The 57,671-nt window shown below is 46.9% G+C and carries 46 protein-coding genes and 1 tRNA gene (1 of these 47 running past the window's edge); 17 read left to right on the plus strand and 30 right to left on the minus strand.

The window, feature by feature from the left end; all coding sequences use genetic code 11:
• Window positions 1-563: 563 nt before the first annotated feature.
• The 3 genes from JAO78_RS05620 to waaA form a co-directional block, all read right to left on the minus strand.
• A complete protein-coding gene (locus tag JAO78_RS05620) occupies window positions 564-2,174 on the minus strand; it encodes an SNIPE associated domain-containing protein (RefSeq protein ID WP_226750386.1) in 1,611 nt (536 codons plus the stop codon).
• 851 nt (window positions 2,175-3,025) lie between these two features.
• Entirely contained in the window at window positions 3,026-4,207 is a 1,182-nt protein-coding gene (locus JAO78_RS05625) for a BaiN/RdsA family NAD(P)/FAD-dependent oxidoreductase (RefSeq protein WP_226750387.1), read from the minus strand.
• Window position 4,208: 1 nt separating this feature from the next.
• Window positions 4,209-6,212 carry a lipid IV(A) 3-deoxy-D-manno-octulosonic acid transferase gene (gene waaA / locus JAO78_RS05630; protein ID WP_226750388.1) on the minus strand — a complete coding sequence of 668 codons (2,004 nt, stop codon included), beginning with the start codon at window positions 6,210-6,212 and terminating at the stop codon, window positions 4,209-4,211.
• 192 nt (window positions 6,213-6,404) lie between these two features.
• On the opposite strand from waaA, the gene JAO78_RS05635 reads away from it, so the two are divergent.
• Window positions 6,405-7,430, plus strand: a complete 1,026-nt coding sequence (locus JAO78_RS05635) for a glycosyltransferase family 4 protein (protein ID WP_226750389.1) — start codon at window positions 6,405-6,407, stop codon at window positions 7,428-7,430.
• 60 nt (window positions 7,431-7,490) lie between these two features.
• Here JAO78_RS05635 and JAO78_RS05640 read toward each other — a convergent pair whose 3' ends face one another.
• The 7 genes from JAO78_RS05640 to prlC all read right to left on the minus strand — a co-directional run bounded on the left by JAO78_RS05640 (window position 7,491) and on the right by prlC (window position 13,850).
• Window positions 7,491-8,282, minus strand: a complete 792-nt coding sequence (locus JAO78_RS05640; protein WP_226750390.1) for a glycosyltransferase family 25 protein — start codon at window positions 8,280-8,282, stop codon at window positions 7,491-7,493.
• Between the two features lie 9 nt (window positions 8,283-8,291).
• A complete protein-coding gene (locus tag JAO78_RS05645) occupies window positions 8,292-9,032 on the minus strand; it encodes a glycosyltransferase (RefSeq protein ID WP_226750391.1) in 741 nt (246 codons plus the stop codon).
• A 269-nt stretch (window positions 9,033-9,301) separates the two neighbouring features.
• The gene (locus JAO78_RS05650) at window positions 9,302-9,775 is read right to left on the minus strand and encodes a peroxiredoxin (RefSeq protein WP_226750392.1); all 474 of its coding nucleotides are present in this window, start codon (window positions 9,773-9,775) and stop codon (window positions 9,302-9,304) included.
• A gap of 10 nt (window positions 9,776-9,785) precedes the next feature.
• Window positions 9,786-10,535, minus strand: coding sequence for a class I SAM-dependent methyltransferase (locus tag JAO78_RS05655; protein ID WP_226750393.1), 750 nt, complete (start codon window positions 10,533-10,535; stop codon window positions 9,786-9,788).
• A complete protein-coding gene (locus JAO78_RS05660) occupies window positions 10,532-11,233 on the minus strand; it encodes a DNA-3-methyladenine glycosylase I (RefSeq protein WP_226750394.1) in 702 nt (233 codons plus the stop codon). The genes JAO78_RS05655 and JAO78_RS05660 overlap by 4 nt, the downstream gene beginning before the upstream one ends.
• 42 nt (window positions 11,234-11,275) lie before the next feature.
• Window positions 11,276-11,755 carry a hypothetical protein gene (locus tag JAO78_RS05665; protein ID WP_226750395.1) on the minus strand — a complete coding sequence of 160 codons (480 nt, stop codon included), beginning with the start codon at window positions 11,753-11,755 and terminating at the stop codon, window positions 11,276-11,278.
• A gap of 28 nt (window positions 11,756-11,783) precedes the next feature.
• On the minus strand, window positions 11,784-13,850 hold the full coding sequence (prlC, locus tag JAO78_RS05670; RefSeq protein ID WP_226750396.1) for an oligopeptidase A: 2,067 nt from the start codon (window positions 13,848-13,850) through the stop codon (window positions 11,784-11,786).
• Between the two features lie 154 nt (window positions 13,851-14,004).
• On the opposite strand from prlC, the gene gorA reads away from it, so the two are divergent.
• Window positions 14,005-15,360 carry a glutathione-disulfide reductase gene (gene gorA / locus JAO78_RS05675; protein WP_226750397.1) on the plus strand — a complete coding sequence of 452 codons (1,356 nt, stop codon included), beginning with the start codon at window positions 14,005-14,007 and terminating at the stop codon, window positions 15,358-15,360.
• A gap of 8 nt (window positions 15,361-15,368) precedes the next feature.
• Window positions 15,369-17,330, plus strand: a complete 1,962-nt coding sequence (locus JAO78_RS05680; RefSeq protein ID WP_226750398.1) for an alkaline phosphatase D family protein — start codon at window positions 15,369-15,371, stop codon at window positions 17,328-17,330.
• A gap of 84 nt (window positions 17,331-17,414) precedes the next feature.
• Here the strand turns inward: JAO78_RS05680 and JAO78_RS05685 are convergent, their stop codons facing one another.
• The 4 genes from JAO78_RS05685 to bfr (JAO78_RS05700) all read right to left on the minus strand — a co-directional run bounded on the left by JAO78_RS05685 (window position 17,415) and on the right by bfr (JAO78_RS05700) (window position 24,197).
• Window positions 17,415-20,285 (minus strand): insulinase family protein, encoded by a 2,871-nt coding sequence (locus tag JAO78_RS05685; RefSeq protein WP_226750399.1) that lies wholly within the window; start codon window positions 20,283-20,285, stop codon window positions 17,415-17,417.
• Window positions 20,286-20,527: 242 nt separating this feature from the next.
• Window positions 20,528-22,936: a TonB-dependent receptor gene (locus JAO78_RS05690; RefSeq protein ID WP_226750400.1), complete on the minus strand. Its 2,409-nt coding sequence runs from the start codon at window positions 22,934-22,936 to the stop codon at window positions 20,528-20,530.
• 320 nt (window positions 22,937-23,256) lie between these two features.
• Complete coding sequence (gene bfr / locus JAO78_RS05695; RefSeq protein ID WP_226750401.1) at window positions 23,257-23,724, minus strand: bacterioferritin; 468 nt, start codon at window positions 23,722-23,724, stop codon at window positions 23,257-23,259.
• Window positions 23,724-24,197, minus strand: coding sequence for a bacterioferritin (gene bfr / locus JAO78_RS05700; RefSeq protein ID WP_226750402.1), 474 nt, complete (start codon window positions 24,195-24,197; stop codon window positions 23,724-23,726). Before bfr (JAO78_RS05700) ends, bfr (JAO78_RS05695) begins: the two co-directional genes overlap by 1 nt.
• Before the next feature lie 243 nt (window positions 24,198-24,440).
• On the opposite strand from bfr (JAO78_RS05700), the gene JAO78_RS05705 reads away from it, so the two are divergent.
• On the plus strand, window positions 24,441-25,955 hold the full coding sequence (locus tag JAO78_RS05705) for a S10 family peptidase (RefSeq protein ID WP_226750403.1): 1,515 nt from the start codon (window positions 24,441-24,443) through the stop codon (window positions 25,953-25,955).
• Between the two features lie 93 nt (window positions 25,956-26,048).
• Here the strand turns inward: JAO78_RS05705 and JAO78_RS05710 are convergent, their stop codons facing one another.
• On the minus strand, window positions 26,049-27,419 hold the full coding sequence (locus JAO78_RS05710) for a peptidoglycan DD-metalloendopeptidase family protein (RefSeq protein ID WP_226750404.1): 1,371 nt from the start codon (window positions 27,417-27,419) through the stop codon (window positions 26,049-26,051).
• Between the two features lie 253 nt (window positions 27,420-27,672).
• On the opposite strand from JAO78_RS05710, the gene JAO78_RS05715 reads away from it, so the two are divergent.
• A complete protein-coding gene (locus JAO78_RS05715; protein WP_226750405.1) occupies window positions 27,673-29,325 on the plus strand; it encodes an amidohydrolase in 1,653 nt (550 codons plus the stop codon).
• Between the two features lie 78 nt (window positions 29,326-29,403).
• On the opposite strand, the gene JAO78_RS05720 is transcribed toward JAO78_RS05715, so the two are convergent.
• A complete protein-coding gene (locus JAO78_RS05720; protein ID WP_226750406.1) occupies window positions 29,404-29,775 on the minus strand; it encodes an HPF/RaiA family ribosome-associated protein in 372 nt (123 codons plus the stop codon).
• 190 nt (window positions 29,776-29,965) lie between these two features.
• On the opposite strand from JAO78_RS05720, the gene JAO78_RS05725 reads away from it, so the two are divergent.
• From JAO78_RS05725 to JAO78_RS05740, 4 genes are all read left to right on the plus strand, one after another.
• On the plus strand, window positions 29,966-30,733 hold the full coding sequence (locus JAO78_RS05725; RefSeq protein ID WP_226750407.1) for a TrmH family RNA methyltransferase: 768 nt from the start codon (window positions 29,966-29,968) through the stop codon (window positions 30,731-30,733).
• Window positions 30,730-31,614, plus strand: coding sequence for a cysteine synthase CysM (cysM, locus tag JAO78_RS05730; protein ID WP_226750408.1), 885 nt, complete (start codon window positions 30,730-30,732; stop codon window positions 31,612-31,614). The genes JAO78_RS05725 and cysM overlap by 4 nt, the downstream gene beginning before the upstream one ends.
• A gap of 12 nt (window positions 31,615-31,626) precedes the next feature.
• Window positions 31,627-32,517, plus strand: a complete 891-nt coding sequence (locus tag JAO78_RS05735; protein WP_226750409.1) for a DMT family transporter — start codon at window positions 31,627-31,629, stop codon at window positions 32,515-32,517.
• Between the two features lie 119 nt (window positions 32,518-32,636).
• A complete protein-coding gene (locus JAO78_RS05740) occupies window positions 32,637-33,092 on the plus strand; it encodes a GNAT family N-acetyltransferase (RefSeq protein WP_226750410.1) in 456 nt (151 codons plus the stop codon).
• A gap of 140 nt (window positions 33,093-33,232) precedes the next feature.
• On the opposite strand, the gene JAO78_RS05745 is transcribed toward JAO78_RS05740, so the two are convergent.
• Together JAO78_RS05745 and JAO78_RS05750 are read right to left on the minus strand one after the other, a co-directional pair.
• Window positions 33,233-35,311, minus strand: a complete 2,079-nt coding sequence (locus JAO78_RS05745) for a TonB-dependent receptor family protein (RefSeq protein ID WP_226750411.1) — start codon at window positions 35,309-35,311, stop codon at window positions 33,233-33,235.
• Between the two features lie 111 nt (window positions 35,312-35,422).
• Window positions 35,423-36,127 carry a 2OG-Fe(II) oxygenase gene (locus JAO78_RS05750; protein WP_226750412.1) on the minus strand — a complete coding sequence of 235 codons (705 nt, stop codon included), beginning with the start codon at window positions 36,125-36,127 and terminating at the stop codon, window positions 35,423-35,425.
• A 16-nt stretch (window positions 36,128-36,143) separates the two neighbouring features.
• Between JAO78_RS05750 and JAO78_RS05755 the strand changes: the two genes are divergently transcribed.
• Both JAO78_RS05755 and ggt read left to right on the plus strand, forming a co-directional pair.
• Complete coding sequence (locus tag JAO78_RS05755) at window positions 36,144-36,542, plus strand: acyl-CoA thioesterase (RefSeq protein ID WP_226750413.1); 399 nt, start codon at window positions 36,144-36,146, stop codon at window positions 36,540-36,542.
• Between the two features lie 91 nt (window positions 36,543-36,633).
• The gene (gene ggt / locus JAO78_RS05760) at window positions 36,634-38,352 is read left to right on the plus strand and encodes a gamma-glutamyltransferase (protein ID WP_439647500.1); all 1,719 of its coding nucleotides are present in this window, start codon (window positions 36,634-36,636) and stop codon (window positions 38,350-38,352) included.
• A 4-nt stretch (window positions 38,353-38,356) separates the two neighbouring features.
• Here ggt and JAO78_RS05765 read toward each other — a convergent pair whose 3' ends face one another.
• The 7 genes from JAO78_RS05765 to JAO78_RS05795 form a co-directional block, all read right to left on the minus strand.
• Complete coding sequence (locus JAO78_RS05765) at window positions 38,357-38,929, minus strand: acyl-CoA thioesterase (RefSeq protein ID WP_226750414.1); 573 nt, start codon at window positions 38,927-38,929, stop codon at window positions 38,357-38,359.
• A gap of 31 nt (window positions 38,930-38,960) precedes the next feature.
• The gene (locus JAO78_RS05770; RefSeq protein WP_226750415.1) at window positions 38,961-39,317 is read right to left on the minus strand and encodes a DUF2288 domain-containing protein; all 357 of its coding nucleotides are present in this window, start codon (window positions 39,315-39,317) and stop codon (window positions 38,961-38,963) included.
• Window positions 39,318-39,342: 25 nt separating this feature from the next.
• Entirely contained in the window at window positions 39,343-40,692 is a 1,350-nt protein-coding gene (locus JAO78_RS05775; RefSeq protein ID WP_226750416.1) for a sigma 54-interacting transcriptional regulator, read from the minus strand.
• Window positions 40,685-41,293: a hypothetical protein gene (locus tag JAO78_RS05780; RefSeq protein WP_226750417.1), complete on the minus strand. Its 609-nt coding sequence runs from the start codon at window positions 41,291-41,293 to the stop codon at window positions 40,685-40,687. Before JAO78_RS05780 ends, JAO78_RS05775 begins: the two co-directional genes overlap by 8 nt.
• Window positions 41,290-42,711 carry a sensor histidine kinase gene (locus tag JAO78_RS05785; protein ID WP_226750418.1) on the minus strand — a complete coding sequence of 474 codons (1,422 nt, stop codon included), beginning with the start codon at window positions 42,709-42,711 and terminating at the stop codon, window positions 41,290-41,292. The genes JAO78_RS05780 and JAO78_RS05785 overlap by 4 nt, the downstream gene beginning before the upstream one ends.
• Before the next feature lie 133 nt (window positions 42,712-42,844).
• Window positions 42,845-43,033 (minus strand): hypothetical protein, encoded by a 189-nt coding sequence (locus JAO78_RS05790; RefSeq protein ID WP_226750419.1) that lies wholly within the window; start codon window positions 43,031-43,033, stop codon window positions 42,845-42,847.
• Between the two features lie 313 nt (window positions 43,034-43,346).
• On the minus strand, window positions 43,347-44,573 hold the full coding sequence (locus tag JAO78_RS05795) for an adenosine deaminase family protein (RefSeq protein WP_226750420.1): 1,227 nt from the start codon (window positions 44,571-44,573) through the stop codon (window positions 43,347-43,349).
• A 313-nt stretch (window positions 44,574-44,886) separates the two neighbouring features.
• On the opposite strand from JAO78_RS05795, the gene JAO78_RS05800 reads away from it, so the two are divergent.
• Window positions 44,887-46,656 carry a methyl-accepting chemotaxis protein gene (locus JAO78_RS05800; RefSeq protein ID WP_226750421.1) on the plus strand — a complete coding sequence of 590 codons (1,770 nt, stop codon included), beginning with the start codon at window positions 44,887-44,889 and terminating at the stop codon, window positions 46,654-46,656.
• 34 nt (window positions 46,657-46,690) lie between these two features.
• Here the strand turns inward: JAO78_RS05800 and JAO78_RS05805 are convergent, their stop codons facing one another.
• Together JAO78_RS05805 and JAO78_RS05810 are read right to left on the minus strand one after the other, a co-directional pair.
• A complete protein-coding gene (locus JAO78_RS05805) occupies window positions 46,691-48,310 on the minus strand; it encodes a methyl-accepting chemotaxis protein (protein ID WP_226750422.1) in 1,620 nt (539 codons plus the stop codon).
• A 445-nt stretch (window positions 48,311-48,755) separates the two neighbouring features.
• Window positions 48,756-48,842 (minus strand) — tRNA-Leu (locus JAO78_RS05810).
• Window positions 48,843-49,115: 273 nt separating this feature from the next.
• Here JAO78_RS05810 and JAO78_RS05815 point away from each other — a divergent pair.
• Genes JAO78_RS05815 through JAO78_RS05825 form a run of 3 tightly spaced genes read left to right on the plus strand, consistent with a single transcriptional unit; the run spans window position 49,116 to window position 52,069 of the window.
• Window positions 49,116-49,667 (plus strand): GbsR/MarR family transcriptional regulator, encoded by a 552-nt coding sequence (locus JAO78_RS05815; protein ID WP_226750423.1) that lies wholly within the window; start codon window positions 49,116-49,118, stop codon window positions 49,665-49,667.
• Between the two features lie 21 nt (window positions 49,668-49,688).
• Window positions 49,689-51,065, plus strand: coding sequence for a cytochrome ubiquinol oxidase subunit I (locus JAO78_RS05820; RefSeq protein WP_226750424.1), 1,377 nt, complete (start codon window positions 49,689-49,691; stop codon window positions 51,063-51,065).
• Window positions 51,065-52,069 carry a cytochrome d ubiquinol oxidase subunit II gene (locus JAO78_RS05825; protein WP_226750712.1) on the plus strand — a complete coding sequence of 335 codons (1,005 nt, stop codon included), beginning with the start codon at window positions 51,065-51,067 and terminating at the stop codon, window positions 52,067-52,069. The genes JAO78_RS05820 and JAO78_RS05825 overlap by 1 nt, the downstream gene beginning before the upstream one ends.
• 105 nt (window positions 52,070-52,174) lie before the next feature.
• Here the strand turns inward: JAO78_RS05825 and JAO78_RS05830 are convergent, their stop codons facing one another.
• From JAO78_RS05830 to JAO78_RS05840, 3 genes are all read right to left on the minus strand, one after another.
• Complete coding sequence (locus JAO78_RS05830; protein WP_226750425.1) at window positions 52,175-52,783, minus strand: PEP-CTERM sorting domain-containing protein; 609 nt, start codon at window positions 52,781-52,783, stop codon at window positions 52,175-52,177.
• A 307-nt stretch (window positions 52,784-53,090) separates the two neighbouring features.
• Window positions 53,091-53,621, minus strand: a complete 531-nt coding sequence (locus tag JAO78_RS05835) for a TIGR00645 family protein (RefSeq protein WP_226750426.1) — start codon at window positions 53,619-53,621, stop codon at window positions 53,091-53,093.
• Between the two features lie 72 nt (window positions 53,622-53,693).
• The gene (locus JAO78_RS05840; protein ID WP_226750427.1) at window positions 53,694-54,995 is read right to left on the minus strand and encodes a hypothetical protein; all 1,302 of its coding nucleotides are present in this window, start codon (window positions 54,993-54,995) and stop codon (window positions 53,694-53,696) included.
• A 396-nt stretch (window positions 54,996-55,391) separates the two neighbouring features.
• On the opposite strand from JAO78_RS05840, the gene leuA reads away from it, so the two are divergent.
• Both leuA and leuB read left to right on the plus strand, forming a co-directional pair.
• Window positions 55,392-56,978: a 2-isopropylmalate synthase gene (gene leuA, locus JAO78_RS05845; protein ID WP_226750428.1), complete on the plus strand. Its 1,587-nt coding sequence runs from the start codon at window positions 55,392-55,394 to the stop codon at window positions 56,976-56,978.
• Window positions 56,975-57,671, plus strand: the 5' portion of a protein-coding gene (gene leuB, locus JAO78_RS05850; protein ID WP_226750429.1) for a 3-isopropylmalate dehydrogenase. 380 nt of this gene lie beyond the right edge of the window; 697 of the gene's 1,077 nt are visible here — the first part of the coding sequence; it begins with the start codon at window positions 56,975-56,977; its stop codon lies off the right edge, out of view. Before leuA ends, leuB begins: the two co-directional genes overlap by 4 nt.

Raw genomic sequence — 57,671 nt, forward strand, 5'->3', positions numbered from 1 at the left:
AAAGTAGCATCTGATTGTATTCATTTTAGTTTAGGCACTAAATATTATAAGCACTTACAAGTTTCTGCGAACTCAGGTAAGGCTCTTCCCCCTGATTTTTCGATCTAGCTCGTTTTTAGCATTCGCTTTTATACAAGTATGTTTAACTTCATTTGGGTTGAAACGCTAAACATTCATTTTGCTAACGCAGCTTTGCTTTTAAATCCCATTACGTTGCAAGCCGAGGAAGTTTGCACGGCCAAGGTTTTAAGACGAGGGGTGTTTGAGTGAGGGGCGGTAGCGCCAAGCGAGTTACCTCGTCGCCTTGGGCGGGCAAAATTGAACGGGCTTTCGCCGCAACGTGGGTCGCATTTTCTTTGGTGACTTTCTTTTGGCGAAACAAAAGAAAGTCACTCGCCAACGGCGAAAAAGTTGTTCATTTAATAAGTTATTGCGGACATGCGCATAAACATTTTGGCGCAGCAGGAATACCTGTTACTCGCTCAAAGCTAGCCTTATGTTTATCATTTATGAATCGATATTTCCGGGGCAAGCCAAGTTAGTGCAGATAAACTTACGACAATTTATTCTAATTCTTCCTCTGCATCAGAAAAAATGGGCTCGTACTCTAACTGATGACGCATCCATTCATTAGCGACTGAAGCATCGCTTTCAATTTTTTTCTCTATCTCTAGTGTTTCGCGGTACTGGGTTGCAGCGGCTATTAATGTCCAACTGCATTTATGCCCGCGTTCTTCAACATGGGTTTTGATGTCAGAAATATCGATTTTAAAAAACTCTTTTCTTGGGTTTATTTTATTCATTTGTGCACGAAGAAAGTAGCGATGCAAGTCACGCTCAAGCGCGGGTGCATCTTCGCTCCAGATCATAGCATGAACATCGAAGGGGAATGGTACGCTAGCATCGCCGAGCTCTCGAACCCTATCAAGTGGTTCTAGACGTCGCGTCATACCAACTTTATAGATGTTTTCACCAAATGATCCGATATTAGAGATTACATAAACATGGCCAGTTCTAGTTTGTTGAGCCATTGATAAGGCACGTTGGTTCTTGGCTTCCGCTTCCGTAAGTTTACCCTGAAGCTCACTTAGCTTTTGCTCATATTCATCACGTTGCTCTTCGGTTGCTTTTTCCAGTTGGGTGAGTAATTTGCTGACTGCTTTTTGGATTGCCGCTTCTTCCTTCGCAGCATCTTTAATAGCGCGCTCAAATTCACGCTGTGCCTTTTGCTCTTCTCTTATTTGATCACGTATTCTACGCTGCTCTTCTCGTTCGTTTTCGCGTATGGTATTGACCGCTGTTATCCAATGAAGCTCATCAATTCGGGACGTTAAATATTCTTCGGTGATTTGGGCGTTTCTAAACGCTTTACCATTTTGATTTACAAGTGATGCAGCGTCTCTTATTTCAGCTTCTAATTTTCCAAAGTTATCAATTTTAGATCGCGATAAAATTGAATCAACCTTGCCGTTAAATGCATCAATAACAAAATTGATAGCCGTTTTCGCTCTGCCTTTTTCAACATAATCACAGGTAGCTGCACGCTCGGAAGTCACAAGCATTTTTGTTCGTTCTCTTGCAAGTTTGAGCTCTTTACCTGCATCCTCAAACGCGTACATCTCTGCCAGTTCATCAAGTAAGCCATATGTTGGCTTCATGTACTCATCGCCGTAGCCATTGATAACGTTTTTCAATGCTTGAATCACGCCTTCTAAACGGTCCGCTTCTTTTAAAGCTCTGTAAGCATCACCAGCAATTTCTTCAGCACTCTCTTTTGCTTTGTTTATGATAATGTCGGCTTGTGCATTAGCCTCAACCAAAAGTGCTGATGCTCGTTCTCTTTTAGATTTAGTATCAGCGTTAGTGTCTCGTCGGAGAACATCGACTTCCAGTTGAGCTTTATCAATAATCGAATTAGCTTTATTACCTGCACTTTCCAGTAGCTCAGTAATTTGCTGCTGACAATCGTGTTCACGAGTGAGGATTTCAGTTTTTAAACGGGCAAGCTCTATAGAAGCATCTCTAACATCAGAGAATTGGGATAATGAGTTAACCTCAGCGCTTAAATCTTCAACCTTCTTGTTAAGTTTAGCCTTTACCGAATGAAGCCTTTCAATTAATAAAATTATTGTGACTAAAAAAATGACTGTAATGAGGATAAGAATTTGTTCCATATTAGTCTCACGTCCTTGTTTAGAAAGTTGCTTGGGCTAATTAGCCAAGCAAAAATAACATATCATCAAACAAAATATACTCAAGTATCTATAAATCTGATTAATACATTACACCTATTATGAAGCTTGGCTGGCTAAGGTTTTCCCCACATTACTCTGTAAAACCTAGCTTCGGGGTCATATACCTAGACCAGTCTGATTTGCTTTTAAACCCCATTACGTTGCAAGCCGATCAAGTTTGCGCGACCAAGGTTTTAAGACGAGGGGTGTTTGAGTGAGGGGCGGTAGCGCCGAGCGAGTTACCTCGTCGCCTTGGCGGGCAAAATTGAACGGGCTTTCGCCGCAACGTGGGTCGCCTTTTCTTTGCGAGACTTTCTTTTGGCGACGCAAAAGAAAGTCTCTCACCGCAAGGTGAAACCTTGGCTAAACACTTACCACTGTTGTATAAATGATGCAGATTTTGCTAACACTGCTGTGCTGTTAAATCCCATTACGTTGCAAGCCGATCAAGTTTGCACGACCAAGGTTTTAAGACGAGGGGTGTTTGAGTGAGGGGCGGTAGCGCCGAGCGAGTTACCTCGTCGCCTTGGGCGGGCAAAATTGAACGGGCTTTCGCCGCAACGTGGGTCGCCTTTTCTTTGCGATACTTTCTTTTGGCGATGCAAAAGAAAGTCTCTCACCGCAAGGTGAAAGCTTGGCTAGAAACTCACAGCAAGGTGACAGCTTCGCTAAGCACTTACCACTGGGTGGTTATGCTATAGATAACCGAACCGCAACAAACAATTAAATAACAGTACTTAACGCGCTATCGCATGTCAAAATCAGTTAAGCGCTACGATGAAAAGTGTCACTTAACAATACTGCCCTGCCACCCAACCACTGCTCCACGCCCATTGAAAATTATAGCCCCCTAGCCAACCGGTAACATCGACCACTTCGCCGATAAAATACAAACCAGGTTGTTTTTTCGCTTCCATGGTTTTAGAGGATAACTCGTTGGTGTCAACGCCACCGAGAGTGACTTCGGCGGTGCGATACCCTTCGGTGCCATTGGGTTTGAACACATATTGCGTTAATAACTCATCGAGGCGGGCAATGCTCTTGGCGTTCAGAGCTTTTAATGGCTGGTTTTGAAACAACTGTAATTCCAGCAACTTATCCACTAAGCGCTTGGGAATTAAGCGCGCTAAGCTGGTTTTTAACTCTTGCGCCGGATGCTGTTGCTGCTGCTCGGTTAAAAACGCCGTGACATCTTGGCCGGCAGCGAAATTAACACGCAGCTCGTCACCGGGTTGCCAGTAGTTAGAGATTTGCAAAATAGCCGGGCCGCTTAAGCCGCGGTGAGTAAACAACATATCTTCCGGAAACTGGGTGTCATTGGCATCAGCCGTAACCGGAAGCGCCACACCGCTAATTTCTTCAAACACCGCTTTATCGCTGGGTTGCCACGTTAACGGCACTAAGCCCGCACGCACCGGCAACACCTTTAAACCAAACTGCTCTGCTAGCTGAAAACCAAAGGCGGTAGCGCCTAAGTTCGGCAAACTTAAACCGCCACTGGCGATCACTAAACTGTGGCATTGCCGCACGCCTTGCGCTGTGGTGAGTTGATACTGGCCATCCACAAAACTGACCTGTTGAATATCTTGTTGTAAACCGATTTGCACGCCTGCTTTGTCGCACTCTTGCTGCAGCATCTCGACGATGTCTTTGGCGCTGTTGTCACAAAACAACTGGCCTAGGGTTTTCTCATGGTAAGCAATACCATATTGCTGCACCAGCGCGATAAAATCCCACTGGGTATAACGGCTGAGCGCCGATTTACAAAAGTGCGGATTTTGCGAGAGAAAGTTAGCGGGGCTGGCATACATATTAGTGAAATTACACCGGCCGCCACCCGACATAATAATTTTGCGACCGATGCGCTTACCATTATCCAGCACGAGGGTTTTCCGGCCGCGTTTCGCGGCTTCGATAGCACAAAATAACCCGGCGGCACCGGCGCCAATAACGATAACATCCCACTGCTGCATCTTATGCCTGACCTTTGCTGTTTAGTTGTTGCTGATAACCTTGCATCACATCATTCCATGCGGCAGCCTGCCAATGAAATACCGGTAATTTAGCTAATTCTTTATTAAATGAGCGCAATAACCGCGCTAAGTTTTGCTCCGTCCACGGGCCTATTGAACGGCGCTGACATTTATCAAAATCAATTAACCACACCGTGCCGCTGCCATCTAACATAATATTGCGACAGTTCAGATCCGAGTGATACACACCCAACTGATGCATCCGAGCAATCTCCTTACCCACCGCTTGCCATTCGGCTGGCGTAAGTGGCCTTTGCTGTAAAATGGCCGCCAAGTCTTTGCTATCGGGGATCAGTTCAATAAGTAAATCAGCGCGGTATATTAAGCCGCTACGCTGATAACGCGCGGCCACCGGCTTGGGCACCGCCAGCCCTTGCTCGCGCATCCAAGCTAACAGCTGATATTCTTGCATGGCGCGACTATTGCCCACTGATTGCAGCCAAAATTGATCGTGCAACAGCTTACCAACTAAGCCTCCACGGTAATAATGACGCAACACTAGCTTATGCTGCTGATGCTTAACAAAGTACGCAATATTGCGGCCACTGGAACTGCCAATCACCGCGTTTTGCTGCTGCCACCACTGGCTATCAAATTGTGCGGCGCTAAGCGTTGAAAAAAACTCGGGATCAAACCAGAAGGTTTCATGCCCTTGCTGGTGAACATGATGCGGCATGCTTGCTCCTATCAGCTGTGCAATGGCTTGCAGCGTGCGTGAAGTTGCACCTTGTTGCTGCAAGAAAAATACCTGTGCTCTCTGGCCTTGCGTTTGTCGCAAGGCACTGTCAGCAAGCAACCTTTGGCTATCGGCTAACAAGGCGGTAGCGTCTGACACGATACTCACCGCCGAGCGTTGTTGAAGCTGGCGGTAAGCTTCTTTAAAATTAAACACATGTGGTCCGCTTTGCACGGCTTTGGCAAAGCTGATGGCTTCCAGCGGGTTGTGACCGCCGCGAGGAATTAAACTACCGCCGATAAATACTAAATCAGCTAATTGATACCAACTGAGCAACTCCCCCATAGAGTCGCCGAGCGCCACCTCAACATTCGCTTCGGGCAAACGGTCACTGCTGCGCCGCCACAAGCTTAACCCCGCACCCGTAACTAAGTCGGCAACCTTGTCAAAACGTTCCAGATGCCGTGGCACTAGCATCAACAGTAAATTTGGAAATTGCTGTTTTAAGGCGGGATAAAGCGCCAGCAACTGTTCATCTTCACCCGCATGCGTGCTACCGGCCACCCACACTAAGCGGTTCGCCAATACCGGCGCAAAACGTTCAACTAAGGCTTGTTGTGTAGTTGGCAAGGCCAACTCAAACTTTAAATTACCCGCCACCTGCAACTCATTACGATAACCTAATGCCCGAAAGCGAGCGGCAGTAGCGCGGTTTTGGCACAACAACAAGCGAATATCCGCTAACAAGCTTTGGCTAACTTTATGAAAACGCCGATAGCCTTTAGCCGACTTAGCCGATAACCGCGCATTCACCACCACCACGGGGATATTCGCATGGCGGCAGCCTGCCAGTAAATTCGGCCACAGTTCCGTCTCAACAATCACCACTAAGCGCGGTTGCACACAGCGTAAAAAACGCCCCACTGCGCCAACATAGTCAAAGGGTAAGTAACAATGCTGCACACTATCACCAAACCGCTCAACAATAGTGGCGCTGCCGGTTGGCGTGGTGCAGGTTACCGTAATAGGTTGTGTGGGATAACGTTGCTGCAACTGGCGGATCAGTGGGGTGGCGGCAATCACCTCACCAACCGACACCGCATGCACCACAATACCGTGAGGTTTTAGCTTTAAGGCAGCCAGTTGCCAGCTAAACCGCTCAGTTAAGCGCTGCCGATAAGCAGGATCTTTGCGCGAACGCCAAAGCAAATAAAGTAATAGCGGCAACAGCAGCAAATACAGGAGTAGCGAGTAGATCAGCCTAAACAAATCAACAACCCTTTTATAAAGCCATTCATGGCGCTAAAGTCACTGCCAACGGTGTGTCGTCAGCCTTACGTGGCCTGACCCTAACGCTGTTAACGGCAACCTTAGTAACGGCTTTTGCCAAAACGGCAAATAGTATACCATGCAGTTATCTAGTCCGCTGCGCTTGCGCGCCACCCTTGTTGATGAGCCGTTATGAAAATTGTCCATATTATTCTCACCCACAGTTTTGCAGGTAGCGAGCGTTATGCGGTCGAGCTGGCCAACCTACAGGCCGAACAAGATCATGACGTCACCCTGATTTTGCATCAACGCGGCGCTGAACAACGGGCTAATGCCATTGCCCATCGGGTTTCGCCTAAGGTTAACCTTCAACTGGTTAGTGGCATGAAATTCCTCGCGATCTTTCGCGCGAAACGCCTGCTGAAACAGTTAAAACCCGATGTGGCACACGCGCACCTTAGTGCTGCCTGTCGGGTATTACAAGGTGTGCCCGGTTTGTGTCTACGCGTAGCCACTTTACACATTCATTATAAAAAACAACAGCATGCTAAGCTTGATGCCTTAATCGCTATCGCCCCTTGGCAAATGGCGGCCATTCCTCTGCCGCTGCGTGAGCGCACGGTGCAACTCGATAACTGGTCAGCCGCCAAAAGCGTGCCGATGGATGCGCGGGAACGCTTGCGCCAAGAGCATGCGATTGGCCCTGATGATGTCGTGATTGGTACTTTGGGTCGGGTAGAGCAAAGCAAAGGCCAAGAGACTTTATTACAAGCCTTTAGCCTCGCGAATATCCCTAATAGCCGCTTAGTGATTGTGGGTGAGGGCAAACATTGGCAGCAAATTCGAGATAAAGCGCCAAGTACTGTGATTATGCCAGGCTTTAGTAGCGAACCTCAGCAATGGCTCGCTTGCTTTGATCTGTTTGTCAGCACCGCCCGCAGCGAACCCTTTGGTTTAGTCTTTTTGGAAGCGATGCATGCTGGTTTACCCATTGTTGCCACCGCCTCAGAAGGCGCAAAATATTTACAACCGCTGTTTGCTACCGAATTAGTACCGATTGATGATGCTGAAACCTTGGCACAGCGCATCAAAGAGCAGCTTACGCAGTTGCAGCGCCGCCAATATCCGATGCAGCGGTTTGACCCAGCCGCTAAAGCTGCTGAAGTGTTAGCTTTTTATCAGCAACAACTGGCCATACAGAATACAGCGAAAAGCTAAGTTTGACTCTATAGTATATGACTAAACCGCAATGGCGTTGCCGCACGCCAGGTTAGCAGGCTAGTTTGATAACCGCGTACTGCCACGGCTATTCGGCCATTTACGGGCACGCAACAACGCCTTAGGGCCGTAAGTTTTCAGGTTATGCCATAAATTGGCAACAATAAATTCCAGCCGTCGCCAGTAAAACACTGACCGCTTGACCTGATCATTTTGCTTACCGGCTATGGTGCTATCAAAACCCAGATCCGGTTTAAAGATCAGCGGCCACAAGCCCATCGCCTGAAAGCCTAATTGCCAACTATATTGCATGGCAACATCTACCGGCCGCCCAAAAGGCACTTCTCGCTCTAACAACAATTTAGCGCCAGCCAAGCTCACCGCTTGTGCCACAGCCGAGATCGGATTCTTCTGAAAATGCACCAACTGAAAAGGCGTACCGGGGGAACTGGCTATGATTTTTTGTTGTTTATTTGGCATGGCCAGTTTTAATAAATGCCAGGGGGTGGGCACGGCCGCAATAGCCGACAATAAGGCGGGTAAATCGCCATCCACCAAAAAGTCATCTTCAAGGATCAAGGCAAAATCGAGCTGCTGAGCCACAATTTGCTGCCAGCAACGAATATGGCTAATAAAAGCGCCCTTTTCACCGGCTTTTAGTGTTTTATGATGTAAGCGTTGGTTGGCGCTGGCAGAGTAATATTGCGCAATGTCGGCTGCCGACATCACCCGGCCATCGGCCGCGTCAATGCGTTCTACAGGCAGATCAGGCCATTGCGCGAGCTGCGCTAAAGCTTGCTGGTAGCGCTCGGGTGAGCGCGCCAGATTGATAATGAAAATTTTATAGCGCATTAGCGAAACTTACTGCCACATATCCTTAACCCACTGCACCGGCAGCACGCGCCGATACCACTTGCCGCTGATACCTGCGACGGCATCCGGCGGATTAGGTTTACCATGGAAAGCAACAATTTTCGCCCCTTTCGGGATCACGGCTGGCTTAAACCAGTTCATAATGCCTTTTGGCAAACAGTGTCGTTTAAAGCTTACGCACCAACCTTCAGGCCAGTATTGTAATTTGCCTTGTTTTGATAGGTTTTGCGTCACGAACTCTTGTTCATTGCGCACCTTCGCCAATTCACGTTCTTTGTGGTTTTTCAGTAAATCAATCAAGTCGCTGTGGGCACCTATCTCATAACGATAAACCGAAGTATTACCGGTATCGTCTGATTTATCCCACTCTTTGATCACGTAAAACTCGCCTTTAGGCTGGAAGAAGCAATCAATGTTGTCGACAATCACTACATCTAAATCGATAAATAACGTCGGCCCGGTTAAGTCATATAACGGATCAGCAAAGCTGGTAACTTTTAACCAACCATGGCCAAAACTCCATGGGTGACGTTCATCAAAGTCTTTAAAACCCACAGCCGGGATATCTTTTACTTCAATATGGCTGTCGATACCAACGGCGTCGTCGGTTAAGCAAATAAAGCGAAACGGCAAGGTCAGATTACGACTCACCATCGAATGCAGCTTATTGACGTAATCAGGGCCATACTTTTTGCCCCACTTAATACACAGTACATTTACTGTTGTCATAAATTCCTCAGATCCACTCTGTCTACATGCGCAGTTAGCAAGCTACTATGCTTACGGAATAAGGTCAAATACCTCACTACACTCTCATACTGCCTATGATAACCGTTAAGCGACCTTGCTGCGCTGCTTTTTCTAAACGGTACTGGCATAAAGGTGATGAATTGATGGGAAATCGCGCAGGTGTAACTGACTCGCCCTACTCAACCGCAGTTTTAACCTCTTTAAAAGCAAAACGCGCAGCTCAATAGCTACGCGTTTTACGCTGAGACTTATAGTGCAGCAAGCACCGTTTCGGCTTTACTGACTTCAAAGCTCTTTGGTGGTTCAACATTAAGCAGGCTTACTACGCCGTCATCGACGATCATTGCGTAACGCTCTGAACGAACACCGCCAAAATCACCGGTCTCCATGGTTAAACCTATCGCTTTATGGAAACTGGCACCGCCATCGGCTAAAAAGGTAATTTCTTCTGCATTTTGGCTGTCGGCCCAGGCTTTCATCACAAATGCATCGTTTACGGCAATACAAACAATAGTATCAACGCCCTTCGCTTTAATTTGATCCGCCAGCGCAATATAACCAGGCAAATGTGCTGCTGAACAGGTTGGCGTAAAGGCGCCAGGTACGGCGAACAACACCACTTTTTTACCAGCGAACACATCGCTGGTGGTTGGGCTTTGCATACCTTCTGCCGTTAATTGAGCAAAAGTCACTTCGGGTAATTTATCGCCTACTTTAATCATTGTTATATCCTTAGGTTATGGCTTGTTTAATATAAACATCAAAACGGTTATTTTTACCTTTTACCACCAGTTGCGGCTCGCGCTGAGCCAGCACTTGCGCATAGCCCGGGCGTTTTACCACAACACGATACTTCGCCAAGGCCAACGCCGGTTCTAACAGGGCATCCGCATCGGTATCACTGCCTACCACATCATGAAAGGCACGCATTTCTTTTTTAACTAGCGCAGATTTTTCACGCGGTGGAAACATCGGATCAAGATAGACGACATCGGCCGTGGGCAAGCAGGTTAACGCTTGTAGCGCTGGAGCAAAATGTAGCTGCATTCTACTGGCCAACTCGGCCGTGCTGGCATGCGCAGCCGCGCGCTGCAGGCCATTGTATAATAGTGCAGCAACCAGCGGGTTGCGCTCAACTAAGGTAACATGTGCGCCGACATTCGCCAGCACTAAGGCATCACGCCCCAAGCCGGCAGTGGCATCAATAATCTGCAAATCGCGCTTTTTATGCAGGCCACAAGCTTTGGCGATGCCTTCGCTTTTGGCGCCACCATGTTGACGGCGATAAGTCGCGGCTGCACTGGCAAAATCGACCACGATATCACCCTGTTTCGGCATGTCGGTGTGTCGAAGCACTAACTGCTGCTCAACCCAACGTAGATGCCAACCCGTCGCGCTATCGCTTAAGGTTAAACCAAAACGTTGCGTTAACTCGGCCGACAACTCAGCGGGCAAGTCAGTAATAAGTAACACCGCACTCATTGCTGCATACCGGCATAATTTTCGCCGACACTGTAAGACACGATTTGACTGATTTCTTGTAAACTCAGGCCACTTTGTTGCTGCCAGTCGTTAAATTGTTGCTGGATCTGCTGTTGGCTGCGTTTACTGCTAATGCCCCCATCAAATACCCCATAAGCTTTTAAATAGGCTTCAACATCTTGGGTTAATAAAAAGGTGTCTTTACCCAAGGTGCGCAAAGCGTAAGGCCCGGTATTGCCACCTAAGCGTGCGCCGTGTTTTTTTAAATAATTCCACAGCCCAATAATATCAGCGCTTGGCCAATCAGCCACAAAGCGCGCAAAGCTGCCGTGTTGCTGCTGCACGTGATAAATCATCAATGCATTATCACGGATAGTAAAAACCTTATTTAAGTTGCGAATAATCCGCGGATCTTGCGCTCTTTTTTCCAGCATTTCGTCACTTAGCAACAACATTTTTTCGATATCAAAGTCGAAGAACAGCTCACAAAATGCGGGCCATTTTTGCCGTACTACGCGCCAAACAAAACCAGATTGAAAGACTTTTTTACTAAACTCGGCTAAAAACACACTGTCTGGCAATTCCGCGATAGCCTTGTTAGACAAGGGTTTACCCACTAACGCCGCCAGGGCTGCTGCGCCGCCCTTACGCTCTTTTGCGCGTTGCAGAATGTCACTAAATTTTTCTACCTGACGCACTCAGCATCCCCTTTACCGCAGCGAAGCGTTAATCTTTGCTGCTTACTGCGTAAGCTCTTTTACCAACTCACATTGGCCATTATTTAATTGCACTTGGGGTTTCATCACCACCGAGCAGTCAGACATCATGCCCTTGCGCATATTTTCAGCTTCGACCGCTTGATTATAGGCACTGATTTTTTTCAGCAAGGCGCCTTCATCACGCCCCTTGGTCGATACAGCGATATACTCCGATGGCCCACCACAAGATTTATGCCCCAACCCTAACACTAAGCATTGCTGCACATTATCGGCGCTTTTGTCGACTGTTAGCTTTAAAACTTCAGCGCGTAATTGCCCAACATCGGCCAGTGTCATGCTTTGTTGCTGTTGATGTGCACGCACGGCTTTAACCGGATCGGTTTGCGGGTCAATTTGCTCAACTAAGGGCGCCGGTGCAACGCGATCAACACTGGAAGGTTGCTGACACGCTAACAGCGGTAAACACCCGAAAAGCAATACGAGTTTTTTGGCATGCAACATAATATTTTCCTTTTTCAGTAAGCCAGCCTTAGCTGGCAATCCCCATATGTCGCAATAAGGCTTCGTTAGAAGGCTCGCGGCCTCGGAAACCTTTAAACAACTCCATGGGTTCGGCACTGCCACCGCGCTCTAAAATCCATTGCAAAAAGTCTTGCCCGGTAGCGGCATTAAATACCCCTTCTTCTTCGAAGCGGCTAAAGGCATCGGCGGATAATACTTCTGCCCATAAGTAACTATAGTAGCCTGCCGCGTAACCACCGGCAAAAATATGACCAAAGCTATGTTGGAAGCGATTAAAGCGTGGCGGCATAATCACCGACACCTCGGCGCGCACTTCATCTAGCAACTGTTGCACACGGCCACCCTCGGTTGGGTTGAATTCGGCATGCAAGCGCATATCAAACAAGGCGAACTCTAATTGTCGAATCAAAAACAACGCCGATTGGAAATTTTTCGCGGCCAACACTTTGTTTAATAGGTTTTCTGGTAGCGGCTCACCCGTTTCATAATGGCCTGAGATCAGCGCTAACGCTTCTGGTGTCCAGCACCAGTTCTCTAAAAACTGACTGGGTAGCTCTACTGCATCCCAAGCGACACCATTAATACCCGCCACGGCAGCCGCATCAACTTGGGTTAACATATGATGTAAACCATGACCAAACTCGTGAAATAAAGTAATCACTTCATCATGCGTAAACAGCGCAGGCTTGCCACCTACGGGTTTATTAAAGTTACAGGTTAAATAGGCCACCGGGGTTTGTAACTGACCGTTGGGTAAAACACGTCGGCCTTGGCAATCATCCATCCAGGCGCCACCGCGTTTTTTACTACGGGCATACAGATCAAGATAGAAACTGCCACGCAACGAGCCATCGGCAGCAAATACATCATAAAACTGCACATCAGCATGCCACACATCCACGCCAGCACGCGGTTTTACTGTAATGCCAAACAATTTATGTAATACGGCGAACAAACCCGGTACCACTTTTGTGGCTGGAAAATAAGGGCGTAACAGCTCATCAGAAACGGCATAACGCGCTTCTTTCAGCTTGTCGGCGTAGTAGGTGATATCCCAAGCATGCAACTCAGCCACGCCAAATTGTTCTTTGACAAATTGGGTTAACTCGGCTAAATCGCGCTGCGCTTGTGGTTTAGCGCGACCCGCTAAATCCGTTAAAAAATCTAACACTTGCTGTGGCGACTCTGCCATTTTGGTCGCCAACGACTCATCGGCCGCGTTAGCAAAATCTAGCAGTTGCGCTAACTCATGTTTTAGCGCCAGGGTTTCTTCAATTATAGCCGTGTTATCAAACTGGCCCGCGGTTGGGCCTTGCTCTGAGGCGCGCGTGCAATAGGCGCTGTATAACTCTTGGCGCAGTGTCTGATCGTCGGCGTAAGTCATTACGGCGATATAACTAGGAAACTCAAGAGTAAACACCCAACCGGTTAATTCACGTTGCTCCGCTTCTTCGGCCGCTGCCAATTTAGCATCTGCCGGTAAGCCCGCTAATTGTGCCTCATCAGTAACGTGCTTGAACCACGCCTGAGTGGCATCTAAGGTATTGTTAGCAAAGCTTGAGCTTAAATCAGATAAACGGCTTTGAATTTCGCCATAACGCTGTTTTTTTGCCGCCGGTAAACCAATGCCTGATAATTTAAAATCACGCAGGGCGTTGGTGATGACTTTTTGCTGGGCCGCCGTTAACTGTGCGAACTCAGCACTGTCGTGTAACTGCTGATATTTTTGATATAAACCCTCATGCTGGCCTAACCAGGTACTAAACTCTGACAACAGCGGCAAACAACTTTCGTAGGCTTCACGCAGCTCTGGGCTATTGGCTACAGAATTGAGATGCGACACTGGCGACCACAATTTGCCCAGCCGATCGCTGTCTTGCTCTAATTCAGTAATGAGGCTGTGCCAACTGACATCCGCCGCAGCCACCACACTTTCAACCGCAGCGCGCGCGCTAGCAATGGCATGCTCAACGGCAGGCTTTATATGTTCTGGTTGGATGGCGGAAAATGGCGGTAAGTCAGTGAAGGTTAACAAGGGGTTAGCTTGAACGGCGGCAACAGATGCAGTTGTCATAAGAGCAGTTCCTTTAAATAAGCGAGATGTATGCTATGTTGGGGTTTTGGCTCTGGTTGTCAAGGCGTTAACCGCAAATTGCCGGCATTGGCTTGTAATCTGTGGCTTAACCCCTTATATCTGTCAGCAATAATTTTGCATTATAGGTTCAGTTATGTCTCGTCATTATGATTTTCTCGCCATTGGTGCCGGTAGCGGCGGTATTGCCTCAGCCAATCGCGCGGCTATGCGTGGCGCAAAAGCCGCCGTAATTGAAGCAAAAGCAGTGGGGGGCACCTGCGTTAATGTGGGCTGTGTGCCAAAAAAAGTCATGTGGTTCGGGGCACATATTGCAGAAGCCATCAAATACAGTGCAAGTTATGGCTTTGATTTAAAGCAACAAGGCTTTGATTGGGCCACCTTAGTGAAAAATCGCGAAGCCTATATTGAGCGTATTCACGGCGGCTATCAGCGTGGTTTTAGCAGTAATGGGGTTGACTATATCCAAGGTTTCGCCCGCTTTATTGATAAAAATACGGTTGAAGTAAACGGTGAGCAGATCACGGCAGACCATATCACTATTGCGGTTGGCGGTCGTCCAACCAAACCGCAGATCCCGGGTGCCGAGCTAGGTATTGATTCTGATGGTTTTTTTGCCTTAACCACTCAGCCTAAAAAAGCGGTCGTGGTAGGTGCGGGCTATATCGCGGTGGAAATTGCCGGCGTATTACATGCACTGGGTACTGAAACGCATTTATTAGTGCGTGGTGATCGGCCGTTACGCAGCTTTGATACTGACATTACTGATGCCTTACTCAGTCGCATGGCTCAAGACAAATTACCATTACATACGCATAGCAATGTCCAAAGCGTGGAAAAACAACCTGATGGCTTATTAAGCCTAACGCTGGAAAAAGGTCAAACTATTAAAGATGTTGATTGCTTAGTTTGGGCCATTGGCCGTGAACCGACCACCGATGCCATTAATTTAGCTGCGGCTGGTGTTCAGACGGATGAACATGGTTTTATTCGTACCGATAAATACCAGAACACCAATGTCCCTGGCATATATGCGGTGGGCGATGTCACAGGCGAAGCGCAACTTACGCCGGTAGCAATTAAAGCAGGCCGCTTGTTAGCTGAAAGGCTCTTTAACCCGGCCTTGCCTGATGCACATATGGATTTCTCGTTAATTCCTACCGTGGTATTCAGTCACCCGCCAATCGGTACTATCGGTTTATCCGAAGCCGATGCGATAGCCATTTACGGTAAAGAACAGCTGAAAATCTATCGTTCTGGTTTTGCCGCCATGTACAACGCTATTACCCCACACCGTGCACTCAGTAGCTTTAAACTGGTTTGCTTGGGCGCTGAAGAAAAAATCATTGGTTTACATGGTATTGGTGAAGGCATGGATGAAATTTTACAAGGGTTTGCTGTCGCCATAAAAATGGGGGCAACTAAAGCAGACTTTGACGCCACCGTCGCGCTGCACCCGACCAGTGCCGAAGAGTTCGTTACCCTGCGATAACACAAGCCATGACCCGCGCAGCAGAGCCCAGCGAACCGTCAACACTGCCATTAGTGTTGGCAGGGCCTATGCTGCGGGCCTTAACACCGACAACCGTGACGTTCTGGATCGCTACGCGTGAGCCGGTTCAACTGCAACTTACACTGACCCCTACAGGCCAACAACCGCTTAGCTTTGACGCTGCGGCCTTAAGTCAGCATTGCCGCAGTATTCGCTGCGCGGAAAAACTGCACTTACAATTATTGCAACTTCCGCTAACGGCAGCGTTACCGCAAGCGGTGTGGATCAGCTACGATTTACAAGTCGCGCCCCGAACATCAGAGCCTGCCAAATGGCAAGGCTGGCAACAGTGGGCGCCGGATCTTGTTTATGCTGGGCGCGATAACCCGGGCTTTATCATACAGCCAAAACTACAACGCTTATTACATGGCTCTTGCCGCAAACCGCATGCCGACTGTGAAGATGGTTTACTTGCCGCCGATTTGCTATTGCAGCAACAAGAGGTGACTGAGTGGCCGGCATTATTGTTGCTCAGTGGCGATCAAATTTATGCCGATGATGTCGCGGCACCTATGTTACAGGCGATACATCAGTTAATTAATCAATTAGGCTTTCACAATGAAAACCTGCCCTGTTCCCGGGTCAGCGATGCCGATACTCTGCACCAGCAAACACCGCATTATTATCAGCGACATACCTTATTACCCAAAACCAAAGCCAGCGAAGCGATGCTCAGCCAGGTTTTTCGCGGTGTGAAAAAACCAGTGTTTACCACTGATACAGCGCGCAACCATTTAATTAGCGCCGCAGAAATGCTCGGCATGTATTTACTCGTTTGGTCTCCCGCTGGTTGGCAACCCGATTCAATGGCGTTAAGTTCAACCTTAAAGTCGCAATTATCTCAGGATGAACTTGAACGTTATCAGCAACAACAGTTGTTGATTGAAACTTTCGCAGCAGGTTTAGCCAAGGTACGACGTGTTCTGGCGCATTTACCAACAGCGATGATCTTTGATGATCACGATGTGAGCGATGACTGGAACCTCACGGCAGAATGGGAAAAAACTGCTTATGAGCATGATTTTTCTAGGCGCATTATCGGTAACGCCCTATTAAGCTATTTGCTTTGTCAAGGTTGGGGCAACAAGCCGGCCGATTTCGCCAGCGCATTACTCGATCGCGTTGAGCAAGCCTTAGCTCACAGCGGCGGCCCTGAGCATGAAGCACTGATCAGTGAATTATTACAGTTTCAGCAGTGGCACTATCAATGGCCAACCGAGCCGCCGTTATTGGTGTTAGATACCCGCACCCGCCGTTGGCGTTCTGAAGTGAATATTAACCGCCCTTCGGGATTATTGGATTGGGAAGCCATTACCGAGTTGCAGCAAAACCTGCTTGGACACGATGCTGTGGTGTTGGTGGCGCCAGCGCCGATTTTTGGGGTAAAGCTGATTGAGAATATTCAAAAAATCTTTACTTTTTTTGGTCGCCCGCTGCTCGTTGATGCTGAGAACTGGATGGCCCATCGTGGTACTGCGCATGCCATGCTGAATTTATTTCGACACCCCAAAACGCCCAAACACTTTGTGATTTTATCAGGCGATGTGCATTATTCTTTTGTGTATGAAGTGCATTTACGCAGCAAAGCCGCTGGGCCGGATATTTGGCAAATTACCAGCAGTGGCTTAAAAAACCAGTTCCCTGGCCGTTTACTGGATATTTTAGACCGGTTAAATCGTTGGTTATATGCCCCCCGCTCGCCTTTAAACTGGCTGACAAAACGTCGGCGCATGCGCATAGTGCCGCATAAACCCGATAATGCGCAGCGCGGAGAACGCTTATTAAATCAGGCGGGTATCGGTTTAGTCGACCTGCATGAGGATGGCTCACCAAAACGTATCGCGCAGTTAACCTGTGCCGGAAAAGCGATCGATTTTATTATCAAAAAAGAGGAAGCGCGCTGGGAGTAAGCCTTAGCCTAGGACTGTGCATTTCCCGCATGATCAAAAAGGCAGCCTTAGCAGGCTGCCCTCTTTTTTTGTCGCTAAATAAGCTTATTGCTTCGGCATGGTTTTTTGGAACTCCGCTAAATCGTTCACCACTTGCTGATTAGGCAAGGTAGCAAAAGGCTTATCTTTAAAGCTGGTGCCACGCATTTGCACCGAAATACGTGCGGCATCAGGGTTTAATAACGTTTGCTGATAAAAGGCTTTGACGTCATCCAAATTCACCTGCTCTACCGCGGCAATCAGTTTCGCTTTGCTATCAAACTCAAAACGCTCACGGTACCAATCACTGACAAGTGGCTGCATTTCCTCAAACAGATTCTTCGGCGGCTCATTCAAGCTTAGCAATAAACTTTGCTTTAATTGCGCAAATTGCTCAGGCGTTACCTGTTGTAAGCTAAGCCAGTATTGCTGTTTAAACTCGTCAAAGCGTTGCTGCATATCGGCCGGACCTTTTACCGGTGTTTGAATATACAAACCAAAACCAGTGTATTCATCTAGGTCAATTGCCGTGCCGCCCACGGCATAAGCCAGTTGCTCTTCGGTACGTAGCTTATCAAAGGCTTGATTGCTAAAGTGCGATGCTAACACGCTGGCTGCAGCACGCTGTGCCATACCCTTTGTGGGATGGACATGCATATCGATAAGCGCAACGTCGGTTACATCAATATCGCGCTGCAACACGATGCTTTTACCCGGCGTTGGCTGCCAAAATGGGCTTTGTGTGTATGCGGTGGATTGCCGTGCTGCAGGTAAAGCCGCTTGCAGCTTACTGACTAAAGCCACTACCTCTTGTTTATCATAGTTACCAAAGGCAAACACCCGTACTTCGTTGTTAAGCAGTGTGTTGCTGATCACCTGTTGTAAATCTGCTAACGTCATTTGCTTAGCGGCGGCTATCAGTTGCTCAGGGTTATAGTTACCGCCACGATAGAGACTGTTAAAAGCCCAAAAGGCTTGGCGAAACGGCACTTGCCGCGTCTGGTTAGCAATACCTCGCACATAGCGATCAACCGCTTGGGCAAACCCTTCTTCGGTTATCGCCGGTGTTAACCCCGCTAACACTTGTTCTAATAACTCAGGTTGCTTATCGGTAAAACCATCTAAATTTAGTGTTAAGCCATTACCATCATTCAGCCACATGCTAATACCCGCAGCCTGCGCCTCAGTCGCTAAGGCACTTTGCGCCAAATTGTAGAGATCGCGCCATAAGGCAAAGGCAACTTTTGCCTGCACACTGTTTTGCGCCGCCGGGCTGTTTAACACAATATCTAAGCGACCTTTAGGTTGGTCGGCAAATACTTTACTGGGGTATAACCACGCTTTAATGCCGGCTTGCTCGTGCACTAAGGTGGGTTTTTGCTGCTCGATGGGCGTTTTTATAGCGAAGCTTTCTGGCAACAAGCGGTTCACTTGCGGTAAGTTCAGCGCCACTATCGGTTGCTGCCACGCCGCTTGCTCTTCTGCACTAATATCAACAATTTTATATTTACCGACATGCCGCACCAGCTCGCTATCGTGTGGCTCTTGCTTACTGATATACCACAAACGCAAGTTTTCTGGGGTGAGTTGCGCTAATACCTCTTCTATCGCTGCGGCATCAAAGCGTTCATATAAATAGGGTGCGGCGACCACATCTTTGACTGGCAGTTTTAACATCGAGGCGGTTAACTGTGAAGCATAACCAAAACCATCGGTTTTTTCTAAAAACTGAAATTGGTTACTCAGGCTGGTTTTAATTTCATTAAAGTATTTACTATCAACACCTTGCTCTTTTATTAAGGCTAAGTACTGCATCACTACCGCGGTAATCGCCTCGCGTTGCTGCATACCGGCATCGGTCAGGCTTAGATCAATCGTTAGGCTGCCATAATTACCATAAAAATCTGGGGTCGCCGACACGTTCATGCTGGAAATAAGCCCAGCCGCTTTTAACTGTGCCGCTGCCGTACCCGGCATTTCTGAACCCAGTAAGTAACTAATAAATTCATTGGGTTTTACCGCGTATTTTTCTAAATTGGCCCGAATGGTAAAGTCGAGGCGTAGCTGTTTGATATCCTGATTTGGCACATAATGAATACGCTTAGCACCAAATAAACGGTTATCTATGGGTGTTGTCACGCTGGGAATGGCAATGTCTTTATTTTCAATAGCGGCAAAATGCTTTAACGCCAGCAGCTCCATTTCAGCTAACGGTAAATTGCTGATCATGGCTAACTTCATATTATTGGCCGAATAATAGCGCTGATAATATTGCAGCATCTCATCATGCAATTTACTGTCAGGTTTATCGCTTAAACTCTCTAAGCTACCGGCCAAAAAACGATTTGAAGGGTGATCACCAAACATCCGGCGCATCAATTCGAATTGACCGAGGAAATCCATTTCACGACGCATCGACTGCTCCGCATTCACGGCATTGCGTTCTTTGTCTGAGTACTCAGGGTAAAACTTCGGAGATTTGAAGAAATCTGAAAAACGATCTAAAGCTTCGTCATACACATTGTTATTAATTTCAAACATGTAGTTGGTAATATCTAACCAAGTGTAAGCATTGTAAGCGCCGTTATGCAGGCTCATAAAACCGGCGTACTCGGCAGGATCAGGATAACGCTCGGTTCCCATAAACAGCATATGCTCTAAATAATGCGCTAAACCTTGCTGTGACATTGGATCTTGTAACATACCCGCGCCGACACTGAGCGACACGGCAGATTTTTCGGACGCCGGATCAGAAACTAACACTACTGCCAACTTATTGGGCAAGGTCAGCGTTTTATATTGCCGCTGATCGTTCGGACTCACCACTATGGCTGCTGCCGCTTGTTGTATGGTTGTCACATCTAAAGAGGTGCTTTGTTGGGCACAGCCTGTCATCACCGCCAGTGCTACCGCGCTAATTACTAAAAGTTTTTTCATCATCAATTCCCTCACTGAAAAATGTAAAAATAATGTAGAACAAGCATAACCAAATAGCAAACAAATAAACCAAACGTCTCTGAGTATGGTCTGACCTGTACCGGAGTGTGGTCATACCTGTCTCAGAGACTGCTCTAACCGGTGTCTGAGTGTGGTCGGTGGAGTGTGGGAATGATGGCGCGTACCCAATAAAAAATGGCAGCGCGATGCTGCCATTTTTTCTTAAAAGCCCTGCTGAGGCTCTAGAAGCTGCCGCGAAGGCCTAGAGCAAAATTACGACCGGGTAGCGGTGTAACATCTCTTAGAAACGAGGTGTGCACCAGTGCTAATTCGTCCGTGATATTTTGTGCTTTTACATAGGCCACTAAAGCTTGTTGCCCCCAGTTAAAGCGATAGCTAACACTGGCATCCACCATGGTGTATCCCGGTGTTACCTCTTCTAAGGTAGCGGTATTATCTTGCTTAAAATAACGGCTAATGCTGAAGTCGGCATCGAACTGTTCACCTTGATAGGCCAGTTCAGTCATCAGGCGCAGCGGCGGCGTGCGCGGTAATTCACCGCCACTACGTAAACGAGCGCGAATATAATCGGCTTGCACAGTTAAATGATAAAACTCATCTAACTGCCAATTTACTTGGCCTTCAAAGCCATGCAACGTAACGGTATCGGTTGTATACAGATACACCGGCAATTCATCGGCGTGATCATGCTCCGCCTCTGGCTCTTCACCTTCATGCGCAAACTCAGCATATAAACCGGTGTTACCAGCATAATAGTAGTTATCCACGCGGTTATAAAAGGCGTTGAGCACCCAGCCAACATTGCCATGGAACTTACGTAGCGTTAAATCTAAATTGCGTGAACGCTCTAGCCCTTGTGTGGCTGCATTTAATTCAAAGCCATCGCGATCTTCATTTAATTGGAACAAAGCACCGACTTCGTAACTACGTGTGCCAAGGTGTGGCCCAAACGAAAGTAATTCAGCAGCGCTTGGTGCGCGCTCAGCATGCGAGAACGACAGGCCAACATTATAACCTTCTTGGAAATCCCACACTAAACCGGCTGACACGCTAAATGGATTATAGCGCTCAGCAAAAGCAAAATCGGCAATCTCAGCACCATGCTCTTCACCTGCATGCTCGGCTTCATCGCCATGTAATTCTATATCAACTACTTTTACTTCAGCGGCATCCAGTCTGACTTGCTCGACACGTGCACCTAACTGCAATAATACTGGGCCAAAGTGCCGCTCGGTCATCCAACCTAAACCCAGCGTGCGAGTCTCTGATGCAGGCGAAAAGGCCTCTTCGCCAACCGCGCCGAAATCACTAAATTTATAATGCAGGCTTAAACCGCCCTTCCAGTCAAACCATGGGCGGTGCAGTAACTCGAAACGAGCTTCTTGGCTTTTATTAGTAAAAACCGTGCCCACCTCACCGTTTTCTATTTCGGCATGCTGATAGTCGGTAAAGGCCAAACGACTATTAAACTGTCTTATCCAATGATCATTAAAATACAGCTCGCTTTGCAACTGCACGCGATCTTGGGTTTTCTCAGCTTGGGTCAACTCTTCTTCATCACCATGGCTGTGGCCTGGCATGCCAAAATCGCGTTCTAAGCGACCGTAAGCTATACCTACAAAACCATTTTCCAGCAATTTGCTGCCGCCTAAGGTAAAGCCTTTACTGGTACTAAAGGTATTGGCGATACGCTTAGTGCTATGCTCATCATGCTCTGCCTCATCGTGTTCGGCTTCATCATGATCATGGTCAGAATGATCGTCTAATTCACCTTGCCAATCGCCTGGGGTACGGTAATTAATGCTATCACGCCAAAAACCATCCAAATATACGGCATAATCACTGTTGCCAGTAACCATATTACCCGCCACCAACTTGGCCGAATCCACGCTTTGTAACTCGGTTATCCACTCTGCACGCGGCGTGCTGTTGCTTGGCACGCGTTCATCTACCACGTTAACCACACCACCAATAGCACCGCTGCCGTAAAATAAAGTTGCAGGCCCACGCAGAACTTCAATTTGCTTAGCGGTACTCGCTTCAGTGGCGACACTGTGATCTGGGCCAACGCGCGAAGCGTCACCCGCATCTAAACCGTTTTGCATAATTAAAACACGTGGACCATCTAAACCGCGAATAATCGGGCTACTGGCCACGCCACCTTGAAAAGTTGAATGCACACCCACTTGCTTACTGAGCGTATCGCCCAAGGTAGTGGCTTGCTGCATTTTTAATTTGTCACCCGCTAACACACTGATGGGTAAAGAAGATTCAATAATAGAAGCGTGCAATGGGCTGATGGTGACGTCGATGATTTCAATTGAGCTCGCTTGCAGCACTAAGGTCACATCGGTTAAACCGTTGGCAGGCACAGTGAATTGGGCATTACTGTGGCCATAACGGCGTGCTGAAAAGTGCACTTCAACTTGATTAACCGGCACATCCGTGAGCAAAAACTGTCCATTTTCATCTGACACCGTTTTACTGGCACTGCCAGCTACATTTAAGCTGGCATTCGCTAAGGGCTTACCCTTGCTGTCGACGATTCTCCCACTGATCGTGTTAGCGAAGGCGGAAGTGGAGGCTAAACTGGCGGCAATTAATAGCGCCAAAGCACTTTTCTGGTTCATTGGGTCCTCTCAGAGCAACGCGATAAATTAAATGTTATATCGTAACAATATACTGCAATAGTGATATTATCACAATACGCGATTTCGCTAAGTGCGTTGTGTGGTCAAGGTTTTACGATAAAGCGCGGTTAATGTTCGAACTACCAGGCCAAGGCTCAGCGCAAAGTCTCCACGATAAAACGTACAAGAAAACAAAAACAGTACGTTAACTGACACATAAAGAGCGGCGCAGCAGGCTATAGAAGTGGTAATAACAAGAAAGGCATAAAAACTGAAGAAAGGCTGCGCGGATCGCGATGACTCGCGCAGTAATAAAAAGCTTATAGTTGAGCTTGTAGATAATTAGGTAAGCCCAGCATTTTGATTAAGCGCAATTGTTGCTCTAACCAATGCGCGTGATCGGTCTCAGTATCATCTAGCAGTTGTTGTAACATATCGCGGCTGACGTAATCTTGCTCTTGCTCACACAACGCCATGGTTTGTTTTAATAACTTCTGCACGGTGTATTCAACGTTTAAATCGTTTTGCAGCATGCTCGGCACATCTTGCCCGACATGAATAGCATCACGCTTTGTCATATCCGGCACACCGCCCAAGAATAAAATACGTTCAATCAGCGCGGCAGCATGGCCTTTTTCATCGTCAAATTCATGATCGATGCGAGCAAACAGCTTACTCAGGCCCCAATCATCATACATCCGCGAATGAATAAAATATTGATCCATAGCGGCTAATTCATTGGCCAGTAAAGTGTTTAACGCACTGATGACTTTTGGACTACCTTGCATTACTCACCTCCTAGTTGCGCTTGTAGATAATTCGGTAAACCCAGCGCGCTAATTTGGTGCTGCTGCGTTTCTAACCAATCTAAATGACTTTCTTCATACTCTAAAATATCTGTCAGTAGGTCGCGGCTGACATAGTCTTGTAAACTTTCACACAGGGCGATGCTTTGCTTTAACAGTGGCAGTTGCTCTAACTGAAAAGCCTCGTCGCATTGCAGCATTTCTGGCGTGTCTTCACCGATCCGCAATTTGCCCAGCGCTTGTAAATTAGGCAAGCCCTCTAGCATTAAGATCCGCTCAATCAATTTATCGGCCTGCTTCATATCTTTAATCGATTTTTTGTAGCAAACCTCGTCTAAGGCCTTTAAGCCCCAATTTTTATAGATGCGGGCATGTAAAAAATATTGATTGATTGAGGTCAGTTCTGCCGTCAGTACTTCATTCAATTTGCTCAGTACCTGAGAATCACCTTGCATAACTCACTCCTGCTAAATGCTTTTAGTGATACAGCATAGTACAAAGCCATCAAACAGGCAAAAAAATCATGTATATCATTGATATACAATTAAGAATGCTTTGCATTAGCAATGTGTATTTCGTTCACGGTGCACCACCTATCCTGAAAATCCGTAACCAATCGCAACTCACTTCGTTTTCAGCAAAATTAGCGCTATGGTGAATTGAAGCTGTCCGTTTTTAACGCAACACGAGAAATCACTATGCAAGCAATACGTTATATCAGCCTGCTGTGTCTAACACTGGGGTTAACACTGAGTGTTTCACTGCAAGCTGAGCAAATTAGCATTGATATAGACAACGCCATTGTTACCGAGCATCGCACGGAAATTAATGGCCAACGCGTAAACTATAAAGCCCATACCGGCACCCAACCTGTTTGGGACGATAATGGTCATCCTACAGCCACGCTGTTTTATACGTATTATCAACGCACCGATATTAAAGATAATACTAAACGGCCGTTACTGATTTCCTTTAATGGCGGGCCTGGCTCGGCATCGGTTTGGATGCATATCGCTTACACCGGCCCAAAATCGTTAGTGATTGACGATGAAGGCTTCCCAATCCAGCCTTACGGCGTCAAAGCCAACCCACACTCGGTGCTGGATGTGGCCGACATTGTGTTTGTAAACCCGGTAAACACCGGCTTCTCACGTGTGCTACCTGGCCCTGACGGTAAAATGCCATCGCGCGAACAACAGCAAAAAATGTTCTTTGGCGTCAATGCCGACATTCGTTACTTAGCAGCTTGGGTGAATACCTTTGTTAATCGCTATGAGCGCTGGCCCTCACCGAAATTTTTGATTGGTGAGAGCTATGGCACTACGCGGGTTTCGGGCTTGGCATTAGCCTTACAAAATAACGAGTGGATGTATTTAAACGGCGTGATTTTGGTTTCGCCTACCGATATCGGTATTGAACGCCAAGGCCCGGTTAAAGCAGCCAATCGCCTACCCTATTTCGCTGCGGCTGCGTGGTATCATCAAGCACTCGCCAGCGATTTACAGCAAAAAGATTTGTACGATATTTTGCCTGAGGTGGAAAACTTCACTTTAAATGAGTATCTACCGGCTTTGGCGCGCGGTAATTCCTTAGCCGATGCGGAAAAACAGCGTATTGCAGGTTTAGTCAGCCGCTACTCGGGTATTAGTGTACAAAATGTGCTGCGGGCCAATTTGGATATCAGCACAGCGTATTTTTGGAAAGAGCTATTACGTGATCGCGGTCAAACGGTCGGACGCTTAGACTCACGCTATCTTGGCCTTGATAAAAGCGATATTGGCGAGCGCCCTGACTATTGGGCAGAGCTAACCTCATGGTTACATTCATTTACCCCAGCAATAAATCATTACCTGCGTACCGAGTTAAATTACAAAACCGACATTAAATACAATATGTTCGGCGATGTACGGCCTTGGGATAGCAGTAATGACAATACTGGCGAAAATCTTCGTCAAGCCATGGCGCAAAACCCCTACTTACGGGTGTTAACGCAATCGGGTTATTATGATGGCGCCACCAACTACTTTGACGCTAAATATAATATGTGGCAGCTGGATCCCAGCGGCAAAATGAAAGACCGTTTAAGCTTCAAAGGCTATCGTAGTGGTCATATGATGTATCTGCGCAGTGAAGACTTAAAGAAATCAAACGATGATTTACGCGAGTTTATTCTGCAATCATTACCCACGACTGGCCAAGCTGCGAAATATTAATCTGGCGATAGCGCCTTAGGCTTAACGCCATTAAAAAAGCCGGTGAAGCAAACTTCACCGGCTTTTTTTATGCTGCTTAACAACGCGTAAAACTTATTCTGCGCTATCCGCTAGCGTGCTACTGGCTGAGTTTTTCGCCAATAAGCTTTGCTGTTCCATTTGTGCCGTCAATTGCTTCACACGCTTAGCAAAGCTGGCTCTGGATTCTGCAGATACCGGCTTTGCTAATGGAATATGCGCCGTCATCGGATTCACGGGCCGGTTATTGATATGCAGTTCGTAATGTAAATGCGGCCCTGTAGAGCGGCCGGTATTACCCGATAAAGCAATACGTTGACCACGGGTAACCCGCTGCCCGCGCTGCACATTAAAGCGGCTTAAATGTAAGTAACGGGTTTTGTAATTACCAAAATGCTGGATCTCGATATATTTACCCGCATAAGGATGGTTTTCAATCCGAGTGACCACGCCATCTGCAGGGGCTAACACCGGCGAACCCACCGGTAACGGGAAGTCTGTGCCATTGTGCGGTGACACCCGTTGCGTGATCGGATGTAAGCGGCGCGGGTTAAAATGCGAGCTGATGCGCTGTTGCTTTTGCAGCGGGTAGCGCGAGAACGCACGCTCTAAACTGTCGCCATTCGCATCATAATATTGGCCATCTTCATGCATAAAGGCGCTAAGGGTTTGCCGACGATTCAAAATACGGATGCCTTCAATGCGGCTTTGCCCGGTACTTTCTTCACCCACGAAGTTTTCACTGCGCAGCACTTGAAACTGGGCGCCGGCTTGGATATCACGCGAAAAATTCAAGCGCTCTTTAAACAGTTGATTAATGTTATAGATATCCGCATCGCTTAAACCCGCACGCTGCGCAGACACATAAAAGCTGCCGTACACTTCACCCACCAGAATATCGCTTTGCCAAACGCCTTCATCCACGATTTCTTGATAAGCAAACTCATCTGCAGCGACCCGTTGATACACCACTTTTTTACCGGCATGAATATACAGCTCCATGCTTTGTAACTCACCAACATCATCTAACTGTAAGGTCAGTCGATTACCCGGGTGCAGCACGTCAAGCGCCAGCAAGGATTCATCAGAGGCCATGACCTGCTGCACCGTTTGGTAACTGAGGTTATAACGCGCAAAAATACGGCTCAAACTATCGCCACGCGATATCTGGTAAACTTTTACAAAGGGATCTTCAACCGGCTCGGTTTGCAGTTGTTGATTTACCCAACTTAACGCTTGATCTAACGGCAGTAATTCGAAATTTTGCGGGGCATATTGTAAGCCCATCCCCAGCATCAGCGGTAATACGCCCATGCCACTCGGCTGTGTTTGCTGTGGTTTTGGTAACACCAGCAAGACACTCAAGCCCAGCAAACAACCCAACATAAGGCGTTGATGCAAAGCCGGCACACGACGCCGAAAATCATTGATGAAGTTATTAACCATTTTGCATTCTTTCTTATCGGTTGAGGAAGGTGAATGTGGTTGCGGCATTCACTTAGCAAGGCATCACCGCGAAGGCTCGCAGCGGCACTGAAAAAAATCATTCTATGCCATCAGCCAACGTTTTGCATCCCCACTTTAGCGCTGTTTAACAGATATAATAGCGAGTTTGTTGCATGTTATCGCAAGCATCTGCCCCAATCGACAGAGAGCTGATATAGTCTGACGGAATTTTCCTCAACTTACAGGTATCGTTATGCTGCGTAAAACCGTCGCACTTCTCAGCTGCCTTTGCAGTTTGTCGCTTAGTGCCGCCCCGGTGGTACTTCATAATATCCATGGCTATGGCTTTGATGAACAACGACAATTAGTCAAATTCCAAACCTTAGTGTTTGATAACGAAACGGGGCAAGTGTTAGCGCGGGGTGATAGCACCTTACGCCAACAGTATGCCCAAGCGACGCAATGGGATGGCCAAGGTAAAACGGTACTCCCAGGCCTAATTGATGGTCATGGCCATGTCCTCGGCTTAGGCGATTACCTTAATCAAGCCGATTTACGTGGCATTAGCAGTGAAAAACAATCGGCTGCCAGTGTCGCGGCATTCGCGCAAAGTAACCCAAAACAACAATGGGTAATGGGCCGAGGTTGGAATCAAGTGCTTTGGGATAGCAAAGCCTTCCCAAGCAAAACCAGTTTAGATGAAATGGTCGCTGACAGACCGGTTTTTTTGGTTCGTGTTGATGCGCATGCGGCTTGGGTAAACAGTAAGGCACTGGCCTTGGCGGGGATCACGAAAGATACCATCGACCCTCCTGGCGGTGAAATTATTCGCGATGCCAATGGCGAACCCACCGGCGTGTTAATTGATAATGCCATGGGCTTAGTACAAAGTAAGATCCCTGCGCCAACCAACGAAGATAAACAAGCAGCGCTAGACAAAGCTTTCGCCCACTTATTAGCCTTAGGGATCACCTCAGTACATGATGCTGGCGTAAGCTCAGAGCTGGCTGCCTTGTATCAGCAGTTGCAACAACAGCAACAACTCGGTGTGCGTATCTATCCGATGCTGTCGGCCAAAGATCCGCAACTCGCCGATTGGTTTAAAAAAGGTATTGTGAATGACAGCACTGACTGGTTAGATATTCGGTCGGTAAAAATTTATGGTGACGGTGCCCTAGGCAGCCGTGGCGCAGCGTTACTTAGCGACTACAGTGACCGTGCAGGCCAACAAGGGTTGTTAGTAACACAGCCCGATGCCCTCACCGAAATTATGCGTTTAACCATTGGCGCTGGCTTTCAGGCTAATGTGCATGCCATTGGCGATCGCGCTAATCGTTTAGCATTAGATCGCTTTGAACAACTCAGTCCGCTGGCTGATTTAGCTAAAGCGCGGCATCGGATTGAACATGCGCAAATTGTTTCGCCCAAAGACATTCCGCGCTTTAAAGCTTTACATGTGTTACCAGCAATGCAAGCTGTGCACGCCACGTCAGATATGAATATGGCCGGTGATCGCTTAGGTGTGGCACGTTTACGCGGTGCTTATGCATGGCGAACCTTTATCGACCAAGGCAGTATCATTGTGGGTGGTTCAGATTTCCCTGTGGAATTGGCCAACCCGTTTCATGGTTTACATGCCTCAGTAACACGGCAAGACCAACATAATCAGCCTGAAGGCGGTTGGATGCCAGAGCAACGCCTCACCTTGGTGGAGGCATTGCGCTCCTTTACCGTTGATGCGGCCTATGGTGCGTTTCAAGAAGATAAAATGGGGCATTTACAACCGGGCAGTTGGGCCGATTTTATTTTAGTTGATCGGGATATTTTTAACGTACCGGCGACGGAACTGTGGCAAACCACTACTTTAGAAACGTGGATCCACGGCAAACAACGTTATAAAAAATAACCCAGTAAAAAGCCGCGATTAACGCGGCTATGGATGGCGCTGCTGGCGAAAGCCGCAGCGCAAATAGCTTAAGGCAGTTTATTCTTCGATAACTTCTTCGAGTTCAGAGAAATCTGGGCTCGCTTTGCGGTTATGTTTATCACGTAATTTACCGACTATCGACGCTAACTTACGTTGTAGCTTATCGGCAGCGCCCGTTACGGCTTGGCCAACCGTTGCAGCATGTTCGGTTACGGCAACAGGTTCAACACCTTCTAATCGAGCCTCTAACAAGCAGCGTTTATCATGGCCATCACGCTTAATGCTGCTGTTCTCATCACTTAAATGCACTTCAACCCGAGTAATGTGATCGGCAAAACGGCTTAATTTGCTGTTTAACGTATCACGAGTAAACTCGGCCAAACGTTCATCGGCCTGGATATGCCGGTCACTGTTTATCTGTACTTGCATAGGCTACTCCTTTTGAAAACGGTGTGTTGTCACTACCAGTGCAGCTCACAATCACACCGTATGCACATTATAATTGGAGACAATCAACCTAACAGTCAAGGGTAAAAGCAGAAAATAACCGACATATTTTCAGACAGCACCGCAAAGTCTGGTTAAAATAGCCCAATGTTGGATCACGAAAGTCAGCAATATGATAAGCATTAAATGGGCTAAGCTGATTAAATCGCTTCAGCTGAAAAAACACCGTAAAGCCGAGCAACTGTTTTTTGTCGAAGGTGAAAAAGCCGTATTAGAAGTACTCGAATCGGGTTGGACAGTACGCGCCCTCTTTGCCACCGAACGTTTTATTGCCGCACAACCACAGGCCATTAAAGCAGCACAACTCCTGCAAGCATGCAGTAGTGATGAGCTGGTAAAATGTGGCACTTTTAGTAGTAATGACGCGGCCTTGGCAGTGGTGGCAATGCCGCAATGGCCTGCTTTTAGCCCGACAGCCACTAGCTGGACCTTGGTGCTCGATAACATTAATGATCCAGGTAATCTGGGCAGCATTATTCGCATTGCCGACTGGTATGGTATTCGTCATATTGTCTGTTCACCTGACACGGCCGACTGCTTTAACCCCAAAGTGATTGCGGCGGCTAAAGGCTCTTTTTTACGGGTACAACTGCACTATTTGCCATTAACAGAAGTATTAAGCCACGCCCAGCAACCCATTTATGGCGCCTATTTGGGTGGTGAGTCCATCCATCAATTAAGCTTAAACAGCTTAGGGGGCTATATCGTACTGGGCAATGAGGCCAACGGTATTAGCCAAGACGTTGGCCGCTGGGTCAATCGTCAAATCACTATTCCGGCCTTTGGTAACGCAGAATCGTTAAATGTTGGCATCGCCGCTGCCGTGATTTGTGATAATTTAATGCGCTTAACCGCGCAATCTAAAGAGAGCAACTTATGACCTTTCCTACCATCGAAGCCTATGTTGGCAATACGCCATTGGTGCGCTTGCAACGTATGGCCAGTCACACGCAAAGCGTGGTGTTATGTAAGCTCGAAGGCAATAACCCTGCCGGTTCAGTGAAAGATCGCCCGGCGATGAATATGATTGCAGAGGCCGAGCGCCGTGGCACTATTCAGCCCGGGCAGCGTATTATTGAAGCGACCAGTGGCAATACCGGTATTGCTTTGGCCATGGCGGCTGCCATCAAAGGCTATCCAATGACCCTTATTATGCCCGCCAATGCCACTGAAGAGCGTAAAGCCTCTATGCGAGCCTATGGCGCAGAATTGATTTTAGTCAGTAAAGAACAAGGCATGGAAGGTGCGCGCGATTTGGCCATGCAAATGCAAGCTGATGGCAAAGGTATCGTCTTAGATCAATTTAACAATACGGATAACCCTGCTGCGCATTACCACAGCACGGGGCCTGAGCTTTGGCAGCAAACCGAGGGCAAAATAACCCATTTCGTTTCCAGCATGGGCACTACCGGTACCATCATGGGCACTTCGCGTTATTTAAAAGAACAAAACCCAGCGATTCAAATCATTGGTTTGCAGCCCGCCGAAGGCGCTAGTATTCCGGGGATCCGTCGTTGGCCGGCTGAATACCTGCCGGGCTTTTTTCAAGCCGAACGTGTTGATCAAGTGATCGATATTGCACAAGACGCCGCACTGGATACTATGCGGCGCCTGGCCAAAGAAGAAGGCATTTTCGCTGGTGTCAGCTCAGGAGGCTCGGTATTCGCGGCTTTGCAAATCGCTGAACAAAATCCCGGCTCAATAGTGGTTGCGATTATTTGCGATCGCGGAGATCGCTACCTATCATCCAATATTTTTTAAGCGCAGCGCAGCGTGAGTTTTGAATATCTGGCGCTGCTTGCCGCGGCTTGCTGGGCCTTTGGCAGTTTATTGTCAGCGCAAGCCGCAACGCATCTGGGTGCCTTTGCCTTTAATCGCTATCGCATGCTGGTGGCGATGCTGTTGCTTTGGGGCATTTCGCTCCTTACCGAGGGTTGGCGCACATTAGACAGTGATAGCATCTTGCTGTTAACGGTTTCCGGTGTCATTGGTATTGTGATTGGCGATACCGCACTGTTTGCCGCGATGAATCGCTTAGGCCCGCGCCGTGCCGGTGTATTGTTCGCTACCCATGCGTTATTTTCTGTGGTACTCGCTTACTTTTGGCTTGGTGAGACCCTCTGGGGGTTAACCTTGGTTGGCAGCAGTATGCTGATGGGTGGCGTGATGATTGCAATTTTATTTGGTAAACGTCGCGCAGAGCAACACATCTGGGAAACCAATCAATATGGTTTAGCCAGTGGCATAGCCTTAGGCTTGCTGGCGGCATTTTGCCAAGCGGTTTCCACCTTAATGCTAAAACCAATGATGCTAAGCGCTATTGATGCGATTGCCGCTTCAGCGGTGCGCATGAGCAGCGGTTTTCTATTACATCTGCTGATTTTTTTACTCGGTTTTCAGGTAGCGCGTAGCCATTTGCCGATGACTGCACGCATTTTATGGTTAGTGATTATCAATGCCAGCTTATCGATGGTGCTGGGCATGACCTTGATTTTGCAGGCCCTAAAATACGGTGATGCCGGCATGGTGGCGATGCTGTCATCGATTAGCCCGGTGTTAGTACTGCCAATGTTATGGTTAGTGTATAAACGCACACCGGCTTGGGGGGCATGGTTAGGTGCTTTATGCACCGTTGTGGGCACCATGTTGATTTTATGGCATTAAATGCAGGCATTTCTGCCAAACCCGTTAGTAAAATTGCAGCATTCCCTGTCGTTCGGCCGTAGCAACCCACTAGCTTGCTCTGATATAGTGCAGTTTCGATAGAAAAAGAGGTTTACAGCATGCAATGGCAGGTCCTTACCTTCGCTGAATTAGACACCCTGACACTTTATTCATTACTGCAACTGCGAGTAGATGTCTTTGTCGTGGAGCAGAACTGTCCTTATCCAGAGTTGGACGATAAAGATTTACACCCGCAAACACGCCATGTGATGTTGAAAAAAGGCGACAAAGTGATCGCTTATTCACGTATTTTAGCGCCAGATGTCAGCTTTAAAGGCTTTCCAGGTATTGGTCGCGTGTGCATTTCTCAAACCGCACGCCGATTGGGTTTAGGTAAAATCTTAGTCGAAAGAACATTAGCGGAAGTCGCCAACTTATGGCCTGATACCGATGTGCATATTTCAGCGCAGTGCTATTTACAACGCTTTTATCAAGATCTCGGTTTTGCTGCTGCCAGTGAGCCTTATCTAGAAGATGATATTCCACATTTAAAGATGATCCGTGCTGCGCACTAAGTGTGCTACTTCCAATGTAAAAGCGGGTGAGCATTAAGCAATAAAAAACCCGCTATATCTCAGTAACACCGATCAGTTTAGTGTTTAACTGATCGGCATCACCGAATCACGGCGGGTTTTTCTAATAAGCAGCGGCCTGCTTAGAACCGATAACGAAAGCCCGCTTCAACAGAGCGTTCAGTGCCGACATAAATACCTTGGCGTAAACCCGTAATGTAGTCTTTATCTGTCAGGTTTTTCACTGAACCAAAAACGGTAAAGCCTTCAAATACCTGATACTGCGCAAACAAATCATACACCGTGTAAGCCGGTAACAAGCCTCCCCAAATGCCGCCTGCCGCAGTCGATGGAATCGCCACTTGGTTACTGGCATCACCATATTGTTCACCACGGTGATGTGCCGATAAACTCAAGCTTAAGGCTTCAATGTTGTAGCTCAATGCCATATTAGCGAGTAACTTTGGCGCATAAGGTAAGCGATTACCTGCAAAATCTCCTGTTTCAAACTCAGACGTCGGCACCCAGGTTGCATTACTGTCGATCCGAAACCCCGCACCAAGGTTATAGCCGAGCACCAACTCCATCCCTGCATGCTTAGTGGCACCGGCGTTCGACTGGGATAAATTCGGGTTACTGTTACCGGTAACCACTTGATTAGTGAAGTCCATGTAAAACGCGGCGGCTTCATAATTCAACTCACCCGCATTACCACGTATGCCAACCTCGTAATTCGTCGATTGCTCACCATCTAACAATTGATCAGCCAAACCATCTAACGCCACACCATTAGATGCCGGCGAAAACGCACGGTACACACCACCATATAACTGGCTGGCTGGGGTTAACTCATAAGTAGCACCGACACCTGGTAAAAACTCCGTATTGCTGGTTTTGGCCGTTGCACCGTTATCGGTTAACACCACACGTTTTTGCTCGTAGGACTCTACACGTAAGCCTGGGGTCACGGCTAAAGCGCCGGTTAACTGGATACGGCTTTGCGCATAAGCAGCAATACTGGTGGCAGAATCAATAATATGCCGGTCGTTAACACCTGAGCGATCCGACGAACGCGTTGCACGGATGCGATTATCATCGGCCTCTTCTTTCATTAAACGTAAGCCAAGCTCCGTCGCGGCAGCGGCGCCCATGAAGTCTTGATCAAAGCTTAAACGGCTTTCAATACCAACACGTTCGAAGCTGCGGTTATTGCCGGTTAAGGTATCAGCATACACCCAACGGCCAGCAGCATTAGACGCCGCCGTATTAACATCATAACGCCAGTAATCGCGAGTAATATCACTCCAATACACGAGGGTGTTGAGTTTAGTAGTGTCGCTAAGCAGCAATTCATGGTTTAAATCAAATGCCGTACGATCAGTTAAATACCAATCATCGGGCGCAGCGTTATAACGTTCGCCATTTTCAAAAGCGTCTAAAAAAATACCACGATAGGAAATATTGGCGTCGTTTTCATGATAAGCAAACTTCAGCCCGACTTTTTGCGTGTCACTTAAAGCAATACCGGCTTTGACCATCACATCTGACATGTCATAGCCTTTATCCATAAAGCCGTCGCTGCTCGCTTGCGTGGCAACAATACCCGCAAAAGCATCTTCAGCGGCGTTAGTGGCGCCCGCCTCTACATTCACTTCTTGCATATTGAACGAGCCAACACGCGCAGATAACTGTACGCCATCATCCGGATTTTTGGTGATGTAGTTCACTACGCCGCCGATGGTAGAAGGGCCATAACGTAATGAGGCCGAACCTTTTAACACTTCGACCGACTCTACTCGCTGAATACGGGTGTTAAAATAGCGATCGTTACCAATAAATAAACCCGGTGCCACTGGCACACCGTCTTCTAATAATAACGATTTTGACTCACTGGCCGACAAACCGCGCATACCAAAGTTGGCGACAATGGCGGTTTCTTCTTCGCTTTTAAGGTTAATGCCTGGCACGCGACGCAGCACGTCTTCGGTAGATAAGGGTTGTACTTGCTCTATTTGCTTGCGGTCAATCAAGATAACCGAGCCGGTTTCATCAAACACATGGCTCTGCTGTTGGCCTTTGATTTTCAACACTTCGATAGCCGGCATAATTTTACTGGCTTGTTGATCAGGGCTGGTCACTTCAGCGGTTTCAGCTTGAGTACTCGCAGCAGCGAATGAGCATAAAATGGCAGCAGCAATTGGATGATAATTCAGATATTTCATAGCAACCTATCTAATTTAATAATGGTTCAACAAGTAAAGTGGGCGCAAGAATAGCACCCATCAATACCAATGACAATTATTATCATTTAGATTTGCGTAAGCATTGCTGAATTAGAGAGTGGGCGCGGCGTATAATTGCTCTGCTCGGTTAAACAAGATCCAACTGGTGAGGATATATTTGTCGTTCGATACCGGCGTACAACCGCGGTGCGTATGCGTGAAGTAAGCCGGTGCAATCACCATGCGACCCTGTTGCGGTTGAATAGATTTCTGCTGATAAAAAAACTCGGTTTGACCGCCTTCTGCCACATCATTTAAATAAAACATAAATAATAACGTGCGATGCAACGGCTCGTTATCTGGCAGTTGTGGGTATACCTCGCAATGCCAATAGTTATAGTTGCCTTTTGCCTGTTGATATTTTTGCGCTTGGATCGGCCCTAACCGATACAAGGTACGCATAAAACCAAAAGTTTGCTCTTGGCTAAACTGGCCAAAATTATCATGGTTTACCGGCTGCGGTTGCTGAGTGATGGGATCTTGCGTAGTAATCCCAACCGGGGCAATCAAAGCAAAATGGTATTTTTTAAAATACTCATGCGCATAGTGCGAAGTGCTCTGTATTACTTGCTGTAGTAGTTGTTGATACTCAGGATATTGATTTAAATATAAGTCAGTACTGATTTTTTTACTGGTATCTACGCCAGAGCCGGTACGACCCGCTTGTTTATGTGGGCTTTTGTCAAAAGCACGGATCAACTGTTGGCAAAGAGCCGGGCTTAGCGCATTATCGTATACTTCGATAAAATCGGTCATTTAGGCAATCCTGACTATGTTTACTGAAACTTTGCAGCCCCGCTTCTCAGAAACCGATGCGCTGGGCCATATAAATAACACGGTATTTGCAACCTGGTTTGAAAGCGGCCGCCAAGGCGTTTTTCGCATTTTCACTCCGGATTTAGACGTCAAACGTTGGACGTTGATTATCGCCAGCATTCACATTAATTACCATGCCCAAACGCACTATAACGCCCCTGTCGAGCTACGGACTTGGATCAGCCGTATCGGCGGTAGTTCCTTTGATATTTATCAAGAGGCTTGGCAAAACGGCCAAAAATGCGCATCCGGCACTGCCGTTATGGTGAAGTTCGATTATACACAACAACGCGCCAGTAAGCTGACAACAATAGAGCAAGCCGCGTTAAACTCGCATTTACTGCCCACGCCTTAGCGTTAACGGGGTCAATTGGTCGAAAGCCACTAGCCAGAGGCGACAATCCCCCGTAAGTTAGCTTGGTACTAGCCACCAACGGAGCCATTAAATGAACTATAAAATCCCCCTGTTGTGTTTCAGCGTGTTAATTAGCATGCCGCTGCAAGCCTTTGATCGGATCACGGGCAAAGACTTTGCCAGCCGCTCAGAAGTGATTGCAACCGAAGCGATGGCCGCAACCAGCCATCCGTTAGCCACACAAATCGCTCTGGATATAATGAAACAAGGGGGTAATGCCATTGATGCAGCTATTGCCGCTAACGCTGCACTGGGTTTAATGGAACCAACCGGCAATGGTATTGGTGGTGACTTATACGCCATTATCTGGGATGCGAAAACTGGCCGTTTGCACGGTTTAAACGCCTCTGGCCGTTCACCTATGGGGCTGAGTTACGATACCTTAAAAGCCGAGCTGGATAAGCTGGGCCGCCAAGATTTACCGCCACATGGTATGTTGCCGATCAGTGTGCCAGGCGCGGTTGATGGCTGGTTCGAGATGCATCAAAAATTTGGCAAATTATCTATGCCAAAAATTCTGCAGCCTACCATCCATTATGCCGAAAAAGGCTTCCCCGTTACTGAACTTATTGCTTATTACTGGGATCGTAGCGTGCCAATTTTAAGTAAACAACCAGGCGATTTTAGCGGCACTTATACCATTAATGGTCGTGCCCCGGCTAAAGGCGAGATTTTTAAAAACCCCGCGCTAGCTAATACTTTAAAAGCCATTGCTAAACATGGCCGCGATGCTTTTTATCGTGGTGAGATCACCCGCAAAATTGACAGCTTTATGCAACAAAACGGCGGCTACTTGCGCTATGACGATTTTGCCAAACATCGTTCAGATTGGGTTGAGCCGGTAGGGGTTGATTACAAAGGCTATACGCTGTGGGAATTACCACCCAATGGCCAAGGGATTGCGGCCTTACAAATGCTGCAAATTCTAAAAAACTTTGATTTAGCCAAGCTGGGTTTTAACAGCGCCGAAAGTATTCACTTAATGGTGGAAGCGAAAAAGTTGGCGTTTGAAGATCGTGCGAAGTTTTATGCCGATATGGATTTTAATCAATCACCGATTACCGGCCTGATCTCAGAAGCCTACGGCAAAGAGCGGGCAAAACTGATTGGTGAGCGCGCCGCACAACGGGTTGATGCGGGTAACCCGAATCTGTATGAAGGCGATACTATCTATATGACCACCGCAGACAAAGACGGCAATATGGTGTCGCTTATTCAAAGTAATTATCGCGGCATGGGTTCAGGCGTTACCGTACCGGGTCTAGGCTTTATCTTTCAAGATCGCGGCCAATTATTCTCGATGGATAAACAACACGCCAACGCTTATCAACCTGGCAAAAGACCTTTTAATACCATTATCCCAGCCTTTATTACCAAAGATAACAAGCCATTAATGAGCTACGGTGTCATGGGGGGAGCGATGCAACCGCAAGGTCATGTGCAAATCTTAGTGAATATGGTCGACTATGGCATGAACCTGCAAGAAGCGGGTGATGCCGCCCGCTGGCAACATTTAGGGAGCACTGAGCCAACAGATGGCCAAGACGCTTACCTGCAAAATGGCGGTTATATAGAGGTTGAACGCGGTGTACCCTTTGAAACCGTGCGCGAGTTACAGCAACGTGGCCATGACATCCGCTGGGGTTTAGGTGGCTATGGCGGCTATCAAGCTATTATGCGTGATCATGCCAACGGCGTGTGGATTGGCGCCTCTGAATCACGCAAAGATGGTCAAGCAGCAGGTTACTAATACGTTATAAGCTGACGGCATCTGCCGTCAGCGACACCTTGGCATCATGGTGTTGCTCAATATGCCGAATGGCTTGTGTTACATCACCATCAAAAGGCACTGCCGACGCAGTACGTTGTTTACGCAAGCTAATTCGCTCCGCGGCTTTTAAATAGCGCATAATCTCTTCTTCACTTTTTAATTGCAGCCGTGGCACCCGGACGGGTTTACCCGTGTCGCTGTCTTTGGCAATCATCGTGAAGTACGACGAATTACAATGCTTAACCAGCCCGGTTTGAATATTTTGGGCATCAACTCGGATCCCCACCACCATCGAGCTCGCGCCCACATAATTGACAGAGGCGTTTAGTGTGACTAACTCACCCACTTCAATAGGATTAAGAAAATCGACGCGATCTACCGATGCGGTGACGCAATATTTACCGCTAAACTTGGAGCCACAAGCAAAAGCAATTTGGTCCATTAACGACAACAAGTAACCACCGTGAATTTTCCCGCTGAAGTTAGAATGAGAAGGCAACATTAGCTGCGACAAGGTAATTTGTGAGCATTTCACTGTTTTGTATGCGTTATCCATGGCAAGCACTCCCATATATGTGTGTCACAACTTAGTTTAGTTGCTCTGTTAAAGGTTTGTCTTGCACTAAGATCCACGGCGAAATCACTACTGCCCAAAGCTCCGTTTTTGCCTGATACCATTGCTGCGCTTGTTGCTCTGTAGTGCGACGAATACTGCCCTGACTTAACCAATCGGCAACTTGTGCTTTATTATCCTGACTAAAAGCAAAAGCCACTTCAATTAAATCGGCAACTGGCTCCACGCTGATCACATTGCCCGCAGCATAAAACTTTTGCAACTCGAGCCAACTGATACGCGCCGTTTCGGCAATAATTTTGGCACGGATTAAGGTAGGATCTTCAGCCTCCTCAACCAAATGGGCATCAGGCGGGGTAATCGCAGTCATAACATCCTCAACGTCGTTTAAACTCTCATTCTTGCTCGTCTTGCTGCTCAGTGATCTGTTGTGCACTGAGCTCGTGTTTTTTCAATAATTTATAAAAATCGGTTCTGTTGCGCCCGGCTAAATCGGCGGCACGAGTCACATTACCTTCGGTCATTTGCAGCACTCGCGTCAAATATTGCCGCTCAAATTGATCACGCGCTTCCGTCAGCGTCGGCCAGTAACTGGTGTTTTGTGATAACGCTTGCTCAACTAACGCAGCGCTAATAATCGGGCTTTGCGTTAACGCTACGCATTGCTCCACCACGTTAACTAACTGCCTGACATTTCCCGGCCATTTGGCGGTAGCGAGAATTTGCAGCGCATCGTCTGAAAAGCGTGTCACTTTCACGTGATGCCGATCGGCGCTTTGTTGCAGTACATGCCTAGCTAATAACGGAATATCTTCTGCTCGCTGCTCTAAGCCCGGTAATTGTAGGTTTACCACATTTAAACGATAGTATAAATCTTCTCGGAATTGACCTTCAGCCATCGCTTGCTGTAAATCGCGATGCGTGGCCGATAGCACGCGTACATTAATCGGGATCGTTTTAGCACTGCCAACCGGGCGAATTTGTCGCTCTTGCAACGCGCGTAGCAGCTTCACTTGAAGCGCCACCGGCATATCACCAATTTCATCTAAAAATAAAGTACCGCCATCCGCTTCACGAAATAAGCCCAAGTGCTCCGTCACCGCCCCAGTAAAAGCCCCTTTACTGTGACCAAATAACTCTGACTCTAACAAATGCTCGGGTAAGGCCCCGCAGTTAATCGCAACAAAGGGTTTACTGCCACGTGGGCTGGCCTGATGGATAGCATTGGCTAACAACTCTTTACCGGTTCCGCTGGCACCGGTAATTAACACGCTAACATCACGCTGAGCGACACGATAGGCTTGCTCCAGCAAGTCTTGCATCAGTTTACTGCGAGTAATAATAGCGGCACGCCACTGCGCTTGCTCGGGTAACGACTGATTTAAAGCCCGCTGTAACACCTCCCGTAACTCAACCGGATTGAGCGGTTTAGTAAGGAAGCCAAAAACACCGCGCTGTGTAGCCGCTACCGCTTCTGGAATAGAACCATGTGCAGTCATTAACACGACAGGCAAACCTTTATAGCGCTTGGCTATTTCATCAAATAAACTCATGCCATCTAAACCAGGCATGCGTAAATCGCTTAGCACCACATCAACTGTTTGCTTGGTTAACATACTTAATGCCATTTCAGCACAATCGGCATTTAGAACCTGGTAGCCTTCACCTTCTAAACGTAAGGTTAATAAGCGCAGTAAACTCGGATCATCATCGACCAATAATAAACGTGGATTTTCTTTAGCCATGGTTTGCTCCATTGCCATTCTCAGGCAGTGGTTGCTGATTCAACTCTGCCTCGATTTGCGTTAAAGCATCGATTTTCTTTTGCAATTCACGATTGGTTTTTTGGGCCCTATCGATCATATCTTGTTGTTGCGCATTCAAACGGGTCACTGCACTGACGGCAGATTCGGCCTCTAATAACTTTTGATTAAACGTTAGCTCCCAGCTAAACAACGCGGCAAGGCGAGGTGGCAAAGACGATAATAATTCTGCTAAATGCGTTTGCACTCGAAAGCGCGTGACATGAGGCATATCAGGATGCAAATTAAGCAGCGCTTGCTGAAATTGAGCCAACTTATCCAACTCTGGTAGGCTGCGTAACCTAGCACGCTCGGGCATCGGATCGCTTAAGATTTGCTGCTTGTAATCCAACCACGCTTGCAAACTTGCCGCAGAATCATTTAAGGCCAATTCAAAAACAACCTCAGGCTCAGGTTCAACAAGGGCTGGCACAGCTTCAGGTACTGGCTCTACTGATGTGGTGGCGCTAGGTAACTCTGGTAAGGTTGTTAATTGACACCCAGCCAGTGTCAGCAACATCAGCAGTAGCACTGCATTTTTCATAGCGGTTTTTCTCCTAAAAACGGCAAGTGAACACGGATACACACATCCGCGTACACAACATCGACGATATCCGCGTGGCCACCTAACAAACGAGCACAATCGGCAACTATAGACAGGCCTAAGCCAGAGCCTTGTACCGAGTCGAAACGTGGCGTGGTGCCACGTTGAAAGGGTTCAAACAACTTTTCGCGCAGTGCCACCGGAATGGGTGCGCCATTGTTCGCCACTTCTAACAAGATCATATCGTCTTGCCGATACAATTTTACCCAAACGGGGCTACTTTCAGCACCGTAAGCTTGAGCGTTATTGATCAAATTATCCAAAATACGTCGGAACAAGGTGGCATCGGTATAAAGCGTATTCAGCTGGCAATCGAGCTTCACTTGTTGCTGACGCTGCTGCAGCGATAACGCATGATCATTAAAACAAGCTTGCAATAATTGTTGCGGTGTTTGCCAAGCCCACTCTGGTTGAGCTTGTTGCAATAATCGATTGTAATCGAGCAATTGTTCAGTTAACACGCTGAGTCGATCAGCACTGCCATTTAGCAGGGTCACCACTTCTAATTGTTGTGGTGTTAATGGGCCAACCAATTGCTCAGTTAGCAAAGCGCAACCTTCACGAATACTCGACAGGGGCGTTTTTAGTTCATGAGAAGCATGGCGCAGTAAAATCAGTCGCAGCGCTTCTAACTGTTGTAAACGTGAACTTAGCCAACGTAATTGCTCGCCCAGTTCGGTTAATTCACGAGGGCCGCGCAGTTTTTCATCGGGAAATTGATGCTTGGGTTGGCCAATGGCACGGATCATCCGATCAAGCTTTTTCACCGGTGCCGTAATACGGTTAGAGCTCCACAGCACCAGCAGCAAGGTCAGCAGCACCAAAGCAAAGGTTTGCCAAGCAAGTTGTTGCTGGGTGTGCGTGACAAATTGTTGCTGTTCAGACAACTGCCGTTCTAACAGATCCCAAATTTGCTGAGTGATCCGCTGCTGCTGCTGGCGAATTTGCTGCATTAAGCTTTCAGGCGTATTGATGAATTCTTCACTCAGACGTTGGCGCAGCGCTTCTAAAGCGGCTTCTTGCTCGGCGCATAAATTCAGTTGTGGTAAATCCTGACAAACCTGTTGCAGTAATTGCTGCTGATTCTCGATATGCGTTAAAGCCACTCTGCGGATCGCCTCGGTGCGCACCACACCGTATTGCCGCACGGCTCGTTCGATATCAATCACCACACTTTGCATACTTTCCGATTGGCGTACATAGGATACCGAGCGCTCGGCCGAGGTAATCGCGAATGAACTGACGCCACTGAGCGATTTATTACTTTGCCACAGCAGCACCCCCACCGGGATCAATGCTAAAAAGAAACTGAGCAAGACCAGCTGGCGTAACGAGGCAGTTTGGATTGAAAAACGCATAACGACCGAACTCAGACTAAAAGACAGTGCTGGCTAGTTTACTGAAAAAACGCGCCTTTGTATTGCAGATATAAAAAAGGCCAGCAATGCTGGCCAAGGCAGATTCAGCATAACGCTGCAGATCAGATAAAGCTTACTGCGCCAACTCGGTGGTTAATGAGGCAGTAAAGGTGGTTTGTGGAGCCTGTGCCAGATGCACGGCTTGTTCTTGCTCCCACGCTTGCACACTGCTGTTATTCAAATCGATACGACGCAGCATAGTGAACACAATAGCCATGTTAGCAACCAGAAACAGGGTAACAAAACTTAAAAACATATCCATGATACTTCTCCGCAAATGGCGCCTTGTTGTAGGCGGTTAGAACTGTCTCAGGAGAATCGCGTAAAGGTAAAACTGCTTTGCCTTTACGCTATTCCCCTGCAGTCGTATCATAGATAATGCACGGCGCGTGCCAACATTTAAAAAATCTTTAATATCATGAACTTGAGGGTTTTCAGAGAAGTTTAAGTGTGGTGAGCTCGGTGGAGGTGTTGCCAATTGGCGACACTAAAAACAGCATAAAATAGATAATATTTAAAATCAATAACTTAGGCTGTATGCTTTTTGCGACACACAACCTAAGCCGCTGTTCTAACTAAATAAAACCGTAGCGCTGCGCTACGCGATCGAAATATTCTAAACAGTGTTTGGCATATTGACGCTTTTCCACATAGCTTCCTGGGAAAAAGCTCTTCTTAAAACCATAAGCCACCATATCTTTCAGCCGCTTTAATGGCACATCAAAGTTATCTAGCGCCAGCTGATATTCTTTACTCACTGTGGTATTCGACACTAAGCGGTTGTCAGTACAAATGACCGTGGCAATACGGTGCTCTAACATGTCTTTAAATTTATGCTGGCGAATATCGGTAATAGCCGGATTGGTTTGTAAGTTACTGGTTAAGCACACCTCAATTGCAATACGCTTATCGGCAATGTAAGAAGCCAAATTCTGAATATAACTGGCTTTATCCAGAATAGCGGGGTCTTTAATCATATCGGGCATAAACATCGAATAACCGTGGCCAATACGATCGGCATAACATTCTGTGATGGCTTCAAACACACTTTCTGCGCCATAAGCCTCGCCCGCATGTAAGGTTTTTAATAAAAAGTGTTGATGCGCGTATTCATACACTTCTTTAAACTTGCCAGCAGGATAGCCTGCTTCTTGCCCGGCCAAATCTAACCCAACAATCGGGATGCCTTCTTCGTCACGCAACCGCACACTGGCGCGTACTAATTCCATCGCCGCTAGCTTAATCACATCCATCGGCGCAAAATCACGCATCAACTGAAATAAATTGGTGTAATAAGGCGAAAACCCTTTATTGCCAAACATGCGCATCGCGCAATTGATAATGCCGTAATGAAACGGTGGCCGCTCGCCACGCAACACCCGCTCTGTGGCGTTGTACTCTTGCATAGCGCGTTTTAAGCCATTGTTCACCGCGTGCATGATTTGGTCAAAGTCGATGCCTCGCGTTAAATCGATTAATAGCTGAGGGGCAAAACGTACCTCGATATAATTGACGCCCTCGGCTTGGTTATCCAACGCCAGCTCATAAGCCGCTTGCTCTAGGTTTTCCGGATCGCGCAGCACCGCACAGGTATATTGAAAGCAGTGTAGATACTCACCTAAATTTTGGTAACGGTCTTTAAACACCAACTCTTTGAGGCCGCTAATACTTTGTGATGGCAATGCCACCTGACTGCGCTGCGCCATCTCAATTAAACTGTCTAAACGCAGGCTACCATCCAGATGCAAGTGTAAGTCGGATTTCGGCATATCTTTAATAAAATCGGCAGAGTATCTAGGCATAATGATTCCTTCTAATTATCCATGCAGAATAGCATAGAAGACTTCGGCAACGCACATGGCTTGAATGTGAGAGACGACTTAATACGCTGGATTCTCTGCTAACAAAAGTAGCTATGGCAGCAAACTAGGTTTATGCTTTTAAAAGGTTACTTTTTTCATTCGACGATATAAATGCGCCGTTCATCAACGGACTGTTATGACTCAATTCATAAAAGCCTAGGCTTAATACGGAGATTTTATGCACTTGAACACTTTTACCATTCGCACAAGACTAATATTAATCGCGTCTGTAGCCGTAACAGCCCTAGGATTTATGTTGTTCCTTATGCAATATCAAGAGCGAACCTTAAGTCAGCTATCTCAAGCAGATAAACTCATCGCTGAATTGAATAGCGGCATGCTGACCTTACGGCGCCATGAAAAAGATTTTTTATTACGAAAAGAATTACGCTATCAACAGCGACATCAAGATACTCAACAACAACTCACTCAAAAAATGACTGAACTGCAAGCGCTATTACAGTCACTCTCGATAGAACAACAACAAACGCAAAAATTTGCCGCTTTAGTTCAGCTTTATGCACAAGCATTTGATCAGTTAATTTTGACTGAACAACAGATCGGCTTAACTGCAAAAGAAGGGCTAATGGCAAGCTTGATGGAAACTAGCCAACCATTACACAAAAGTTTGAGCGACCGTCCCTTTGAACAAGGTTTATACTGGCAGATCCGATCTGTTGAAAAAGATTTTATCACCTATCTGCAACAAGAAAGTGCTGAGCGCCACCTAACACTTAGCCGCCAGTTATCCGCCACATTAACCCCAGCAGAAGCACTTTTATACACCGACTATCAGACTGTCTTTCAACAACTCGTGGCGCTATTCCAGCAACGAGGTTTGACCCCAAGTGAAGGGCTAGAGGGGAATATGCGCCAACAAATCCAAGCAACAGAAACCTTACTTGCAGATATGTCAGAGCAGCTTAGCAGTCGCTTTGAGCTGGCTATGCAAAAAATCAATAGATTGAGCCTTGGCCTATTTGTGCTGATCATCTTTTTGGTGATCTCTTTGGTAAGTTTAATTGCTCGCAGTATCAATAAACCCATTAGCCAAGCCTCAAACGATTTAGCAAAGATACGAACAAATAAAGATTTTACTCTACGCTTGCAACTCACTGGTAAAGATGAAATTTCTGCACTCGGTCAGGACATGAATTCCTTGCTTTCCGATGTCCAAAATTTAGTAAAATCAGTGAATCATTCTTTGGAGACATTAGATAAAGTCACGGTTGAACTTGCAAAGACTGCAGCGAGTACCGCAGACGTGACGCAAGCACAACAAGGTGAAACCGATATGGTCGCGACGGCAGTAACCGAGATGGGCGCAACTATTCAGGAAATTGCGACAAATACGGAAGCCGCATCCAATACCGCGCAAACGGCCAATGAGCATGCACAAAAAGGACAGAAACAAGTTAATGATACGGTTACCTATGTGCATGCTCTTGCTGAGCGTTTACAACACGCCAATTTATCAGCAGTTGAGTTACAAAAAGACAGTACCAGTATTGGTTCAGTGCTAGACGTCATCAGAAGTATTGCCGAACAAACGAATTTGCTGGCACTGAATGCCGCCATCGAAGCCGCTCGAGCGGGGGATGCCGGCCGAGGCTTTGCGGTGGTTGCAGATGAAGTGAGAACACTTGCACAGCGAACCCAGCAATCGACTCATCAAATTGAAGGTATTATTCAAAAACTGCAAGAACGCACTAAGGGCATTACCAAGATCATGCAGGAATGTGGTGACGAGGGGGGGCGAAGCGCAACTCAAGCAGCGGCAGCCAGTGAGTTACTTCAAACCATTACCAACGCTGTATCAAATATAATGGACATGACCACTCAAGTCGCTACCGCAATTGAAGAGCAAAGCTCTGTTGCAGCTGAGGTCAATCGTAATGTAGTAAAAATTCGTGACTTATCTGAGGACACTGCTGACGTAGCAGTAAAAACCAATCAATTAAGTGATGATGTGGCCAACCAAGCTAAAATGCTAAGGCTAGAAGTGAACAAGTTTCGTGCCTAAAAAAGCGCCAGCATAACTGGCGCTATCTAGCGCATTACACTTTAAAGCGGCTAACTAACTCGTTGAGTTGTGTTGCTAAACGAGACAGCTCTGAAGCACTGGCCGTGGTTTGATGCGAGCCAGTTGCCGTTTGATTGGCAAGATCGCTAATGGTAATGATATTTCGATCAATCTCCCGCGCCACTTTCGATTGCTCTTCGGCTGCGCTGGCGATAACGTGGTTTTGATCACTGATACTGGTAATGTTTTCCGCAATACGTGTTAAGGCCGTGGCCGCTTCAATTGCCACGTTTTGTGCATTATCTGCATTGCTGCTTATTAAGCCCATTGCACTTACGGCTTCTTTCACCGAAGATTGCACCTGATTAATCATCAACTCAATTTCCCCAGTCGAGGTTTGAGTGCGATGCGCTAAACTACGCACTTCATCGGCAACCACGGCAAAACCACGGCCGGCATCCCCCGCTCGAGCGGCTTCAATGGCCGCATTCAGTGCCAGTAAGTTCGTTTGCTCTGCTACGCTACGAATCACCTCTAATACCTGGTTAATCGAGGAGACTTTATCAGCTAAGACATTAATCACACTGGTACTTTGCCGGACATCGGCATTCATCTTGTCGATAACCGTACGGGTTTGCAGTACTTTTTTACTGCCATCTTCCGCTAAAGCAGCGGATTGCATAGACGCTTCTGAGGTTTGCATGGCCGTTGCCGCCACTTCATCCACCGCAGAGCTCATTTCGGTTATCGCAGTAGCCGCTTGTTGCACTTCATCATTTTGAAGTTGAATAGCACGAGAGGATTCATCGGTCACCGCGTTTAACTCTTCCGCGGCTGAGGCAAGTTGACTGGCTGAGCTTGAGATATGACCAATCGCTTCGCGAAGATTAGTTTGCATTTTTGCTATGGCCTGCGCCAGTGTGGTTAGCTCATCATTGCCATCTCGACATACATCACGAGTTAAATCACTACCAGCTATAAACTGAGCTGATTCAATGACTTGCGATAATGGTTGATTAATGCTTTTTGATATAACAAGCGCGATAACAATGGCAACGATTACCGCGAAAGCAATGAGAAAGATAACAACCCATTTAGCACTTTCATAGGCATCTATCGAAGCAGTACGCGTATCAGCAACAGCTTGCTGGTTTATACTGGTTAATTTTATTAAATCTTGGGTCATGCTATTCGCTAGCACACTCATCTGTGGCAAAAGGTCTAAAGCAGAGCCTATTTCCTCTTGTTTCAATAAATCAATCACTTGCTGTTGAATGCCTAAATAGCTTTCTTCTGTTTTTTTAAAAGCGGTGAATACTTGTCTTTCTTCATCAAGCGTAATCACACTTTCATAAGCTGATACGTTTTTCTTAACTTCTGCCCGGACATTTTCAACTAATTGTAAGGTTTCGCCTTCACGTCGAATATCCGTTGTCAGCATCAGCCTTAATGTAAATACCCGTAAGCGGGTAACATTTAAATTTAAGTCAGCCAAGTTCATTAACGAGGGTAAGATAGTGGTTTCCACTTGACTTGCACGCTCACGAATATCTGACATCGTGTTCAGGTTATAAAAGCCTAAACCCGCCAACATCAGGACGAGAGCACCAAATGCGCTGAGCAATCGTTTTTGAATACTTAATGACCTGAACATAGGGTGCCTCATTGATCCATTTAGAGATAGTTTATGCCAATAAAAACTACCCCATAAAATAAAGGGTGTGTTTATTCATTTACTCTAGCAGTAAATACGCGGTATAGCAGCTTTTTAATCGGCAATGTTGTTATAAATCCAATACTAACAACCACTGCCCCGTCTAATGGCAATGTTATCGAGTTAGCCAATTTGACCAGCCTGCCGCTGACCACATCGCTATTAAGCCTTGAAATGTTGAGTCACATTTTGTCGTACGAAACGAACCGTATGAACGAGGATTGAAGTGATAAAAGCAAAACTTGCATGAACTTCAGCTTTTATAAAGCCGCGTGATGTGACAGCGAGAGACACAAGCAGAACAATAAAAAGCAATACATAAGGACATTACAGAAAATGAAAAACAAAAATTAATGTGACAAAAAGGGGGGGAAGCGCATAAAAATGGTGCCCGGGGCCGGACTTGAACCGGCACGAGGTTTCCCTCGAGGGATTTTAAATCCCTTGTGTCTACCGATTTCACCACCCGGGCAACGAGTACTGATTAGTTCCAGCAGAACGGCGCGAATATTATGCAAGCTCAGCCACTTTTGCAAGTGATTTCTGAAATTATCTGCTAATTAGCGCGCAACTGATGCTTTATCGAACAAAATCAACTGTGTCAGCCCTTCCCGACAACGATTTCACGCCAGTTTCAGCCTCTTTACAGGGCTTATTATAAATTTTCCAGAAACACATTGATCAGGATCAAAATCTGAGCGTACAATAGTTTCAGAAATTTCTGAAAGTTTAATAAGGACAAAATATGCAAATGACACCAATGATTGAGTCTTTTGTTTGTCACTTTGGTGAGATGGGCAGTCGCTGGGGGTTTAACCGCACCGTAGGGCAAATTTATGCCTTGCTGGTGGTCAGTGAAGAGCCAATCTGCGCCAATGAGATTGCCGAGTTGTTAGGTATTTCCCGTGGCAACGTCAGTATGGGTTTAAAAGAACTGGGTAGCTGGCAACTGGTGCAGGTGCAACATAAAGCGGGTGATCGTAAAGAATACTATTTTTGCCGTGGCAGTATTTGGGATATGGCCAATAAAGTATTTGAAGAGCGCCGAAAGCGTGAGATGGATCCCACGTTGTCATTACTGCGCGACATGATGATGGATGAAGCGGCCAACAAAGAAGAACGCTTCGCGCAACAACGCATTACCGAAATCCATGATTTATTGGAAAACATTACCGAATGGACGCAAAGCTTGCAGTCCTTGTCGCCAGAAAAGTTAAACACCTTAATGAAGCTCGGTTCTGGGGTTGGCAAGGTGTTGGAATTTACCGAAAAGTTTCGCTCGAAAAAAGACGCTTAATAGGCTATTGCTGAGGTGGTTATGTTAGACACGTTAATTCTGTCGCGTATTCAATTTGCGGCCAATATAAGTTTTCATATCCTGTTCCCAACCATTACCATTGCCTTAGGTTGGTTGTTATTTTACTTCAAATTACGCTTCGATTTTTCGCAACATCCCGTTTGGATGCGCGCTTATCGCTTTTGGGTCAAGGTGTTTGCGTTAACCTTTGCGCTGGGTGTCGTTAGCGGTATTACCATGTCATTCCAGTTTGGCACCAACTGGCCTGGTTTTATGGAAACCATTGGCAATATTGCCGGGCCCTTACTGGCGTATGAAATCTTAACAGCGTTTTTCCTTGAAGCCACCATGCTCGGCATCATGTTATTTGGCTTTCATAAAGTGCCGCGCTGGGCGCATACCCTCGCCACCTTTTTAGTCGCCTTAGGCACCACTTTCTCGGCATTTTGGATCTTAGTGCTGAATTCATGGATGCAAACGCCAGCAGGTTTTGAAATGCGCGATGGCGTAGTGCATGCCACCGACTGGTTCGCGATTATTTTTAACCCGTCTTTTCCCTATCGCTTTATGCATATGTTGCTGGCCTCGGCCCTCACCGTTTGTTTCCTGGTGGCCGGTATTTCTGCCTATCGCTTATTGCGTGGCGATAATAAAAAAGCCCCGAAACTGACGCTTAAAACCGCTTTATTTACTGCGGCAATTTTAGCGCCCACTCAGGCATTGGTCGGTGATTTCCATGGCTTAAACACCTTAGAACATCAACCGCAAAAGATCGCGGCAATGGAAGGTATTTGGCATACCGAAAAAGGCGCACCTCTGGTGTTATTTGCCATCCCCGATGCCGAAACCCAGCAAAATCGCTTTGCAATTGAGATCCCGAAATTAGCCAGCTTAATTTTAACGCACGATCCAAATGGCGAACTGAAAGGCTTAAATGAGTTTGTCGGCGAGCACCCGCCGGTAGCACCAGTGTTTTATAGCTTCCGCGTTATGGTGGGAATCGGCATGTTAATGCTGTTAGTGGCTTGGTGGAGCAGTATTAAACTAGTGAGGCATAAAACGCTGACACCGCTGCATTTAAAACTCCTTATCGGTATGACGTTCTCGGGCTGGATCGCCACCCTAGCCGGCTGGTATGTCACCGAAATTGGTCGGCAGCCCTACTTAGTATATGGCTTATTAAAAACACGTGACGCGGTAACTACCGTACCGAGTGAGCATGTCGCGCTAACCCTAGGCTTATATTTAGTGCTGTACGCCGTGTTGCTGGTGCTCTATATCAAAACGTTATTCTGGTTAGCCAAGCGTGCGGTAGAAGTAGAAGAGTATGACCTAACGATGCCCGGTTTACCTGAAAACGCGCCAGCCACTGACAAAGCCACAGGAGCTTCAGCATGATGAATTGGTTAACGGCCGAACATTTGGCCCTGGTTTTTGGTGGCCTGACGGCCCTGTCGATTTTACTCTATGCCATTTTAGATGGTTATGATTTAGGTGTCGGCATTACCCTACCGATGGGCAACGAAGCCTGGCGCGATACAGCCATTGCCTCGATTGGCCCGTTTTGGGATGCCAATGAAACTTGGCTCGTATTGGCGGTAGGTTTGTTACTGGTTGCCTTTCCCGCCGCGCACAGCGCGATTTTACATGCGTTATATTTGCCCACGGCCATGTTACTCATCGGCTTAATTTTACGTGGTGTTGCCTTTGACTTTCGGGCTAAGGTAAAAACTCAGCGTAAAGTGTACTGGGATTACACCTTTAAAGCCGGATCGCTGTTAGCAACCTTCAGTCAGGGCTTTATGCTGGGCATTTATGTGATGGGTTTACAGTATCATACGGGCAGTATTATTTTCGCTTGCTTCAGCGGTCTGTGTGTTACCGCCGCCTATGCGATGATTGGTAATGCCTGGCTAATTGGCAAAACCAGCGGTGAGCTGCAACTGCATGCCATTAAACACTGTAAAATAGCGGGTGTGTTAACGCTAAGCGGGATCTTGGCTGTGAGTTTAATTAACCCGATGGTGAATGCCAACGTGTTACAAGTATGGACGGAACCACCATTAGCCTATTTCTTTGCTGCGATCCCGTTGTTGTGCTTTGCCATGTTTGTTATTGGTTATTTGGCCTTAAAACGTTTGCCACTGCCAAAAGATGCCGGTGCTTGGTTGCCTTTTGCCATTTGTAACGTGATCTTTATCAGTAGCTTTATCGGCTTAGCTCTAAGTTTCTATCCGTTTGTGGTGCCAAACCAAATGACGCTTTATCAAGCGGCAAGCTCGCGGGAATCACTACTGATTATTTTCTTTGGCGCAGTGGTGGTGATTCCGGTGATTGCGGCCTATACCGCGGTGGCATATTATGCGTTTAGAGGTAAAGCTGACGGCTTGAAGTATTATTAATAGCAACGATATTGAAACTTAGTGCAGCAGGTAAACTGACAATACAAACAAAAAAACCAAAAGTCGCATCACCGCGCTTTTGGTTTTTTAATGAATAAAGAATGATTAAGCTTTACGACGACGTGATGCACCCAAACCTAATAAACCCAGACCGATTAAAGCAAGAGTAGTGGGTTCTGGTACTGCAGTAGTGTCAGCGCCTCTTGGGACCTCATTGCTTAAAAATATACCATCGCCATTATTCAAAGAGCTAAACTGAACGAGTGGAGAGCCGCTATACACGTCAAAATTTAAAGCACCACCGCCTGACTTAAACACTTGAAAATTAAATATCTCTCCCGCAGCTAAGGTAAAATCCAAACCATCAAGATAACCACCCGTAACATACGAAGTGAAGTCACCAGCAGCATTTATTGAATCATATGTACCTGACTCAAATGAGTGAAAACGAAATGGGCTGCCTTTGGTTAATTCAATATTACCGTTTATTTCTTGAACACTACTAAAAGTCCAACGGATAAACCAGTTAGTATTATTATTCCAAATGTAAAAACTATTAGCCGTTGAAAGATTAGCATTCCTTGCAAGAGCAGTACCTGCTGAATTCCAAGCCGAAGAATCGGCACTGATTAAACCAGCATGAGCTGACGAGACCGGTAAAAAAGCCGCTGAAAGGGTAAATGCTAGCGAAAGTGCTAATACCTTAAGTTTCATCTGTACTCCAAATATCATTTGATGGGTCATTATTCACGATTAAGAATTCGAGGTTGTTTAGAGATGACAAGAAACAACACAAAAAACATTGCAAAATAAATGCCAAAATATTAAACCATTGATTTTTATGTGTTTATAAAAAGAGGTCTTACCAGGCTGTAAAAAAAGCTGTCACTTTAGCAACCCGTTAGGCAAAGTAACTATTCATAAACCGTTCCTAATAAATAGGTCTACTCGTAGCTACTTAGCCTGAGTTATACAAAAATCTTGTTAACTCAACGCAGTTATGTCGAGTACTGGCTAAATATTATAGTTTACTATTGTCAATACTCACGGCTTTTGCATCAGGCTTGTCGCGCAAAATTTTATCTAAGTAGCCCATCGCAAAAGCGGATAACACAAAGGTAATGTGGATCAATAAGTACCATTTGAGCTTATCATTATCGATTGATTCGGTATTCATAAACACTTTTAACAAATGTATGGACGAAATTGCAACAATCGACGCAGCTACCTTGTTTTTCAGTGAGTTAGAGTCTAACTTACCCAACCAACCTAACTTGTCATCATGGCCGTGTAAATCGAGCCGCGATACAAAGTTTTCATAACCTGAAAACATCACCATCACCAGCAAACCACCGACCAAAGCAATATCAATTAAGCTTAGGGTGATCAGGATCAGTTCTACTTCTTTCATGCTAAAAATCATTGGGATAACATGAAATATTTCCTGAAAAAATTTAATGGCTAATGCCATTAAACATAAACTCAAGCCCAGATATATCGGCGCCATGATCCAGCGCGTGCCATACATCAGTCTTTCAAAGTAACGTTCCATGCAATTTCCTGTTTATCGGTTTAAGTAAGCTGTCGCGTATGTAAACACGCGCGAGGGGCAACGGCGAGCATTTTATTCCCAAGCAATAGAAGACGGCAACTTCGGCGTTGACAACAAACTGATAAAACGCTGCCAACGCTCATCTTCAGAGCCGCCTTGCTCGATATAGTTCTTCACTAAATCTTTGCCCCAATTGTAATTGATCACATAAGCGCCATAGGTATCAACAAACCGGATGCCTTGCTTGGCCTCTGCTTCACTTTGCAATAAGTAACGCTGGCGTAAGCTTTGTGCCGTTGCCGCATCAATTTCACCATTGAGGTATAACCGCGCAATTTCATTACCGGCATAGCTTAGTTGAGCCATTAACTTTAAAAATTGCGCATACTCTGCAGCCAACGCAGCATCTAAGCCCGCTAACGGATAGAGCACATCGCGCTCGAACTGCATCTTTTGCTCACCAGGGAACGCCATACTAATACCATAGTTTGCCGTACCTTCCGCGATTAACGACTGCGGGCTAAACAAGGGGTAAACGCTAAATTCGACCCACTGTAACTCGTTTTTTAATTTCTGCTCTAACAACGCATTGTAGGTGTGATGTCCTGGATACCCTTCATGACACCCCAAGTCGACCGCACGCGAGATATCAATGGGTCGCTCGATATTAATTTGGATCAGACTATAAGCCGCACCTTGATACCAGTTATAGCCACTCCAGGGTTTGTCTTCGACAAACTCCAACGTAAAACGCTCCTGCTGGGGTAAATCTATGCGACTGAGCGTGCGAGCCTGACACTCAGCTATCGCCCGCTCAAAGACCTGCTGTTGTTTATCTTGTGGGATCACAAAGCCCGCGCGGTATGCAACCACTCGTTCGGTTAAATCCCCCTCGCCCGGCACTAGCGCTTCTAGCTCGGCTAAAATAGTATCAAAACTGGCCAATTCACGTTGCGGGGGCAAGGTGTCATACAGTTGTTGCGCCTGTTGCTCAAAACTGGCCCGCTTGCCCGTCGCCAACGTTTGCGCATGGCTGATTAATGCGGTTAATTGCGTGATTAAATAGTGTTGGCGTAAGCGCAACATAGTATCAGTGGCACTTAACGCCCTAATTTCAGCCTGTAAAGCACTGCCCGCAGTAGCAATATCTGCCGCTGATTGCCCAGCCGTTTTAGCCTGTTCTGCCCATTCGGCAGGGCCATAATAGGCATCGACATAACTTTTATCATGCTCACCCAGTGCCAAAACTAAACTGACATAACGCTGAGCCAAAGGCGACCACGCATCTGTTGTCACAACGGGTTCTGGCGCTTTTTGACACGCGCCCAGTAATGTGGCCATGGTTAGGGCCGAGAAAATCAGTTTCACTTGCACAAGACGTTCCTTAAAAATCAGCAAGCCTTAATCTAACGTTGTCGCGGCTTAGGTGCAACGTGGTTAAGTAAAGAGCCCATCGAAAATTGGGCAACACACTGAAAATTGCGCAATCTACAACCAAAGTTTTTATCCATTTAGCCATCTATACTGTTGCACTGCAAAAATAACCATGTTATTAATATGGCGTTCTGTAAATAAGGCAGCAATACAGTAAATGAATTCTTCAGTTGTGACCTACATCATTAGCCTACTCCTCGTGCTCCTCTGCGCTGCACGGGGTCGTGCTTATTGGTGAGCGTTCACTACCGATAAACGAAAACCCCGTGCCTTGGCCGGGGTTTTTTTATGACTTCCGGCATGTTGTACGCCTAAGGCCATTAAAAGGAAAGCGTGATGAGTGCTGATAACAAAATTTGGATTTTCGATACCACCTTGCGTGATGGTGAGCAGGCGTTACGCGCCAGCTTAAGCCAAAAGCAAAAAATTCAACTGGCGCATGCTATTGCCCGCTTAAATGTTGATGTGATGGAAGTGGGCTTTCCGGTATCTAGCCCAGGTGACTTTGCTTCAGTGCAGCGTATTGCCCGTGAAGTGAAAGGGCCGGTTATTTGTGGTCTTTCTCGCGCAGTCAGTGCTGATATTGAAGCCTGTGGCGAAGCGTTAAAAGATGCCGAGCGCCGCCGCATTCATACCTTTATTGCCACCTCGCCCTTACACTTACAGTACAAATTGCGTAAAACCTTAGCCCAAGCCACTGAACAAGCTGTCGCCGCCATTAAGTTAGCCAGCCGCTACACCGACGATATTGAATTTTCTTGTGAAGATGCCGGACGTACACCGATTGACGATTTATGCTGGATAGTTGAACGCGCCATCGCTGCCGGCGCAACCACCATTAATATTCCCGATACCGTCGGTTACACCATCCCGAACGAGTTTGCTGCCATTATTCATAGCTTAAAAAGCAAAGTGCCGAATATTGATAAAGCGCGCTTAAGCGTGCATTGCCATAACGATTTAGGCTTAGCGGTGGCGAACAGTATCAGTGCCATTCAAGCCGGGGCACGCCAAATCGAATGTACGGTCAATGGCATCGGGGAACGTGCTGGTAATTGCTCACTAGAAGAAGTGGCGATGATCATCAATACCCGTAAAGATGTGTTAGCGCCTTTGTACACCGATATTAAAACCACCGAGATTTATCGTAGCTCTCATTTGGTTAGCCAAATTTGTAATATGCCGATCCAACCGAATAAAGCCATTGTCGGTGAAAATGCCTTTGCCCATAGCTCGGGTATTCATCAGGACGGCGTGTTAAAAGCACAGAACACCTACGAAATTATGTCGCCAGAGCACGTCGGTATTCGACAAAACGAATTAAACCTAACCTCGCGCTCGGGTCGCCATGTCATTCAACATCGATTAGCCGAGCTGGGTTACACCAAAGAGGATTATCAATTAGAAGAGGTTTATCAAAGCTTCTTGGCCTTAGCCGATCAAAAGGGTCGGGTATTTGATTACGATTTAGAAGCCTTGGTGTTTTTCCAAAACTTACAAGAGCAAGACGAATATTACAAACTTGAGTTTTTAAGCTCCTCAACGCATACCGGCCACGTCGCCAGCGCCACCGTGGGTTTAAGTTGTGATGGTAAGATAGTCACCGAAGCGGCAACAGGCAATGGCCCAGTTGAAGCCGCTTTTTTAGCCGTGCAGCGCATTAGCCAATTACAGATCAAGATGGTCGATTTTAATTTGTCGGCCAAAGGCAGTGGCGAAGATGCTTTAGGTCAGGTCGATATTACTGCGGAATACCAAGGACAACGCTTTCATGGTGCGGGTTTAGCCACCGATATCGTTCGTGCCTCGGTGCTGGCCTATGTGCATGTGCTGAATATGATCCAGCGTGCGCAAACCATCCACGCCCATAAACAAGCAAAAAATACCGAATCTCAGAGTAATCAAACAGCAGGTGAAGCATGAGCAAGCATTATAAAGTCGCCGTATTGGCCGGTGATGGCATTGGCCCAGAAGTGATGGCCGAAGCCATTAAAGTGTTAAACGTAGTGGCAGAAAAATTTCAGTTTAGCTTAAGCCTAACAGAAGCCTTAGTCGGTGGTGCTGCGATTGATGCAACCGGTGAGCCCTTACCTGCGGCAACCTTAGCACTGTGTAAAAACAGTGATGCTATCTTATTTGGCTCGGTCGGTGGCCCTAAGTGGACCGGTTTAGCGCCAGACAGTCAGCCAGAGCGAGGTTCATTATTACCCTTACGCAAAACCTTCGATTTATTTTGTAATATGCGCCCTGGGCAAATTTATCCGGCCTTTGCGGAATTATCGCCGCTACACCCCCGCGTAAGCTCGCTGGGCATGGATGTGTTATGTATTCGTGAGCTAACCGGCGGTATTTATTTCGGCGAGAAAGGCCGCACCGCTGTTGACGCCTTTGATATTCAGCGTTACAGCGTGCCAGAAATCGAGCGTATTGCCCGCGTCGCCTTTGAAGCCGCCGGCAAGCGCAGCAAAAAAGTGACCTCTATTGATAAAGCCAACGTGCTGCAAACCAGTATTTTATGGCGTGAAACCGTGGAGCGCGTAGCAAAAGAGTTTCCGGACATCACTTTAGAGCATATGTATATCGATAACGCCGCCATGCAGCTTATCCGTAGCCCAC

This window comes from Alishewanella maricola (assembly GCF_016343785.1).
Lineage (GTDB): Bacteria > Pseudomonadota > Gammaproteobacteria > Enterobacterales > Alteromonadaceae > Alishewanella > Alishewanella maricola.

What these genes read in the sequence shown, in the direction of transcription:
- JAO78_RS05620 (WP_226750386.1), bottom strand. Translation starts at nt 2,174, where the DNA reads ATGGAACAAATTCTTATCCTCATTACAGTCATTTTTTTAGTCACAATA.
- JAO78_RS05625 (WP_226750387.1), bottom strand. Translation starts at nt 4,207, where the DNA reads ATGCAGCAGTGGGATGTTATCGTTATTGGCGCCGGTGCCGCCGGGTTA.
- JAO78_RS05635 (WP_226750389.1), top strand. Translation starts at nt 6,405, where the DNA reads ATGAAAATTGTCCATATTATTCTCACCCACAGTTTTGCAGGTAGCGAG.
- JAO78_RS05640 (WP_226750390.1), bottom strand. Translation starts at nt 8,282, where the DNA reads ATGCGCTATAAAATTTTCATTATCAATCTGGCGCGCTCACCCGAGCGC.
- JAO78_RS05645 (WP_226750391.1), bottom strand. Translation starts at nt 9,032, where the DNA reads ATGACAACAGTAAATGTACTGTGTATTAAGTGGGGCAAAAAGTATGGC.
- JAO78_RS05650 (WP_226750392.1), bottom strand. Translation starts at nt 9,775, where the DNA reads ATGATTAAAGTAGGCGATAAATTACCCGAAGTGACTTTTGCTCAATTA.
- JAO78_RS05655 (WP_226750393.1), bottom strand. Translation starts at nt 10,535, where the DNA reads ATGAGTGCGGTGTTACTTATTACTGACTTGCCCGCTGAGTTGTCGGCC.
- JAO78_RS05665 (WP_226750395.1), bottom strand. Translation starts at nt 11,755, where the DNA reads ATGTTGCATGCCAAAAAACTCGTATTGCTTTTCGGGTGTTTACCGCTG.
- prlC (WP_226750396.1), bottom strand. Translation starts at nt 13,850, where the DNA reads ATGACAACTGCATCTGTTGCCGCCGTTCAAGCTAACCCCTTGTTAACC.
- gorA (WP_226750397.1), top strand. Translation starts at nt 14,005, where the DNA reads ATGTCTCGTCATTATGATTTTCTCGCCATTGGTGCCGGTAGCGGCGGT.
- JAO78_RS05680 (WP_226750398.1), top strand. Translation starts at nt 15,369, where the DNA reads ATGACCCGCGCAGCAGAGCCCAGCGAACCGTCAACACTGCCATTAGTG.
- JAO78_RS05685 (WP_226750399.1), bottom strand. Translation starts at nt 20,285, where the DNA reads ATGAAAAAACTTTTAGTAATTAGCGCGGTAGCACTGGCGGTGATGACA.
- JAO78_RS05690 (WP_226750400.1), bottom strand. Translation starts at nt 22,936, where the DNA reads ATGAACCAGAAAAGTGCTTTGGCGCTATTAATTGCCGCCAGTTTAGCC.
- bfr (WP_226750401.1), bottom strand. Translation starts at nt 23,724, where the DNA reads ATGCAAGGTAGTCCAAAAGTCATCAGTGCGTTAAACACTTTACTGGCC.
- bfr (WP_226750402.1), bottom strand. Translation starts at nt 24,197, where the DNA reads ATGCAAGGTGATTCTCAGGTACTGAGCAAATTGAATGAAGTACTGACG.
- JAO78_RS05705 (WP_226750403.1), top strand. Translation starts at nt 24,441, where the DNA reads ATGCAAGCAATACGTTATATCAGCCTGCTGTGTCTAACACTGGGGTTA.
- JAO78_RS05710 (WP_226750404.1), bottom strand. Translation starts at nt 27,419, where the DNA reads ATGGTTAATAACTTCATCAATGATTTTCGGCGTCGTGTGCCGGCTTTG.
- JAO78_RS05715 (WP_226750405.1), top strand. Translation starts at nt 27,673, where the DNA reads ATGCTGCGTAAAACCGTCGCACTTCTCAGCTGCCTTTGCAGTTTGTCG.
- JAO78_RS05720 (WP_226750406.1), bottom strand. Translation starts at nt 29,775, where the DNA reads ATGCAAGTACAGATAAACAGTGACCGGCATATCCAGGCCGATGAACGT.
- JAO78_RS05725 (WP_226750407.1), top strand. Translation starts at nt 29,966, where the DNA reads ATGATAAGCATTAAATGGGCTAAGCTGATTAAATCGCTTCAGCTGAAA.
- cysM (WP_226750408.1), top strand. Translation starts at nt 30,730, where the DNA reads ATGACCTTTCCTACCATCGAAGCCTATGTTGGCAATACGCCATTGGTG.
- JAO78_RS05740 (WP_226750410.1), top strand. Translation starts at nt 32,637, where the DNA reads ATGCAATGGCAGGTCCTTACCTTCGCTGAATTAGACACCCTGACACTT.
- JAO78_RS05745 (WP_226750411.1), bottom strand. Translation starts at nt 35,311, where the DNA reads ATGAAATATCTGAATTATCATCCAATTGCTGCTGCCATTTTATGCTCA.
- JAO78_RS05750 (WP_226750412.1), bottom strand. Translation starts at nt 36,127, where the DNA reads ATGACCGATTTTATCGAAGTATACGATAATGCGCTAAGCCCGGCTCTT.
- JAO78_RS05755 (WP_226750413.1), top strand. Translation starts at nt 36,144, where the DNA reads ATGTTTACTGAAACTTTGCAGCCCCGCTTCTCAGAAACCGATGCGCTG.
- ggt (WP_439647500.1), top strand. Translation starts at nt 36,634, where the DNA reads ATGAACTATAAAATCCCCCTGTTGTGTTTCAGCGTGTTAATTAGCATG.
- JAO78_RS05765 (WP_226750414.1), bottom strand. Translation starts at nt 38,929, where the DNA reads ATGGATAACGCATACAAAACAGTGAAATGCTCACAAATTACCTTGTCG.
- JAO78_RS05770 (WP_226750415.1), bottom strand. Translation starts at nt 39,317, where the DNA reads ATGACTGCGATTACCCCGCCTGATGCCCATTTGGTTGAGGAGGCTGAA.
- JAO78_RS05775 (WP_226750416.1), bottom strand. Translation starts at nt 40,692, where the DNA reads ATGGCTAAAGAAAATCCACGTTTATTATTGGTCGATGATGATCCGAGT.
- JAO78_RS05780 (WP_226750417.1), bottom strand. Translation starts at nt 41,293, where the DNA reads ATGAAAAATGCAGTGCTACTGCTGATGTTGCTGACACTGGCTGGGTGT.
- JAO78_RS05785 (WP_226750418.1), bottom strand. Translation starts at nt 42,711, where the DNA reads ATGCGTTTTTCAATCCAAACTGCCTCGTTACGCCAGCTGGTCTTGCTC.
- JAO78_RS05790 (WP_226750419.1), bottom strand. Translation starts at nt 43,033, where the DNA reads ATGGATATGTTTTTAAGTTTTGTTACCCTGTTTCTGGTTGCTAACATG.
- JAO78_RS05795 (WP_226750420.1), bottom strand. Translation starts at nt 44,573, where the DNA reads ATGCCTAGATACTCTGCCGATTTTATTAAAGATATGCCGAAATCCGAC.
- JAO78_RS05800 (WP_226750421.1), top strand. Translation starts at nt 44,887, where the DNA reads ATGTTGTTCCTTATGCAATATCAAGAGCGAACCTTAAGTCAGCTATCT.
- JAO78_RS05805 (WP_226750422.1), bottom strand. Translation starts at nt 48,310, where the DNA reads ATGTTCAGGTCATTAAGTATTCAAAAACGATTGCTCAGCGCATTTGGT.
- JAO78_RS05815 (WP_226750423.1), top strand. Translation starts at nt 49,116, where the DNA reads ATGCAAATGACACCAATGATTGAGTCTTTTGTTTGTCACTTTGGTGAG.
- JAO78_RS05820 (WP_226750424.1), top strand. Translation starts at nt 49,689, where the DNA reads ATGTTAGACACGTTAATTCTGTCGCGTATTCAATTTGCGGCCAATATA.
- JAO78_RS05825 (WP_226750712.1), top strand. Translation starts at nt 51,065, where the DNA reads ATGAATTGGTTAACGGCCGAACATTTGGCCCTGGTTTTTGGTGGCCTG.
- JAO78_RS05830 (WP_226750425.1), bottom strand. Translation starts at nt 52,783, where the DNA reads ATGAAACTTAAGGTATTAGCACTTTCGCTAGCATTTACCCTTTCAGCG.
- JAO78_RS05835 (WP_226750426.1), bottom strand. Translation starts at nt 53,621, where the DNA reads ATGGAACGTTACTTTGAAAGACTGATGTATGGCACGCGCTGGATCATG.
- leuA (WP_226750428.1), top strand. Translation starts at nt 55,392, where the DNA reads ATGAGTGCTGATAACAAAATTTGGATTTTCGATACCACCTTGCGTGAT.